Raw genomic sequence first — 56,548 nt, 5'->3', positions numbered from 1 at the left:
GCTCGCCTCCACCGAGCGGGTCTTCGAGCTCCTCGACGCCGAGGAGGAGGATCCGGACCCGGCCGATGCACAGTCCCCCCGCACCGGATCAGGGCAGAGGCCGGGGAGGGTCGAGTTCCGTGATGTCTCCTTCGGCTACGGCGGAGAGGGCTCCGACCTTCTCATCGAGCACCTGGACCTCACCGTGGAGCCTGGTCAGACCGTGGCCATCGTCGGACCGACGGGCGCCGGAAAGACCACACTGGTCAACCTCATCATGCGGTTCTACGAGGTCACCGGTGGACAGATCCTGCTCGACGGGGTGGACACCCGCCACATGACCCGGGCGGACCTGCGCTCACGCACCGGGATGGTGCTGCAGGACGCCGTGGTCTTCGAAGGCTCTGTCATGGACAACATCCGCTACGGGCGTCTTGACGCCACCGACAGTGAGGTCGTCGCCGCGGCGAAAGCGGCGTACGTCGACCGGTTCGTCCACGCCCTGCCGCAGGGCTACGACACAGAGATCTCCCAGGACGGGGGCTCAGTCTCCGCCGGTGAGCGCCAGCTCATCACCATTGCCCGCGCCTTTCTACGCAACCCGGAACTGCTGATCCTCGATGAGGCGACATCGTCGGTGGACACCCGTACCGAGGTGCTGGTGCAGAAGGCGATGAACGCGATCCGGGCGGACCGGACCTCGTTCGTCATCGCGCACCGGCTCTCCACGATCCGGGACGCCGACCGGATCCTCGTCATGGTCGACGGTTCGATCGTGGAACAGGGTTCCCACGCGGAACTGCTTGCCGCCGACGGAGCTTACGCGGACCTGTACCGCAGCCAGTTCGCCGCCGGTGGGGTGAGCGACGCGGAGTAGGGCCGCCAGGTGAGACCCGACCGGGTGGCCATGCCCCGCCAGATCACCCGTCTGCGGCCTCGGGATCATCGGCGTAACCGGTCTCCCAGTAGTGGAGCACCACCGTGTCATCAGGGAGAGCTGCAGCGACCTCTGCGTGGAGGCGTCGTCCCTCCTCCTGGTGGCCCCGGTCCATCTGTCGGGACGGCCACTGGAAGTTCCGTTCATAGTTCTCCGCGAACTGCCTGGTCCAGGCCCTGACCCGGTCCGCGAGTTCCTCGGGCAGGTGGGGGAGGGGGTTCTCCATCTCCTCAGGCAGATAGGGCAGGTCAGTATCCGGATTACTGCCCGCCGGGTTCCAGAACGGCCAGTTGACGGAGTACTCGTTCATCATCTTGACGTACATGGTGCGTCCTCCCGGTGTCTCCTCGCTCTCCTCGGACTCCTCGGACAGTTCAGATGACGCAGGTGCCGTCGCGGGTCGGGAGGATCAGACACAGGGCGAGCGCCCCGGCGGCCGCACTGCCGAAGACCGCCTGGTCGACGGGCAGCCGGAAGAACGCCTGCACACTGCCGGCGACGTAGCCGCCGTACTCGACGGAGTCCGCGACCGCCCCGCTGACCTGGGACTGCACCCCGGAACTGTACGGGAGTTCGGCGGCCACGGCGGTTCCGGCCGTGGTCAGCGCCAGCGCGCCGGCGAGACTGACAGTCAGTGCCGCCGAGGTGAGCGGTCGGCGGGTACGCGGTGAGGTGCACATGGCCCCACGGTAGCCAGCTCACCCCTCCGGTGTGTACACCCGGATCTTGTACTCGGTGGTCTCCAGCGCCAGTGTAAGTTCCCTCAGCTGCCGCCGGATCCGGTCTCGCTGCGCCACCATGATCGCGCGACGTTCCGGGAACGTGGCCTCTCCCTGCTCAACCAGGGCTACGTAGCGCTTCAGTTCCGCCATCCCCATCCCGGAGAGGCGCATCCGGGTGAGGAACACGAGTCGACGCAGGTCAGCGGGATGGTAGAGACGGTATCCGGTGGAGTCCCGCGACGGGCCGACCAGACCCTGGTCCTCGTAATAGCGCAGAGTGTGGGTGCTCAGCCCGACCAGTGCGGCGGCCTCCGAGATGCCCAGCGGCGGATCGGAAGGATCGACGGTGGCGTCATCGAGCAGGTCACGGAGGATGTCGACGGTGTCCTCCCCCGGCGCATCGGCGGTGCGGGCCAGGAGCTGTTCCACGAGGTCACGGGTGGTCATGGCGTCAGTCTACGGCTGTGGTCGCGTCGTTGACGCTGCGCTGGAAGGCACGTACCGGGGCGGTCGTCCCCGGGAAGTCGGCGGACGCCGACAGTTCTGCCAGGCGTTCCACGTCCGTGAGAGCTGTCCGGTACGCGCGGGTGAGATTGCCGACCGCCTCCGCTCCGAGGGGGAGGCGCAGAGGCGCGTCCTCCATGTCGAGGACGCGGCGGATGGCCAGCGCGGCACGGGCGGGATCACCTTCCTGGAGGCCGTCGGCGTCCGCCATGTCGGCACGGATCGCGCCTGGGACCTGCTCATAGTTCGGGTTCACGGACGCCGTCTTCAGGACGCCGGGAGCGTTGAACCCGGTACGGAACCTGCTGGGTTCCACGATGAGTACCTGGATGCCGAAAGGCCTGACCTCCCCGGCGAGAGCCTCGGACCATCCCTCGAGGGCGAACTTTCCGGCGGAGTAGCTGCCGACAGCCGGAAAGGACAGGCGTCCGCCCTGGCTGCTCATCTGCACGATGGTGCCGGAATGAGCCGCGCGCATGTGAGGCAGGACGGCGCGGACGAGGGCTGCGGGGCCGAAGAGGTGCTGGTCGAGCATGTCGCGGAGGTCCGCGTCCCCGATCTCTTCGGCGGTGCCGACCTGGCCACCGCCGGCGTTGTTGACGAGGACGTCGATGCGTCCGGTCAGGTCGAAAGCCTGTCGGATGATCTCCGGGGCGCGGTCGGTGTCCCGGACGTCGTGGGCGAGGGCGGTGAACCTGTCTCCGTACCGGTGCACCAGATCGTTGAACCGTTCGGGACGCCGGGCAGTCCCGATGACGAATTCTCCGGCGTCCAGTGCGGCGACGGTGAGGGCGCGTCCGATGCCGGAACTGGCGCCGGTGATGAGCCAGGTTCTGGGGTGATGTGCGGTGCGGGCAGTGGTGCTGTGTTCGGTCATGGAGCTGACCGTAGAGATTCGAGCGCGCTCGAAGGCAAGTACTGTGGCGTCCCGCCCGACTACCCTCGACTCCATGGCTTACGAACTCAGTGACTCCATCACTGTCGCTGCATCCCCCGCCGAGGTTTTCGCGCTGGTCAGAGACGTCACCCGCACCGGCGAGTGGAGCCCCCAGTGCTACCGGGCGGAGTGGAACGGCGCTGCGGCGACCGATCCCGCGGCTCGGACCGTCGGTGCCACGTTCACCGGCCACAACCGCACCCCGGAGCGCGAGTGGTCGACGGTGTCCGAGGTCGTGACCTGGGAACCCGGCCGTGAATTCTCCTGGAAGGTCACCTCGTCCGGCACCGTGTGGGGCTACCGGCTGGAGCCGGTGAACCGTCGGGACGACGCCACCGTCATCACCGAGTTCACCCGCTTCACCGACGAGGGTGAGGCGTTCTTCGCGCAGAAGTACGGGGAGGATGCCGCCGCCCAGGAGGCTGACCGGAAGGACGCCGCGACCTACGGCATCACCGAGACGCTCTACGCCATCCGGCGGATCATCGAAGGATGAGCGGAGTGGGCGGGGGCTGACGACCGGGGTCGAGAGATTCTTCGATCTGCGGGGAACGACGACCCTCCGCAGAGTGCTGGACATGATGCCGACCCCGCCCCTCGGCGGAGCGTGAACCGGATTCTCCTGGACGCGACCATGCTGACATTGACGGAGCCGAACTCGCCCGGGAACTCCGGGCCGGACCAGTGACGTTCGTACCCTTCAACGAAGTGATGGCGGCGGTGGACCCGGGGACGGACCCGTCGTGACCCCGCCGTTGCGTGACGCGCTCATCCGCTGCTAGCGTGGGGCGTCATGCGGAAGTAACCCCCTGAACCGTCCCGCGCCTGAGGCGCCACCGGCAGACGCACCGTCGAGCATCACGCTCCGGGCCACCGGTCGGCACAGCCCGGCGGGGCACACCTTTTCTCCGTTCAGGAAGTTCCGCCATGTTGCCCCAGTCCTCCACGCACACCTCCACCCCGGACGCTGTCCTGCGTATTGACGGCCTGTCCGTCCAGATTGCCGGCGCCCGCATCCTCACCGACATTTCCTTCACCGTCCCTGCAGGACAGCGGACCGGCCTGATCGGGGAGAACGGCTCGGGCAAGTCCACGCTGCTGCACGCCGTCCACGGTTCCCTGCCGCCGGGTGCGAACACCGCCGGGCACGTCGACACCGGCACCGGGAGTCGCCGGGCACGCGTCGGACTGCTCCACCAGCAGGCGCCCTTCGCTCCGACCGACACCATCGGGCAGGCCCTGGAGTCCGCCGTCGCCGCGGAAAGGCAGGCACTCGCTGCACTCGACAAGGCCTCCGACCCCTATGACGCGGACGCCTACGCAGCAGCCCTTGACCTGGCTGAACAGCTCGACGTGTGGGAGACGGACGCCCGGATCTCCGCCACCCTCGCCGGACTCGGCCTGGCACACGTCCCCGGCGACCGGCCGACCGGGGAGCTCTCCGGCGGCCAGCGGGCGCGACTGTCGCTGGCCTGGCTGCTGCTCAACAGGCCGGACATCCTCCTGCTCGACGAGCCGACGAACCACCTGGATGACGCCGCGACGGCCTACCTGGTCAGCGTCCTCGCCGCGTGGAAGGGGCCGGTGCTCTTCGCCAGTCACGACCGTGCCTTCCTCGACGCCACGGCGTCCTCCCTGGTCGACCTTGACCCCGCTCCGACGCAGGTCGGCGCCGAGGGGGGAGTGACCCGTTACACCGGTAACTACTCCGACTACCTCGCCGCCCGTCGGGACGTGCGGGTGCGGTGGGAGAGGCGGTACCGTGACGAGCAGGCCGAGCTGAAACGCATGCGTGCCGGGGTCCGTGACAGTCACCGGGTCGGGCATGCGGGTGCCGCACCGCGGACCGAGTCGAGGATCGCGAAGAAGTTCTACGGTGACCGCAACGCGAAGGTCGTCTCACGGCGGGTCAGTGACTCCCGCTCTCGCCTGGAGAAACTCGAGGAGGAGCAGGTTCGCAGACCGCCCGCGCCACTGACTTTCGCCGGGCTCACCGCGGCGGCGGACAGTGTCCGCGGACCGCGGAGCGCGTCCGGGGACCCGGTGGTGGTGGCGTCCGGGATCACCGTGGCAGGGCGTCTCGCCGAGACGTCCCTGACCCTCAACGGCACTGAGAAGCTGCTGGTCACAGGTCCGAACGGGTCAGGGAAGTCCACGCTGCTCTCCGTGCTCGCCGGGGTGCTGGTGCCGGACTCCGGCTCGCTCACCGTCACGGGGGTCCGCACCGGGTACCTCACCCAGGAGGTCACCCTGCCGGACCCGCACGACCGCGGGGCGGGACGCACCGTCGAACGCACCTACCGGGATCTCGTCGGCGAGGAGCTGGCGGACGCCGTACCCCTGTCGACCTTCGGTCTGGTCCGTCAGCGGGACGTCGACCGGCCCCTGGCGCAGCTGAGCACGGGCCAGCAGCGCAGGGTCGCGCTCGCAGTGCTGCTCGCCGACCCGCCCGAGGTTCTCCTCCTCGACGAGCCGGACAATCATCTTTCGCTGTCGCTGGTCACGGCACTGGAGGAGGCGATCCCGGGGTATCCGGGGGCTGTCGTCGTAGCCTCGCACGACCGGTGGCTGAGGCGACGGTGGACGGGTACGCGCCTGGAACTGTGAGACGGGGGAGGTCCTGCACTGCAGGGGTACGGCGGGATTCTGTTCAGTGTCAGGTGTTCGCTGTCCACTCTGTGGGACCGCCGGTACGCTGGGGACATGACTGACTCACCTGCCACCGGTACCGGTCCCGTTGACGTACCCAGCAACTGGTCCACCGGAGGTGCCGAGTACGCCACCTACCGTCCCAGTTACCCGAGGCAGGTGTCGTCGTTCCTGGCGGATCTCGCGCCGTCCACCGCTCTCGCCGTCGACGTCGGTTGCGGTACCGGGCAGTTGTCCACACAGCTCGCGGACTATTTCGACAGGGTGCTGGCGTTTGATCCTAGTGAGTCGCAGATCGCCGCGGCCACACCGTGCCCGAATGTCACCTACGCGGTCGCCCCGGCCGAGAGACTTCCTGTCCGGGACGCCACGGTGGACCTTGTCACCGCTGCACAGTCGGCGCACTGGTTCAATCTTCCGCAGTTCTATTCCGAGGCCCGGCGCATTGCCGCGCCGGGTGGTGTGATCGCGCTGGTCACCTACGGTGTGCTGCGGATTTCGGATGCTGACCTGCAGGAGCTCTTCGGCCGGTTCTACTACGACGGGATCGGCCGGTTCTGGGATCCGGGACGCCATTTCGTCGACGAAGGCTACCGCACCCTTGACTTCCCTTTCGAGGAACTGGAGGCCCCTGAACTGAGTATCGACCGTGACCTGGATCCTGAGGCTTTCCTCGGTTACATCGGTACGTGGTCGGCGGTCCGCCGGGCGGAGGAGGCGGGGCGGGCGGACCTGTTCCGTGACTTCTGTGCCGATGTGGTGAGGATCTGGGGGGACAACGGGCGTCCACGGCAGGTCTCCTGGCCGGTGACCGTCCGGGTCGGCCGGTTGAACTGACCCGGAGCGTCCGGTGGAACTGACCCCGCGTCCGGTGGGAGTGATCCGGCTGTGCCGGACGGGGACGCCGTGAGCCGCACCACCGCTTGTTGACATGTCAACTAGATCCGCTATGGTGGAGGTGTCCGTTACTTACTTCCAGAAAGGGCGTCATGCTCTCCACCGGAGCCTCCCGTACGACTTCAGACATTGTCATTCTCATCGCACGCGTCGCACTCGGCGTCATCCTCATCGCCCACGGCTGGCAGAAGTTCTTCACGAACACCATCGACGGCACCTCCGCCTTCTTTGAGTCGATGGGTATCCCCGCGGCCACCGCGGCGGCGATCTTCGCCGCCACCGTCGAGCTCGTCGGCGGGGCCCTTCTCATTCTCGGGCTGGCCACTCCGGTGGTCGGGGTCCTGGTTGTCCTCGACATGCTCGGCGCATGGTGGTTCGTCCATGCCGACGCGGGCACCATCTTCGTCGACGGCGGCGGCTATGAGCTGGTCCTGGCGCTGGCTGCGGGCACGGCCCTCGTCGCCGCCGTCGGTGGCGGGAGGTTCAGTCTGGACCATCTCATTCTCGCCCGCCGGCGCGCGGCCTGATTTCCGGGGGCGTCCGACTCCGGACTGTCCGGAGCTGCCACCCCTGGTAACCACCCCCGTTCTGTCGTGGACGGGGGTTGTTTCTGTTCTGTCACTTAACTGTTAAGTGCCGGGTACCTGCGCGGACACCTCGAAGAGTGTGATGCCAGTTAGATTATGAACATATAGTGGTCGCCATCACACTTTACTGCGGTTAGGTTGGTCGGCAGCAATCCGACCAGCACTCGAGGGTCCGGTCCGGACCCGAACGGAGGACCACCACCACATGACCGTCTACGCAGCCCCCGGCACAGAAGGTTCCCTCGTCTCCTACCGCGACACCTACGACAACTACATCGGAGGCCGGTGGGTGCCTCCGGTGGACGGCGAATACCTCGACAACATCAGCCCCGTCGACGGCAGGGTTTTCACCCGTGTCGCCCGCGGAAAAGCCGCGGACATCGACCTCGCCCTCGACGCCGCCCACGCCGCCGCGGACGCGTGGGGAAGGACCAGTGTCCAGGAACGCTCCAACATCCTGCTGAAGATCGCCGACCGGATCGAAGAGAACCTCGAGGCCGTCGCCGTCGCAGAGACCTGGGACAACGGCAAACCCGTCCGGGAGACCCTCGCCGCCGACATTCCCCTGGCGGTCGACCACTTCCGCTACTACGCGGGGGCCCTGCGTGCCCAGGAGGGGCACCTCTCCCAGATCGACGAGAACACCGTCGCCTACCACTTCCACGAGCCGCTCGGCGTTGTCGGCCAGATCATCCCCTGGAACTTCCCCGTCCTCATGGCCGCGTGGAAGATCTGCCCCGCCCTCGCCGCCGGGGACACCATCGTGCTGAAGCCGGCCGAACAGACACCGGCGTCCATCCTCTACGTCATCGACCTCATCGGCGACCTGCTCCCCGCCGGGGTCCTCAACATCGTCAACGGACTGGGGGAGGAGGCCGGTGTCGCACTGTCGGGTTCGGACAGGATCGCGAAGATCGCCTTCACCGGCTCCACAGAGGTCGGCAAGCTCATCAACAAGGCGGCCGCGGACAAACTCATCCCCGTCACCCTTGAACTCGGCGGCAAGTCCCCCAACGTCTTCTTCTCCGACATCATGGACGCCGACGACGACTTCCGCGACAAGGCCGTCGAAGGCTTCACCATGTTCGCCCTCAACCAGGGCGAAGTCTGCACCTGCCCGTCCCGTGCCCTGATCCAGGAGGACATCGCCGACGAGTTCCTCTCCCTTGTCGTGGAACGTGTCAAGGCCATCAGAGCGGGAAACCCCCTGGACACCGAGACAATGATCGGCGCCCAGGCGTCCCAGGAACAGATGGACAAGATCTCCGGGTACCTCACGTCCGGTCCGGCCGAAGGTGCCGAGGTGCTCGCCGGCGGCCACGTCCGCACCGTGGAGGGTCTCGAGGGCGGCTACTACATTGAACCGACCATCCTCAAGGGCGAGAACTCCATGCGGTGCTTCCGGGAGGAGATCTTCGGTCCGGTCGTGGCGGTCACCACTTTCAGGGACTTTGACGAGGCCATGACCATCGCCAACGACACCGAGTACGGTCTCGGCTCCGGAGTCTGGTCACGCAACGCCAACACCGCCTACCGTGCCGGCCGCGCCATCCAGGCCGGACGGGTGTGGGTGAACAACTACCACTCCTACCCCGCCCACGCGGCCTTCGGAGGCTACAAGAAGTCCGGTATCGGCAGGGAGACCCACCTGATGATGCTCGACCACTACCAGCAGACGAAGAACCTGCTGTGGTCGTACAAGGAGACCGCGGACGGTTTCTTCTGATGACCCGGAGTAGCCTGTGGTGGCATGAGTGATCTCAGCAGGAAGACGATCGCTGTCCTGGCCACCACCGGCTTCGAGGACGCGGAGGTCAGCCAGGTCAAGCATGCTGTCGAACAGGCCGGTGGCAGGGTCGTGTTCGTCGCTCCCCGGGACGGTCTCATCACCGGCCGGCGGGGGACGTCCTACGCCCCCGACATGGTCACCGCTGACGTGGACGCGGCGTCCTTCTCAGCGCTTGTCCTGCCCGGAGGTGTCAGCAACGCCGACCAGCTCCGTCTCGACGCGGATGCGGTGAACCTGGTCCGCGGGATGATGCGGGCAGGCAAGCCGGTCGCCGCGATCTGTCACGGTGCATGGATCCTCACCGACGCCGACGTGGTCCGTGGGCGCACCCTCACCTCCTCGCCGACGCTGCGCACCGACCTGGTGAACGCCGGCGCGACCTGGGTCGACGAGGAGGTCCACATCGACGACGGGACCGGGGTGACCGACGGCGCCACCACAGGGCCGCTGGTCACCTCACGCACCAGGACGGACGTGGACGCGTTCAACGCCGCCGTGGTGGAGGTCTTCGGACGCTGACCCCCCGGGCCGGCCTGTCAGTCAGTCGACTCCGTGGCCTTCGCCCACTGGTTGACACCCCGGTCCACCGCGTAACGGTCGATCTCCGCGAGCTCGGCGTCGGTGAAGGTGAGATTGTCCAGGGCACCGAGGGAATCGTCGAGCTGATCCACCGAGGACGCCCCGATCAGCGCACTGGTGACCTCCGGGCGCCGCAGCACCCATGCGATCGCCATCTGTGCCAGCGACTGGCCCCGTCCCGCTGCGATGTCGTTGAGCGCGCGGACGGCCAGGAGGGTGTCGTCGGTGAGGAAACCGGCGTCCATACGGTTCCTGCCCAGGCGGGAGTCCTCCGGGATCTCGTCGAGGTAGCGGTCGGTGAGCAGCCCCTGGGCCAGTGCGGAGAACGCGATGACGCCCATGCCCTCCCCGGCGCAGGTCTCCAGGAGCCCGTCCTCGACCCACCGGTTGAACATGGAGTAGCTCGGCTGGTGGATCAGCAGCGGTGTGCCCAGGTCGCGGGCCACCTCCTGGGCGCGACGTGTCAGGGTGGGGGAGTATGAACTGACACCGACATACAGTGCCCGGCCCGACCGGACGAGGTGGTCGAGGGCGGCCACGGTCTCCTCCACCGGGGTTTCAGGGTCGGGCCGGTGGTGGTAGAAGATGTCGAAGTAGTCCAGCCCGGTCCTGCGCAGTGAGGCGTCACAGCTGGCCACCAGGTACTTCCGGGAGCCGCCGAAACCGTAGGGGCCGTCCTGCATGTACCAGCCGGCCTTCGAACTGACCAGAATCTCGTCACGGTAGGGCCGGAAATCTGAGGCCATGATCCTGCCGAAGTTCTCCTCCGCCGCACCCGGGACCGGTCCGTAGTTGTTCGCCAGGTCGAAGTGCGTCACGCCACGGTCGAATGCCCGGCGCAGGATCTGCCGCTGGTTCTCCAGGGGCCGGTCGGAACCGAAGTTGTGCCACAGACCGAGGGTGATCGCGGGGAGCCTGAGCCCGGAGGTGCCGCTGCGGCGGTAGGGCATGGCGGGAGAGCTGTCGGTCCCGGTGTAACGGGTGCCGGAGGCACGGTAGACGTCAGGGTAGGTGGGGCCGGTGGGAGGTGTGGGGGAGGCGTCGTCACTCATGGTGACCGAGGCTACCTTGCACATGGTCCCGGTGATTTGTGTAAACTTCGTTCACTGCCATCTACCGAAGGAGTTGATCGTCCACCATGGACGATGGTGAACATCGATGAGCGCCACCGTTGCAGCGGCGGTGACGCTCACCGCCGGAATTACTGCTGTTCTCGTGCTCATAGCACTGAACGCCTGGTTCGTCGCCCAGGAGTTCGCGTACATGTCCGTCGACCGTGCCAGATTGGCCGCGGCAGCCGACCGGGGGGACCGGAAAGCCGCCCGCGCACTCGGCGTTACCCGTCGGACAAGCTTCATGCTCTCCGGGGCCCAGCTCGGCATCACCGTCACCGGACTTCTCGTCGGTGAACTGGCGGAACCCCTCATCGGGGACGCCGTCAGTGAACTGACGGGCAGCCCTGCCGCGACCGTCGCCGTGATCGTCCTGCTCGTGGCGACCGTCGTACAGATGGTCGGCGCCGAACTCTTCCCCAAGAACCTCGCCATCGCCTCGCCGGAACCCCTGGCAAAGGCGTTGGCGACCTCCACCTCCGTCTACATGAAGGTCTTCGGTCCGCTGATCGCCTTCTTCGACCGTTCGTCGACCGCGCTGCTGCGTGCCGTCGGCGTGACCCCGGTCGAGGACGTCGACGCGACCGCGACCCCGCGTGACCTGGAGAGAATAGTCAGCGACGCCAGGGAGTCCGGCGACCTCCCCGGGGAAGTGTCGGGACTGGTCGAGCGCATCCTCGACTTCCCGGAACGCACCGTCGGCCACGCCATGGTCCCGAGGTCACGCACCGGTGAACTCACCGCGGACACGACCGTGCGTGACGCCCGCGGACGCATGTCCGTCGAGCACACCCGCTACCCTGTGGTGTCCGGCAACGGTGAAACCGAGGTCATCCACGGCGTCCTCCACCTCGAGGACGTCCTGGACCCTGACCTGGACCCTGACACCCCGGTCCTGGGACTGGTCCGTGAGGCCGTGATCCTCCCCGAGGCGATGCGGCTGCCGGACGCACTCTCCGCCCTGACCTCGGACAGTGACCGGCTGGCCTGTGTCATCGACGAATACGGGGGCATGTCCGGTGTGCTCACGGTCGAGGACCTCGCCGAAGAAGTCGTCGGTGAGCTCACCGACGAGCACGATGTGGCGGTCCTCACCCGGGATGACCCGGATTCCGGCGCCTCGGAGACCACCGGCGAGGTCCTTCCCGGTGAGGAGCACCTTGACGAGGTGGCGCGTGGCCTGGGCGTCCTGCTGCCGGAGTCCGGTGCCGAGACTCTCGCCGGCCTGGTGATCGAGTATGCGGGAACGCTTCCCCAGGTCGGGGAGGTCGTCCGGGTGGAACTGCCGGAGGATCCCCGCGAAGTCCTGGAGGACGCCCCGACCCGGGCCCTCGTCCTCAGGGTCCTCGCCGTTGAACGGCACGTGCCCTCGCTGGTGCGGGTGACCGTCACCGTCGACGGCTCAGGTACGGCAGAAGAGACACCCCGGCCGGTGCCGGAGAAAGGAGATGACCGGTGAACACCGTGACAGTGGTTGTCGTCACCCTGGCGCTCCTGGTGGCCAGCGCCTTCTTCGTCATGATCGAGTTCGCCCTTCTGGGGGCCCGCCGACGCAGGCTCGAGGAGCAGGCGGCCACCAGTGTCACCGCACGGGCGGCACTGCGGGGCATGGACGAGCTGACCGTGATGCTCGCCGCCGCCCAGCTGGGCATCACCCTGGTCACCTTCGCTCTCGGTGCGGTGACCAAACCGGCGGTGTCCTCCTGGATCCTGCCCCTGATCGAGGCGGTGGGGCTGCCGGACTCGGCCGCCTACGTGGTCTCCTTCCTCCTCGCGCTGTTCCTGGTCACCTTTCTCCACCTGGTGGTGGGGGAGATGGCCCCGAAGTCGTGGGCGATCGCCTTCCCGGACCGGGCGGCACGTCTCGTCGCTGTTCCGGCCCGTGCCCTGGCCTGGATCCTGCGGCCCCTGCTGCTGTGGATGAACCGGCTGGCCAACAGGCTGGTCCGTTGGGCGGGTGTCGAACCGGTCGACCGGGCGGCGGCGAGCGGGCATGACGCCGAGTCCCTGCGGCAGCTGGTGGAGCATTCGGCCCGCGCCGGTTCCCTCGACTCCGGGGACCGGGACCGCGTGCTGGGCGCGCTGGACCTCACCCGACGTGCTCTCGGCGAACTCCCGGGCGACGACGTCCCTTCGCTTCCCTCCGGGGCGACCGTCGGCCAGGTTCAGGACGCCGCACGCGCCAGCGGGCAGATGCGCATCCTCGTCGGTACCTCCGGCACTGCGGCGGAAACTGACGGTGCAGGCACCGTGAACTGCCGGGGTCGTTTCGTCCATGTCCGTGACACCCTCACCCTCCCGCGTGGCACCGGTGTCGACGAGGTCGACGGTCTCGTCCGGCCTCTGCTGGTGCTCCCGGCGGACATGCCGGTGCACGAGACCCTGCGCAGGATGCGCGACGAGGGCGAGCAGATCGTGGGCGTCCCAGGGAGCGGGGACACAGGGAGCGGGGGCACCGGCATGCGGACGGTCACCCTGCCGGAGATCCTCGCCGTGGTCCTACCCGGCTCGCGCCCCTGACACCGGGGCCCGTATCCCGGTGAGGCCGGCTCAGCCCAGCAGCCGGTCAGGGATGCACAGTTCCCGCAGCTGCCCGCGGGTCAGTGCCCCGCGTGACAGGATCTCCCCGCACACGTGACGGGCCTGGTCCTCGGGGGAGGGGATCCGGCGGGCGGCGGAGAGGACCGAGGTCAGCAGGCCGTGCTCACCGGTGCCCGCCGGGCCCCAGGCACGCCATGCTGCGGCGGTGACCAGGTGTTCGAGGGTCATGCCCTCGGGTTCCCTGGCCTTCATCGTGGGGTCGACCCCACGTGGTGCCCCCGGCGTCCTCGCGGCCTCCCTGCCCTTGCGTGGACGGACGTGGAGATCCTGCTGGCCCACCCCGGCCACCGTCCCGTCCGGGTTGGTGATCACGCTGGTGAAGGCGACATTGGAGAAACCGTCGGCGGCGATGTCGTCGAGGATTCTCCGGCACAGTTCGTCGGAGACCTCGGCGGTCATCCGGGCACCGTTGCGTCCCGGGGAAAGGAACTGGAACTGTCCGGTGCGGGTCCACGCCTCGTAGTCCCTTCCCAGGCGCTTCATCACGAGGGTGCCGAACAGGAAGTCCGTCATGGAGAACAGGGTTCCCCCGAACGCCGCCCCGTGCATGTTCTGCGTCAGCGGGCTGAGATGCAGCACGACCTCGCCATAGGACCAGTCGTCTGCGATATTGCGGACCTTCACCCCGTCACCGGCCAACGGCGGCCACAGGGCCAGCCCCCGTTCGAAGGAGCGGGGAGAGGAGAAGACCCTCGTGGCGACGGTCCTCTCGAACCTCTTCAGGGGACGGCGGAGGGCACGGGGCACTGTGAACGGCGCAGATCGGGACATAGTTCTGCTCACGTTACCTTCCCGGTGCCACATCCGGGGGTGAAAAGCCGACCGTGCGGCCACGTCCCGCGATACCCTCGGAAGTGGGTCCGTCGACACAGACGGACAAGGCAGTCCACCACATGCCCGCTGAAGGAGCGATACACACCATGAGTAACTTCACCGCCCCCGGTCTTTCCGAGGGGAATGCCAAGCAGGTCATCGACATCCTGCAGGAACGTCTCACCGCGTACAACGACCTTCATCTGATCCTCAAGCACGCCCACTGGAATGTCGTGGGGCCGACCTTCATCGGTGTCCACGAGATGATCGACCCGGAGGTTGACGCTATCCGCGCGAACGCCGACGAAGTCGCCGAGCGTATCGCCGCCCTGGGAGGGGAGCCGATCGGCACCCCGGACTCCCACGCGCCGGGCAGGGAGCCCCTGCAGTACCCGGTGAACAAGGGCACGGTCACCCAGCACCTCCTGGCCCTCAACGAGGTCTACGACAAGGTCATCACCGATTCCCGTGAGGCGGATTCCGCTCTCGCCGAACTCGATCCGGTGACCGAGGACATGTTCATCGGCCAGATCCGTGCCATGGAGCAGTTCCAGTGGTTCATCCGCGCACACCTGGAGAACGGCGAGGGCAACCTTCCGGACGGAGAGTAGTCCCGGACCGGTTCCACCGCGGCTGGGGCACGGCTGGGGCACACGCGGGGCACGGCCGGGGCACGGAGCAGCGGGGGTGGCCCCTGCTCCGCGGGGTAAACTCGTCCGGCGATGAAGACCTCGACTCCCGCAACCTCCCCTGCACCGGATCCGGACAGGGGACCGAACCAGGCCCCTGACAACGCTGACAACCGTGTCAACACTGTCCCGGGGCTAACCCCCCGCAGGCGCGCCGCCGTGCAGGTCTTCGGGGCAGTGTTCATGATCCTGGGGCTGGTGTGTCTCATCTGGCAGACCAGGGGAGTGCTCGCGCACACGCGGGACGCCTACCTCCTGGACGTCGGCGTCTTCGCGGACGCCGGCCGGGCGATACTGGACCATGCTCCGCTCTACGGTGAGGGATTCCCGTCCCGGTCCGGCTTCGCCTTCATCTATCCGCCGGTGGCCGCTGTCCTGTTCGTCCCCCTGACCTGGATGGATGAACAGGTCATGGAGATGGTGTGGACCTGGGCGTCCCTCATCGCAGCCTGGCTGGTGCTCACCATGGCGGTTCACCGTCTCACCACCGTCCTGCTGCCGGGTCAGGATGTCACGGCCGTGCGCTGCCGCAGGGCCGCGCCGGTGGCGGGCCTGGCGGCACTGGGTTTCGCCCTGCTCTTCGAACCCCTGCAGGTCCATCTCATGTACGGGCAGATCAACGTCTTCCTCGTGCTGCTGGTGACCGTGGACCTGCTGGGGTACACCCCGCGACAGCTGCGGGGTGCCGGTGTCGGTGTGGCGGCGGGGATCAAGATCACGCCTGCCGCCTACGCACTGGTGTTCCTCGTGACGAAACGGTGGGGTGACCTGGCCCGTTCCTTCGCGGCCTTCCTTGTCACCGTGGTCGCCGGATGGGTTTTCCGGTCGTCGGACTCGCTGTTCTTCTGGACCGAGGAGTTCTTCAACAGTGAGCGTGGCGGCGGGCCGGGCTACCCGCCGAACCAGGCGCTCACCGGTCTGCTGACCCGTGCAGGTATGGATCCGGACACCGCGCAGACCGTCATGGTTCCCGGGCTGCTGCTCATCGCCGCGGTCGCCGGCTGGGCCGTGTACCGGTTGTCCGCGGCGGGGCGTCCGGTCAGCGTGCTGCTGGTCCTGGTCCTGGCGGTGAGCGTCTCCTCTCCCATCGCGGTGACCCATCACTGGACCGGGGTGATCGTGGCCGTGACCCTGCTCGCGTTCCAGGCGACCGTCCTGGTGGCGGGCCGCAGGGAGCTGTGGGACTGGCCCACCGCTGTCGGCACACTACTTCTCGTCGCAGCGAACCTCTCCTTCGGCAGACTCGACGACGTCGACTACCAGAGCACCCCGAACCACCACTACCAGGTCTTCTCCGAGAGTGGCCCGTGGTCGTTGTCGGACTTCGGGGTGGTGGAGTACCTCTACGGCAACATGCAGGGCCTGGCGGGCATCGTCTGCCTGGCACTGCTGTGCGTCTCGGCGTGGAGGGCCCGTCCCGTGCCCGCACGCCCGGCGACGTCGAAAGTGACCGACCGGGCGGGCGTACAGGTGGAGAGCGCAAGGTGAACAGCTCTACGACGGGAGTGACCCCGGCTGCGTCCGGCATACCCGGTGGTTCTCGGCGTCCTCTGCGGAAGGTGGCGGTGGCAGGTGCCCTTCTGGCCGCCGTTGTGACGGCGTCGGCGTGTTCGGCGGGCGGGGACGCTTCGTCGGCGTCGACCTCCGTTCCCGGGGACGTGGCGGTCTCCCCCACAGTGAGATTCCCGGCGCCGGCCCCCGCCTCCGTAACGTCCCCTGACCCGGCGACTGATCCGGCGACCGGCACGGCAGCTGACGGGGCCGCACCGCCGGCCGGTGCGGGAGATTCCGGGGATGTCGCCGCTGCGCTCGCCACCCTGGACACTCTGCCGGTCAAGGGCCGCGCGCCGAAGACCGGGTACAGCCGTGAACAGTTCGGCCAGGAGTGGGCTGATGTCGACCGCAACGGCTGCGACACCCGCAACGACATCCTCGCCCGTGACCTCACCGGTGTCACGCTCAAGGAGGGGAGCTGCCGGGTACTGTCCGGGACGTTGGATGACCCGTACACCGGCCGGGCGATCGGCTTCGTCCGTGGACAGGACACGAGCAGTGCCGTGCAGATCGACCACGTCGTCGCTCTTTCGGACGCGTGGCAGAAAGGGGCGCAGCAGCTCACCCCGGAACGCCGTGAACAGTTCGCGAATGATCCCGCGAATCTGCTTGCCGTGGACGGTCCCGCTAACCAGCAGAAGAGTGACGGGGACGCCGCGACCTGGTTACCTGCGAACAAGGCATTCCGCTGTACCTATGTGTCGAAGCAGATCGGGGTGAAGGCGACCTACGCGCTGTGGGTCACCCCGGCGGAGAAGGACGCCATGGTGCGGGTCCTCTCGGCATGCGGTGGCACCGGGACAGGCACGGTCGGCGGCACGACCACCGGCACCGGTGATGTCACGGGAACGGGTGGCGCACCGGTCGGCGACGTCGCGGAAGTTCCTCCGGCACCGGCAGCTCCTTCCCCGGAAAGTGTTCCGGTAGATCCTGCCGGGGTGTACTACGCGAACTGTGCGGCGGCCCGGGCTGCGGGAGCCGCCCCGCTGCACCGGGGTGAGCCGGGCTACCGTTCCGGCATGGACGGTGACGACGACGGTACGGCCTGCGAGTAGAAGCTCACAGGAAGTGCCAGGCAGCGGCGGCGGCCAGTGCCCCGACGGCGTTGAGTGCCCAGTGCAGTCCGATGGGGGCGAGGACGCTGCCGGTCCGGTGACGCAGCCAGGTCAGGCCGGCACCGGCCCCGGCGGTGGCTGCGACGGCGAGTCCCACACCCGCCCACTGGGCGGCGGAACCGGACCCGAGAAGCGCGGTCAGTCCGACGTTCGTCGCGGTGAGGCTCAGTGAGCTGGCGACGTGCCACAGCCCGAACAGCAGTGAACCTCCGATGAACACTGCTTTTGTCCCGCCCAGGCGGGCCAGTGTCCCGTGGAGGACACCGCGGAAGGCCAGTTCCTCCGGGAGGACGGTCTGCAGGGGGATGATCACGAGTGCCGCGATGAGGGCGGTACGCAGTGACGCATAGGACTCGTTGAAGAAGAAGCCGCGGGTCGCGGGCAGCGCGACTGCGGCGGCGACGACCACGAGGACCAGGGCGGCCGCACCGAGCCCGTAGTAGAGACCCCTGCGCCGGGTGCCCCGTCCGAGACCGAGGTCGGCGAGCGTCATACCGCGGGCTTTCGCCATGACGACGAGGCAGGCGACCCCGACGGGGACGGTGGCCATCGCCGAGCTCAGCGAGGTGAAGTGGGCGGTGAGGTTGATGGCGACGAGACCGGTGACGACGGCGGTGACGTCGACGGCGTCCCGCACCCGGATCTTCGGCAGGCCGGGGAGAGTCCGGTGTGCTGTGGCGGCGGCTGCCGGTGAAGTGGCAGGTGAGGTGCGCGGTAAGAGAGTCATTGCCTGTTCACGCTAGTGCCGTCCGCATGTCGGTGGCGAGTTGTGGGGGGTTCACCTGCGGTTCTGGCATGGAGCCGGGACGAATCTTCCAGGCAACTCACAGAAACCCGGCGGAGACGGTACCGTGCGGCGGCGGGGAGGCGTAGAGTGGCGGTCCGAAATAGACAGATCTGTTCACAACCGGAACGGGTCTGAGCCCGACTGAACGTCAGGAGAACACCTTGCCTCTCACCGAGTCATCTCTTACCGGGTCATCCCTTACCGGGTCATCCCCCGGTACTCCGAAGGAAACCCGTACATCCCCGGCAGGCCGGGACCGGAACCTGCCCTCGTGGCTCACCGGATTCGGCCCCCAGATCATCCTCGGCCTGCTCGTCGGGCTGGCGCTCGGGTTCGTCGCCCGGGCCCAGGGCGCCGGTGGTGACGGCGCCGACCCCTGGCTCGCCACCTTCCTGGACCGGACCGGGTCGATCTACGTCGACCTCCTCAAGACCATGGTCCCGCCCCTGATCATCACCGCGGTGATCACCTCCGTGGCCAACCTGCGCAAGGTCGCCAACGCGGCCCGGCTGGCGGCGAGCACCCTCGCATGGTTCGTCATCACGGCTTTCTTCTCCGTCCTGGCCGGGATCCTGGTCGGACTCGTCATGAAGCCGGGCTCGGGCACCTCCGTTGACGCCGCCACCGCAGCAGAGCCCTCCCACACCGGATCCTGGATGGGCTTCATCGACTCGGTGGTACCCGGGAACTTCCTGGGTCTCGGGGCCTCGGCGTCCTCCGACGGGGAGATTTCGGTGAGCTTCAACGTGCTCCAGCTGCTCATCATCTCCCTGGCCCTCGGCGTCGCCGCGGTGAAGGCGGGGAAGTCCGCCGAACCGTTCCTGCATGTCACCGAGTCACTGCTCACCGTGGTGCAGAAGGTGCTGTGGTGGATCATCCGTCTCGCCCCGGTCGGAACCGGTGCCCTGATCGGCCACGCGGTCGCTGACTACGGCTGGGACGCCCTGGGTTCCCTCGGCAGGTTCGTGCTGGCGATCTATGTCGGACTGGCGATCGTCCTGCTGGTCATCTACCCGGCGGTGCTGAAGTTCAACGGTCTGCCTGTGGTCGGCTTCTATCGTCGGGTCTGGCCGGTGACCTCCCTGGGGTTCGTCACCAGGTCGTCGATGGGTGTCATGCCGGTGACCCAGCGCGTGGCAGAGGAGGCGATGGGCGTGCCGCGGGCCTACGCGTCCTTCGCTGTCCCGCTGGGCGCGACGACGAAGATGGACGGCTGCGCCTCGGTCTACCCGGCGGTCGCGGCCCTGTTCGTCGCCCAGTTCTACGGACTCGACCTCAGTTTCACCGACTACCTTCTTATCATCTTCGTCTCGGTGATCGGCTCGGCGGCCACCGCCGGAACGACGGGCGCGACGGTCATGCTCACCCTGACCCTGTCGACCCTGGGCCTGCCGCTGGCGGGTGTGGGGCTGCTCCTGGCGATCGAACCGATCATCGACATGGGGCGCACCGCCGTGAACGTGACCGGCCAGGCACTGGTCGCCACGGTGGTGGCCAGGCGCGCGGGTATCTGGGACAGGGATGTGTGGGACGCCGCGGGCGACCACGGTCTCGACCTTGACGCCGACGCCGACACCGACGCTGACGCCGACGCCGACACCGACAGGGCTTCAGAGGTGGGGGACGCCGGGCGTGCCACCACCCCGGACCGCGGAACCGGTGACGGTGTGTCTGCTACCGCGGGAACCCGGTGAGGTTCACCGGGGCCCAGGCCTCTCTCAGCTGAGGGTCCGGGTCGGTGACCGTGCGCTCGCCGGCGTCGAAGAGCTGCGTGGCGAGACCGACGGGGTAGCGCTCCCACCCGGGGTCGGCGTCGTGGATGAACCTCTTCCACCGGTCCTGCATCACCGCGGTCGTGGCGGCCATGCGCTGCCTGCCGCCGAGCGCCAGCGCGCCGGGTCCCCGGCCTGAGTCGTAGCGGCCGAACAGTACCGGCAGGTCCAGAGCGTGTGTCGCCCCGATTCCGGCGAGATCGTAGGCGGGGGTGGACAGGTCCAGCCGGTACATCCACGTCCTCCCGGTGGGGTGCTGGGAGGCCATTCTGACGGCCGGTGCGGTGAACAGGGCGTCGCCGAGGAAACGTCCGGCGTCGGCGCGCCGACGTCCGTCACCGTAGAGTTCCGCGAGCACACGGGGGGCCCGGTCGGGGTCGATGCTCTCGGCGAAGTCCCGGGCCTCCGTGGCGAACGCCCGGGCTGACGGGTAGGCCCAGCGCATCAGAACGTACTCGTCGAGATTCGTGCCGATGAGCAGGGGAATGTCGAGCTGGGCGCCCGGAGTCAGCGGGTGGGCGGGGAGAAGGTCGTCGATGACGGGGGCGAATCCCCCGGCGATGCCGCACCGGCCCCAGGCCGCGTCATTGGTGCGTTCCGTCAGCCAGGCCAGACCCTCGGGGGAGGCTGTGAGCAGGTCTTTCCCGGTTCCTTCGGGGCGGGGCTTCTTTCCGTCGTCGTCGGAGCGCAGGATCTCCAGTGCCATGTCCGCGGCACGCCGGGCACCGTCGGGGGTGTGCACCATCGCAGCGGCGGGTGACTGGGCGATGAACCCGTGCACGAGGTTCTTCATCCGCGGTACCGCCGACAGGGCGGTGACCATCGCTCCGCCGCTGGATTCACCCATGACGGTGATGCGGTGCGGGTCGCCGCCGAACGCCTCCGCGTTGTCGTGGACCCACTCCACCGCGGTGATGATGTCGGACAGTCCGGTGTTCGAGTCGAAGCGGCCGGGGTCGAGGTCGTCGGCGAAACCGAGGGCAAGTTGTCCGAAGATCCCGACCCGGTAGTTCACTGCCACGTACACGGCGTCGGTGGCGGCGGCGAAGTGCTCCCCGGACAGCAGAGGTTCGGCGGCGGAACCGTGGATGTTCGATCCTCCGTGGAGATAGACCACGACCGGTCTGTTCGCGCCGGTGTCGATCACCGGCGACCTGCCGTCGGGTCGGGGGACCACCACATTGAGCCACAGGCAGTTCTCCGAACCTGTCCATCCGACGGTGCGGTTGCGCCACTGGGCGCAGTAGTCGCCGGGACGGTCGGCGAGGAGGACACCTCGCCACGGGTCCCGGGGCCGGGCCCGCCGGAAGCGGAGTTCACCCACGGGAGGCCGGGCATAGGGGACACCACGGAAGGCGACGGCGCCGGTGATCTGGTGGCCTCTGACGGCCCCCGTGGTCGTTTCGACTGTCCAGGGGTCGTGGGCGGAGACACCGGTGGAGATGCGGTTGGGTAGCTCGTCACACATCAGCTCAGCATATCGCTCGTGGTCCTGCGGTTCCCACGGATCAAAGATGACCTGAACCTGTATGACATTTGGACAGCCTATACTACTATGTGCATCGACAAGCTTGTTCCCCGGTCTCACCTGGAATTATCCGTCTGTCCGGAGGCATGCGAACCGATAACCAGGACCATACGGCGACAGCGGCCGTACAACAGGGAGAGTCACATGGCCGACTACACGGACCCCGGCACGTCACAGAAGGAAGACCCGCAGGAGGACAGGACCGGACGCAGCGAGAAATCCACCCGGTGGGCGACCGTCGCACTGTCCGTGGGACTGTCGTCACTGGCGTCCGCGGTGGTCATCGGGGTCGGCGCTGCCGTCATGTTCGCCAACGCGGACAACGGTCAGGTGACCGTGATCTCCGGGGACGCGGCGAATGCCGCGGGAGTCACCTCGAAGAAGGGCGCGAACTCCACCACCGCGAAGCGGACCACTTCGGCAGCGGCTACCACGAGCCGCGCAGCGGGTGCGGCGGGCTCCGCCGGTGGAACTGGAGCGTCCTCCGGTTCCACCGGTGGTGAACCGGCCCGGATCAACGGTGGAGGGGTGCCTGCACCTGTCGACGACACCGGTTCCGGTGACGGAAGTGCGGACACCGCAGATGCCGCCGGTGCCGAGGCCGGGGTCTTCGATGACGGGGCGTCGGACATCCCGCCCCAGCCGTCCAACGCGGAGCTGAAGAGCCAGCTTGACTCGATCCTCGCCGCGGACGCCTCGGACGACTACATCGCGTCCAACCTGGAGGATCCGGCCGGTGTCCAGACCATCAGGGACGCCGGAACCCAGATGCGCAACTACCCGATCTTCCGATACGAGATGGTCGACCCGGTCGTCGTGAACGGGGACCAGATGACGGCCACGATCCAGATGAGCATGATCGGGCTGGGATCCAAGCCGCCGGCCGATCTCTACTACGTGGCCCGTGACGGGCGGTGGGTGCTCACCAACGAGTCCGTCTGCCTCATCGCGCAGCAGGCCCGGGTCAGCTGCTCAGTGGGCTGACGGTCCCCAGCGACGCTTTCGCTGCCCGGACCTCCGCACTGCGCCCCACCGTGGTCACCCCGACGACGGTGTCACCGTCGCGGGTGAGCACGATGAGTTCCTCCGGCGTGTCGAGGACGACCTCTTCGGTGAGCTCTCCGGATGCTCGTCCCGTGGCCCCTCCCGCTGGTGCGGCGGTGAGTCCGGTCGTTCCCACGGTGTTGAGCATGTGGCCGAACTGCCTCGTCCAGCCTTTCCTGGGGGAGTCGGTGAAGGCGGTACCCGCACGGCCGCCGTTGAGTTGTGCGGCGACGATCCCGGCGAGAAGCCGCGCGGACCCGTCGTCCTCCGGGCGGATGACTCTCCCGTCCGCGGTGTGGATCTCCGCGCAGTCGCCCGCGGCATAGATCCCGGGTACGGCGGTCCGCCCGAACTCGTCGACGCAGATGCCGCCGCCGAGGCCTTCCCCCACGGCGATCCCGGCGTCCTCGGCGAGCATGGTGTCCCGCACGGCGCCGACGGAGACGATGACGAGGGCGGGGTCGAGGCGGGTCACTTCCCCGGCAAGCTCATCCGGGGGGAGGCCGCAGGTCACGGTGACGCCGTGGTCGCGGTGCCTGTCACGCAGCCACCGCGCGGCGGTGGGAGGCAGAATCCTGGTGCACACTTCGTCGGCGATCTCGAGGACATGCACCTGAGCTGCGCTGAGGGAGGACGCCGCGGCCGCTGCCTCGAGTCCGAGGACCCCACCACCGATGACGACCACGGTGTCTCCGTCTCCCAGTCCGGTGAGCCTGTCGCGCAGCGCGCGGGAGTGCTCCGGGGTCCGGATGTGGTGGATGTCGCGCCCGTGCAGGTGGGCGTTGGAGGGGTCACCGGGGTCGAGGAGCCGCGGGCCGGCGCCGGTGGCGAAGACCAGCTCATCGAAGTGGTGGGTGGTGTTTCCCGCGGTGAGGGTCCCGGTGGCGGGGTCGACCGAGGTGACTGTGGTGGAGGGGTGGAACGTGATGCCGGGGGTGTCGAAGATCCCGCCGGCCAGGGCGATGTCCGCGGGAGTTTTCCCGGACAGCAGTATCCCCTTGTTGACCTCGGGCCGTCGGTACGGCAGGTGGGGTTCGGAGCTGAAGACGTCCACGGTCAGGGCGTCCTCCCCGGAAGGCCGGTTGCTGTGCGCGGTGACCAGCGCGGAGACGAGGGTGTGGGCGGCGACGCCGCCTCCGACGATCGCGACGCGTGTCATGCGGTACCCCGTTCAGCCGATCTGGACCATGTCGAAGTCGGCTTTCGCGGCCCCGCAGTCCGGGCACTCCCAGTCGTCGGGGATGTCCTCCCAGCGGGTGCCGGGCGGGAAGCCCTCTTCAGGGTCTCCCTTGGATTCGTCGTAGATGTAGCCGCACTGGGCGCATTCCCAGATCTTGTAGTCGGTCATGGTGGAGGTGCTCACGGCAGTTGTCCCTTTCTCGGCGGTGTGGGTGGTGTGATCGGGCGAGTGGTGTGGTGGCGGGTGGTGTGGCGGGCGGTGTGTCGGTGTCAGGACTCGCGGTCGAAGTCGACCTTGTCGCGGACGCCGCAGTCCGGGCAGAACCAGTCGTCGGGGACATCTCTGTCCCAGTCGAATCCGGGGCTGAAGCCCTCTGAGGCGTCCCCTGTCGCTGTGTCGATCCGGTAGTCACATCCGGGACATACGTACACGGCCATGGTCTCTTCTCCTCGTGTCGTCGGCAGGATGGTCGGGGTGGAAGTGGTGGTCGGGGTCAGGCGGTGGGGGCCGGTCCGGCCGCGCCGCCGGCACCGGCGGTCGGATCCACAGGTCTGCGGTTCTTCGGCCGTGGAATGACATGGGTCGAAGTTTCACCTGGGCCGCGGTAGAGACCCACGACCCCGGGGAGGAGGAAGAACAGGGAGATCAGCAGGAACCAGGGGTGGATCTCCGCGAGCAGGGCAGAACCGGGGAACCCGGAGTGTCCGGTGACCCCGGTGGCCCCGAGGACACCGAGGACGCCGAGGACGATGACTGCCGCCCCGGCGACCGTCAGTGCCGCGCACAGTGTGTAGTGCAGGGTGGGGTCGGTCTTCTTCTGCGGGGGTGCTGCGGTGACCGGGATGTCGCCGCCTCCCCGGGCACGCAGGGCATCCAGGTCGGTTTCCTGTGCCGCCGGGCGGGTGGTGGACGGGGTACGGGGAGACATGTCACACCGCCTCTGCGCTGTGGCGTGTGTCGGCGATGCGGTTCCACTTCCTGCGGAGTCTGGCGGCTTTCGCCGGGTGCAGGTTGGCCCGTTCGATGTCGTAGTTGTAGTACTGCATCAGTCGTCTGTCCATGACCCGGGTCCACAGCGGCGGGATGGCCGCGGTGGCGATCATGGTGGCGTAGCCGGCGGGGAGTTCCGGGGCGAAGACATCCGATCTCAGCGACTGGTAGCGGCGGGTGGGGTTGGCGTGGTGGTCGGAGTGCCTCTGCAGCTGGTAGAGGAAGATGTTGGTGGTGAGGTTGTCGGAGTTCCAGGAGTGCTCGGGGGAGCACCGCTCGTAGCGGCCGTCCTCGAGCTTGCGGCGGAGCAGACCGTAGTGCTCCAGGTAGTTGACGAACTCCAGCAGTGCGATGCCGATGACCGCCTGGATGATCATGTAGGGGAGGACGCCGACACCGAAGGTGACGAGGAGGACGCCCCAGATCAGGACGGTGATCAGCCAGGCGTTGAGGACGTCGTTGTCGAGGTTGAACTGGCTCTTACCGGCTCTGGCGAGTCTCTTCTTCTCCACGTTCCAGGCCCGCGGTATCTGACGGGGGATCGAGCGCACCAGGTAGGAGTAGACGTTCTCGCCCATCCTGGAGCTCACCGGGTCCTCAGGGGTCGCGACTTTCACGTGGTGGCCCTTGTTGTGTTCGACGTAGAAGTGGCCGTAGGCGGGGATCGCCAGGACGATCTTGCCGAGCCAGCGTTCGAAGCTGCCTTTCTTGTGGCCGAGCTCGTGGGCGGCGACGATGCCGATGCCTGAGGTCATGCCCATGGACCAGGCGAGTCCGAGCTTGTCGTACCAGGTCAGTCCACCGTAGGTCCACTGCCAGCAGCACAGGACGATGCTGGCGAGCATGATCGGGAAGTAGAGGTAGGAGATGATGCGGTAGTACTTCGTCTCCTCCAGCTGGGGGACGAACTCCTCGGGGGCGTTCTCGCCGTCCCTGCCGAGGACGAAGTCGCCGATCGGGATGAGGATGAAGACGGCGACGGGGCCGAGGAACCAGGTGGCGTGGACGAAGAATTCCGGGGCGTCCACTGCTTTCATCCATTCGACGCCACCCAAGAGGATCAGGGGGATGGCGGCGGGGAAGAGGCTGAAGACCCAGGCGTACTTCTTCTTGTCGATCCACTTCTGTTCTTCGGCGGTGAGCTGGTGTCCGTTGGTTCCGGCGGGGTCGCCGGCGGCGTCTCCGCCGTCGGCGGTCCGCCGGGATTCTGTCGTGGTCATGGTTCTCCTCCGGGGGGGGTGGTGTCGATCGGAAGGTGGTGTGCGCCCTCCGGGGCTACAGATGTGATCTGTAGCACACGTTCCAGATTGTGTTGTTCACGATACGATACTCATTCGCCGTCAACAACCACTTTCGGGAAACTCGCGGAAGAAAGATCACCGTGCCCCTCTGAACTGGCGGAATCACGGACCGGAGCCTCCGTCCCGTGCTGCCGGTTTCTGCGTAGTACCCTGCCCCGCATGACCGAGAACACCGTCTCCACGGCAGTCGACATTGACGATGTCACGGTCCGCCGGGGACCCCACACCCTTGTCGGACACTTCAGCGTCACCATCCCCACCGGGACCCACTGGGCGGTTCTGGGGCCCAACGGTGCAGGGAAGTCCACGATGCTGAAGCTGGCGGGAGGACGCCTCTACCCGACCACAGGTTCAGTCCGTATCCTCGGCCGCACCGTGGGACGCACCGATGTCCGTGAACTGCACAGGATCATCGGGTACGTCGATCCCCGCCAGAGGTTCGATGATCTCGAGGCCCGGGAACTGGTGCTGTCCGGGGTCTCGGCGTCCAACGGCCTTCTCCGACGCTTCGGCTACACCGCCGGTGACCGTGCACGAACCGAGGAACTGCTCGACCTGGTGGGCATGGGTGACAGGGCCGACCGTCGGTGGCACGAGATGAGTCAGGGGGAGAAGGCCCGCACGTTGACCGCCCGCGCCCTGGTCACAGAACCGCAGATGCTGCTGCTCGACGAACCGTCCACGGGGCTTGATCTTCCCGGACGGGAGATCCTGCTGCGGGTCATCGATGACCTGCGGGCAGCCCTGCCTGACCTGACCACTGTCCTGATCACGCACCATGTGGAGGAGATCGCGGCGTCCACCACGGACGTCCTCATGGTCAGGGACGGTGGAGTGCTCGCCAGCGGACCGGTCGATGAGGTGCTCACCGCAGGAAATCTCGGCAGACTCTACGGTATCGAGGTGTCTCTGCAACGGGTCCGGGGCCGCTGGTTCGCCTTCAGTGAAGGCCCGGGGCCGGGCGGCGACTAGGCTCGCACAGGTGAGTGAAGACAGTGGACGCAGCGGTGCTCAGGCCGGCGGAACCCCGGACGCACAGGCGGACGGCACACAGGCAGAGGCGGCACAGTCAGACCCCGGTAAACCACAGCGCCCCGCGTGGCTCGAGTACCTCGTCACCGTGGTGGTGGCGCTGCTGGTCCTCGGCCTGGTCAACACCTTCGTCGGACGGTTGTACCAGATTCCCTCGGAGTCCATGGAGCCCACTCTGGTCGGTTGTGACGGCTGTACCGGGGACCGGATCGTCGTCGACAAGCTGACCTACCGTTTCAGTGAACCTGCCGCCGGTGACGTGGTGGTCTTCTCCGCCCCTGCCGGCTGGGAGGACGGCTGGACGTCCGGACGTTCCGGCAACCCGGTGATCCGTTTCGGACAGGAGGTCCTCTCCACCGTCGGGATACTCCCTCCTGACGAGTACACACTGGTCAAGAGGGTCGTGGCTACCGGTGGACAGACTGTGCAGTGCAGGCAGGGGGACCCGGGGATCATGGTCGACGGGAAGAAGGTCGACGATTCCTACACTCTGTCTCCGAGGGCGTACCCGGTGGATCCGATGACCGGTTCCGACGCCTGCCAGGGGGAGTACTTCGGGCCGGTGACCGTCCCCGACAACGCGCTGTGGGTGATGGGGGACAACCGGACCAATTCCAGGGACTCGCGCTACCACCTGAATGACCCGGACAAAGGTTCCGTACCCGTCGACAATGTCATCGGCAAGGCCCGGTTCAAGGTGTGGCCGGTCAGCAGGATCGGAACAGTGGACTGACGGCCGCTTCTTCCCGGCCGGGACACTCGTGCCCCTGCCGTTTCCCCGCCTAGTTTCTTGCCCTGGTGATCTCCCCGGCGACTGTCTCGTTGATCTCCGCCTCGCGGGAGTCGACGCCGGAACCGGACCCGAGGCTTCCCCCCGAGAGCTTGTTGACGATCAGGACAATGGCGCCGTCACCGGTGACGTTCGCCGCGGTGCCGAAGGAGTCGATGGCGATGTAAGCGGCGATCATGACGGCGATCTGGTCCTGCGTGAATCCGAGCTGGTCGGACAGGACGCCGACAGCCGCCATGATCGCGCCTCCGGGAACACCGGGTGCGGCGATCATCATGATGCCGAGCAGGAACAGGAAACCGATGATCTTCCCGGTGCTGATGTCCATGTCGAACATGTGGATCAACGCCAGAGCGAACAGGGTGATCTTCATCATCGAACCGGCGAGGTGGATCGTCGCGCACAGGGGGACGGCAAAACCGGCGACGTTCTCGGTCACCCCGTTCTTCTTCGTGCATTCGAGAGTCACGGGAATGGTCGCCGCAGACGAGGAAGTCCCCAGCGCGGTCGCGTAGGCGGGCATCATGTTCCACAACGCCCGGAACGGGTTGGTCTTCGTGACTGCACCGGCGACAAGGTACTGGCCGATGACCAGCAGGACCGTCATCACCACGGCAAGCAGCAGGACCTTGACCAGTGAGCCGATGACGTCCAGAAGAGTTCCGTTCATGCCCATTCCGAGGAAGGTGCCGAAGACGAAGACCGGGAGCAGCGGAATCACGAAGACCTTGATGACCTTCATGACGACGCCCTCGAGTTCCCGGACCCCGGCGTAGATGACCTCGGACTTCACGCCGGTCATCGCCAGACCGATGCAGAAAGCGAGGATCAGGGCGGTCATGATGTCGAACGGGGCCGGCATCTCGATGTCGAAGTACGCGGTCAGGGCACCTTCGTCGATGTCTCCGAGAGTGTCGGGCCTGCTGTCGCCGAGAAGCCTGTCATAGGTGACGGTGGCGACGCCGAAGGCGATGAGCCCGGAGATGATCGTTGAAGCGTAGGCGATGCCGGTGGTGATGCCGAGCCATTTTCCGGCACCCTGGCCGATACCGGCGATGGACGGGGTGATCAGGGCGAAGATCAGGACCGGGATGAACAGTCCCAGGAAATTGCTGAACAGTCCGTTGAACGTCACGAACCCCCGCCCCAGCCAGTCCGGAAAGAAAAGACTGCACAGGATACCGAGAATGATGGCGATGATGATCCTGAACAGCAGGTTGCCGCGGAGTTTCCTTGACGTCATGGTGGAGACCTTAGGACGCCGAAACTCCGTGAATCAATCTGCCGGCAGGGCTGCCGGTGAGCGCTCCCCCCGGGGTCGGGGAGTAGTGGGAGAGCTGCGCGGCGGGTTCCCGGCTACTTCAGTCCCAGCGCGTCAGCGACGGTGAAGTGCAGGTCGGTCTGGTCGGTCAGGCCGGTGACGTTGGCGGCACCCGGACCGTAGGCGGCGATGCGCAGCTGGGTGCCGGTGTGACCCTGGTCGGTGACATCCTGGTTGTCCGAGGTGGCGTAGGCGACGGTCATCTCCGAACCGTCCTTCGTCGTCAGGTTCCGGGACAGGCCGGGGTAGACGGTGGCGCGGGCCTCGTCCACGCTGACACCGGCTTCCTTCGCCATGTCGGCGACATCCTCTTCCGTGACCGGGGCGACGATCTGGCTGGTGTGCGCGTGGTCGGCGGTGACGATGACGAGGGTGTCCCCGTCCTTCTGCGCGAACTCCAGAGCCTTCTGCACAGCCTCATCGAGGTCGACGGTCTCACCGATCTGGCCGCAGGGGTTGGCGGCGTGGTCCTGCTTGTCGATGGACGCGCCCTCGACCTGGAGGAAGAAGCCCTTGTCCTTGCCCGCGGGATTGGCGCTGAGCAGGTCAATGGCCTTGGAGGTCATGTCCGCCAGCTTCGGGATCTCGGCGGTGCGCTCGGGATTGTCCGTGCACTTCTCGGCAGGCTGCAGGTAGCCCTCCTTCTCCGCTTTCTTGCCCTCCCAGCGGACCGGCATGTTGCCCTCGCTGAAGAGGCCGAGAACCGGGGCGTCCTGGTCGGCGGAGGTGATGCCGGCGAGCTCGTCGGCGTTCTTCGGGAGCTGGTAGCCGCGCTCCTTGGCCTGGTCGATGAGGGTCTTTCCCTTGTACTCGCCGGCGACGGCGGTCTGGTCGAAGCTCTCCGAACCACCGCCGAGGGTGACATCCGCCCGGGTTTCGAGGAGCTGCTCGGAGATGGAACCCTTGCCGCCCTTGTCGAGCAGGTCGTCACCGCAGGCCTCGGCGTCCTCCGGGCCGTAGCACTTGCGCTGCGCGACGTGCGCGGCCTGGACAGCGGGGGTGGCGTCCTGGATCTCCGACGTGGTCACGTTACCGGTGGCCAGGCCGGCGGCCTTGGCCTTCTCGATGAGGTTCTCGTGGGGTGCGCCGTGGATGTCCACGCCGATCGCACCGTTGTAGGTCTTCGTTCCGGTGGCCCAGGCGGTACCTGATGCCGCAGAATCGGTGACGTAGTCCGGTGAGCCGTCCTTGTTCAGCGAGTAGTGGGTGTACTGGCCGGACACCGGGAGTGCGTCTAGGCCCTTGAACTGGCCGGCCGCGCCTTCGGCGTAGTTGCGGGCGGCGGTGATCTCGGAGTCACCCATGCCGTCACCGATGAGCAGGATGACATTCTTGGCGCCGGCGTCCTTCATGGCTCCCCGGATGAAATCGGTCTGGTCACCGTCGAGACGGCGGGCACCACCTGGTGTGGTGATGTCGCCTTCGGCGGCACGGTCGGCAAGTTCGCCCGAGGACGCCGCGGGGGTTGCCTCGGCGTGGGTGGCTTCTGCACTGCTGGCGCTGCTGTCCTCGTCACCGCTGCTGCAGGCGGTGGTGAGGAGGAGGGTGGCGGCGCTGACTGTGGCGACAGAGGCGAGGGCTCTTCTTCTTCTTGAGTTGGTCACGGGGGCGGACCTTACGATCCCCTGGTGAACCGTGGGTACGCCACGAGAGGCGGAGAAGTGAACCTGCCGTGAACAGTAGGGGCAGGGGCGACCACGGTAACCGGGTTCGGGAATCTTTCAGATAACCGGATGCGCGCGCCGGCCCGCCCCGACCAGCTGACCGATCCTCGCCTCCTGGTCACGGTCGAGATGCTGCTGCATCAACGCGCGTGCGGAGCTCGCGTCACGGTCCATGATGGCTCGCGTGATGTCCATGTGCTCATTCACCCGGGAGGCCAACGGCCGGGCATCGCCGGTGCCGGACAGCAGGGTCCAGGGAGCTGAGACCCTTATCTGTGCGTCGAGCCGGGCGAGAACGTCCACCAGGGTCCGGTTGTGTGCGGCATTCCTCACAACCTCGTGCCAGCTGTTCAGGTCGGCGCGGGTCAGCTCCTCTGATCTCTCTTCGCCCACGGGCTCGCCGGGTACGGGCGAGGGGTCACCGGCCGGTCCCGCGCCCCTGAGATATCTTTCGAAGTGCGCAAGGTCAACGTCGCCGTACTTCCTGGCAGCAGCGGCTGCCGCCGAGGACTCCACGACAGCCCGCACCTCGAAAACCTCCAGCAGCTCTTCAACCGTCAGGATACGGGGGCGGTACCCCCGGGTCTCCCTGGTCAGGAGCCCGTCGTGTTCCAGTAGCGCCAGAGCTTCCCTGACCGGGGTCCGGGACGCATTGAACTGCTCTCCGAGTGCAGAAGGTATCAGGAGGTCATTCTGACTGAACTCTCCACTGACGAGCGAACTCCGAATCTGCCGATATATTGAATCCCTGGTGTTCAGAATACGCTCCTTATTATGCGTGACCGTTAATACGCACCCGGTGAAAGGGGAGCACCGGTATACCTTCAGGCTACCGGGCGGCCCGGGTCGGCGCGCCACTCAGTCATGGACCCGTCGAAAACACTCAAGTTGGTGAATCCGTTGGCCGTCAATGCCAGAGCAAGTCCCGCAGCATTTATCCCGCCTCCGCAGTACAGTATCAGGTTCTCAGACGGTGAATTCTCCGGTCGAAGTCCGAGAGAGCGGGCGACAGCGAGTGTCCTCTCGTCGGAGACGGTACCGTCAGGATTCAATGTGTCGGCATAGGGGAAGTTGACAGATCCTGGTATATGACCGGTGGAAGGATCTCCGTCGCGCTTCACGAACTGTTCGTGACGTAGGGCGCACACCAGCTCCGTGCGTGTCGTGCCGGCCCGGTGTGGCGTGGCGTCACCGGAGCTCAGGCCGTCACTCAGGTGCCCGACCTGTTCCAGTTCAGTGAACATGTGGGCGGGTTCCTCCTCCCGTAGTCTGATGGTCGGAAGGTACCGCCGCTGACTGGGCTCCTCTCCTGAGCGCACCCGGTAGCCGGAGCTCTTCCACCTGGCCAGGCCTCCGTCCAGGACTTTCACCCCGGACACTCCGAAGGAGCGGAAGAGCCACCACAGCCGGGCCGCCCATGCTCCGTTCAGCTGATCGTAGATGACCAGGGTGACGTCCCCGGGTGACGCGCTCCCCTTGTCAGATTCCGGGTCAGATTCCGGTTCAGATTCCGGGGGAAGTGCCGCCGGATGCACTGCCTGGCCGTCGTTCCGGACGGTATTCGTGTCGGAGACAGGGAACCCGGATCTCTTCAGGGCGCTGATGAACTGTCGTTCTGTCGGGCGGGTGAAGAGGAAACCGGAACCTGAATCGGAGAAATCCAGGAGCAGGTCGGCGAAGAGTGCCCCCGGGATGTGCTCCGAGAGGTAGTCGCTCCACCCGCTGGAGTAGTGCCGGTCCGTGCCCTTGAGGGAGTGGTCGCGGTGAACGGAAGCGTCAATGATGACCGGGACATCAGGTCGGTCGGGTGCGCGATCTACGGATCCCGGAAGGTCTCCTGTCTGCCGGGCCAGCCATTCCACGGAAACCAGGGGAGACTGCGGTGCAGCTCCAATGGTGCCCTGAACAGAACTCTGCATCGTGCTCACTGTCCCTCAGTTTTCACGGCCGCCCGGTGGATCCATTCGTTCCTTGCAGGCCGTGGCAGTCCCAGGTTGTCGCGCAGAGTTGTTCCCGAATACTCTGTACGGACCAGACCCCGCTTCCTGAGCTCGGGTATGACCTTGTCGGAGAATTCTCGGAACGAACCGGGGACATGGGTCGGCTGTATCATGAATCCGTCCGCGGCCTTGTTGTCCAGCCATTTCTGCATGGTATCCGCGATATGGACCGGAGAACCCACCATTCCGCCTTCAGTGCGTGCCCCGTACCACGCTCCGATCTGTCGGATGGTGAGATTCTCCCGACGCGAGAACTCCATGATCTCCTTGTAGTGGCCCTCGACACCCACCTCTTCGAGTGAGGGGAGTGGCCCGTCGAGATCGTACCGGGTGAGGTCGACGTTGACGTGGTAGGCCATCCGTGAAAGACCTGCCTCCGGTGTCACCAGACGGGCGAAAGCCTCATGCTTCGCCCGGGCGTCGCTGTCGTCCTCGCCGACCACCACGGTCGCGGCCGGGAGAATTTTCACCTGTTCGGGGTCTCTGCCCCATTTCCTGGCGCGTTCCTTGATGTCCCGGTAGTAGTCCTGTGCGGATTCCATTGATTCATGACTGCAGAAGACGACGTCGGCCCACCTCGACGCCAGGTCTCTGCCGGCGTCGGACGCTCCTGCCTGGAACAGGACGGGATAACCCTGTGGTGGCCGGGGAACGCCCAACGGACCCCTCACCGAGTAGTACCTCCCCTGGTGGGATACCTCATCGACCAGATCGGGGCGGGCGAAAACTCCGTTGTCCTTGTCGAGCAGTACGGCGTCATCGTCCCAGCTGTCCCAGAGCCGGGTGACCACCCGGAGAAACTCCTCGGCTCGTCCGTACCTGTCCTTCTTGGCGTCAAGGCTCCGTGAGCCGAAGTTCTGGGCCTCGGCGTCCTGGAAACTCGTCACCACGTTCCACCCTGCCCTGCCCCCACTGAGGTGGTCGAGTGTGGCGAAAGTCCGGGCGATCGAGTACGGCTGGTTGTAGCTGGTGGAAGCTGTCGCGGCGATGCCGAGGTGGGTGGTGACTGCCGCCATGACACTGACAACGGGGACCGGGTCCATACGGGGGGTCCCCGTCCCCCACTTCACGGCAGGCTCGAACGAGTCGCCGAGACTGCGTGGCACTGTCAGTGAATCGGGTACAAAAGCTACGTCGAAGCCGGCATCTTCGAGGATTCTGGCCATGGTGGCGTAGTGGGAGGCAGAGAGGAAACTGGTGGGTGCATTCGGATGCCGCCACCCGACAGTTCCCTGTGCTCCTGCATTGAGAAAGGCTGCCAACTGCATTTCGGTTACTCCTCAGCTTCAGTTGTCTGCGTTCGCGAGTGTGTGGAGGCCGTCCACCAGGGCGACGGCGAATGATCCGGTCCCTCCGTGCGGTCCCACTGTCTGCGCCGCGATCTCCGCAGCGCGGGCAAAGGCGGCGTGTGAGGCGACCGTTGCGCGCAGGGGATCCTCCACCGCTGCCACGGCTGCGGCCGTCAGGGCGCCGAGACTGCACCCGGCCCCGGTGACCTGGGTGAGGCGTCTGTCTCCACCGGTGACCGCCACCGTGGCGGTGCCGTCCGTGATGTAGTCGGTGGGCCCGCTGACAGCCACGACGGCGCCGGTATCGCGGGCCAGCTGTTCGATATGCCCCACTGCCTGGTCAGAGTTCAGAGTCGTCTCGACTCCTCTGCCCTGTCCCTCCCCTCCTGCCAGGGCAACGAGCTCACTGGCGTTTCCCCGGATGACGGTCGGACGGTAGGCCAGCAGTGACTTCACCAGGGAGTCGTACTCCGGGGCGGACCCGGCGGCGACAGGATCGAGAACCCACGGCGTCCCCGCTCGGTGTGCCGTCTGCGCGGCGGTCCTTATCTCGGATTCACTGTTGCTGATGACCGTCGCAGTGTTGATCCACACCCCCTGGGCGGTGGCGGGAAAAGTACTGGTCCAGTCGGCGCCTGCTCCGATGGCGGGTCCTGCGCCTGCAGCCAGGACGACGTTGGCGCTGAGGTTGGCGGCGATGTAGTTGGTGAGTCCGTACACGAAAGGGGATTTCTCGGCGATCGTGGTGTAGTCGGCGGCCACTTGTGGGGCGTCATATGTGGTGAAGTGCATCTTCCGTGCCTCCTGCGGGCGAGTTGGTAAGTGTATACACATGGATACACTTGAGTTTTCGGGTGGTGCAGGGATCCGTGCACTGTGATCCGAATACCCGCCGTGGGGCCCGACCGCACCCCGTGCGGTCGGGGCTGCGACGCCTGTGGCCGGGACTGACTATCCTCGCGGACACGACCATCCGTCACCGTCACCACCAGGAGAACACCATGTCTGAGACCTCCACCACCTCTGCTGCCTCTGCGTCGTCTGGGCCGGTGTACCGGTCCGTCAACCCCGCCACCGGCACCACCACCGCCACCTACCCCCACCTCACCGACACCGAACTGGCCGGCATCCTCGACACCGCCGCGGCAGCCGCAGCAACCTGGCGGGCCACCCCCGTCACCCACCGCGCCGCCGTGGCCGCCCGCATCGCCGACCTGGCTCGACCAGCTTGACCGGGCCGTCGCCGCCGGGGCGACGGTGCATGTCGGCGGCACCCGGGTCGGCGGCGCGTTCGCCGACGGGTTCTACGTCTCCCCGGCGGTGGTCACCGGGATTCCGGTGGGTTCGCAGATCTACTACGAGGAGTTCTTCGGCCCGGTGGTCACCGTGTACCGGGCAGGTTCGGACGCCGAGGCCCTGGCCCTGGCCAACAACACCCAGTACGGGCTGGGGTCGACGGTGTTCGCGGTGGAACCGGGCCGGGCCGAGGCGTTCGCCGAGGGACTCGACGCCGGGATGACCGGGGTCAACCAGTCCGCCCCGGAGACTGAGGGGATGCCGTTCGGCGGGGTGAAACGCTCCGGGTACGGTCGTGAACTCGGCCCGTTGGGTATCGACGAGTTCGTCAACAAACGCCTCTACTCCGTAAAAAAATAACCCACAGGGGCACGGGGAGCGGGGTCAGGAAACCAGGTCAGAAGATGCCGTGGTCGTGCAGGGCCTCAGCATCGGCGGGTACCTCGGTGACGGCGTCCCACATCTCGGTGAGCACACCGTCACTGAGATGCCAGAGCTCCGCATAGGAATGACGCACCCCGGCCACTGACCCTTCCGAGTGCGTGAGGACGAACTGCCCGTCCGCGACAGTGCGGTGGATCCTGTCGTAGACCAGACCCTGCCCCTTCGCCTTCAGGTCCTCGAGGTAGCCGATCACGGCGTCCACCCCGTCGGCGATGTCCGGACTGTGCTGCAGGAACACCCCGTCGCGGGTGTACCGGCGGAAACCGTCGTAGTCCCGGCCTATGAGTGTGCGGGTGAAGAACTCCGTCACCGTGGCACGGCTGGCCTCCGAATCGACGGAGCTGTCGACCTTGACCGGTCCGTCAAGCTGCGTACGCCCGCTGGGGTTCGGCGCGGCGACAGGGACCAGTGAATCCCAGTGTTCGACCAGTTTTCCGTCGGCGACCCGGTAGATGTCGAAACCGACCAGGTCAGTCTCGTCGAGGCCGGTGAAGCGGCCGTGGAGGGCGACGAGGTCACCGTCGGCGAGAACTCTCGCGTTGGTGTACCCGACAGCGTCCCCGGCTCCCTCGACCATGGTCCGGAGCCCGTCACGGTCGCCGGCGACAAGTGGTGAATGCTCGATGAAGTTCTCGGAGAAGGCGGTGTCCAGGACGCCGGTGTCACCGCGGTCGAACAGCGCGGTGTGGGCGTCGAGGACGAGTTGTCCGTAAGTTCCTGACATGGTGGTCTCCCTGGGAGGTGGTGGTGGTCAGAATGCCCGGCACGGCGTGCGTGCCGATTCCCCACCGTGTCTACCCTTTCCCGGAGATGACCGCAGGAAGCCTATTCGTCGGTGGCGGTGGCCGCTGCGGCCGTGGTGGACGACGGGGCCGTCACGTCAGAGGCCGTGGACTGTGCAGATTCCGCCGGGACAGGCGAGGAGGTTTCCCCGGCTGTCTCCTCCGGGTCGGACGCCCCGGTGCTCGAAGGAGCTGCCGACGGTGCCGCTGACGGTGCCTCCGACGGTGCTGCGGAACGGGTTGCCCCGGACTCCTCGACCGGTTCGGAGCTGACGGATCCGGCCGTCCCGGACTGGACTGCCTCGGCCGGGGTGGCGGAGGTGGAGGACGCCGGGGTGGGGGATTCGGTACCCGTCGTGGTGGTTTCAGTGGTCTCAGCGGCCTCAGAAGGTTCAGTGGTTCCGGTGGTCTCGTCCTCGGCGTTGTCGTCGCCGGCGGCCAGTTCCGCGATCCACTTCAGATCGTCCGGAAGTGTGACGCTTTCCGCCCAGTTCGTGAAGATCCGGTCGGGCCGGGAGAGGTCATCGAGGGTCACCGTGCCGAGACCGAAAGCATTGTCCCAGGTCACAAGGCTGATCTTCGGGAGCAGACCCGCATCGGCGTCCTCGGTGATCTTCTCGATCTCCGGGGTGCCGAGGATGTTCGGACGCTCGGTGCCGTTGACCTCCACCGCGGGGAAGAAGACGACCCGGTGGCCGAGCCACTCCACGGTCACGGGCTCACGCAGTCCGTAGTCGGAGGTCAGCCATGCCGCGGTGGTTTCGCGGGTGGACTTCTCCGTCTTCGGATTCCCCTCCTCGTCGAGGACAGGCTGCCCGTCCTCGTCGAGCACAGGCACGTCAACTTCTTCGGTGCGGACGTCGCGGGTGAACCGGACGAAGTCCTTGGCGAACTTCAGCCGGCCTTCCTCACTGGTGAGGTTCTCCGCCAGGTCGTCGAGGAACGGGGTGGTCTCCGACTTGCCGGTGAGCTGCTTGACCAGGGCGTCATTGCCCAGGACGAGTGACGAAAGGTCGGTGATCCCGACCTGGGACTGCCGCGACTCCCCGACAACCGGGTCCCGGAGATCCTCGTAGGTGTCGAAGGTTCCGAGGATGTTGGTGCACGAGCCGAGTCCCTCCGCCGTGGCGGTGGCGGACAGTCCGAAGCAGGAGACTTCCTTGAGTGCGGGAAGGCTGAGGTTCTCCGCCGTGTCCAGCAGGCCGGAGGCCTCGTCGCCGGCGAGGTCGGTGATGCCGGACTCCTTCAGCCGGTCGAAGTTGATCGGCTGGCCGAACCAGGTCAGTCCGATTTCGTCGGTGTCCATGTTCAGGGCGGTGCTGATGCCCAGGTCGGAATGGGCGATGGAGCTGCGCCCCTTGTCTGCGCCGGCCAGTGCGACGGCGGGGAGTCCGAAGAACTTCCTCGCCTCCGCCACTGCCGAACCGTTCCGCATCGCAGCGGCGACCTGGACGCCGTCGCCGGAGACGGTCGCCGAGCCCTGGGGGGAGGTCGCCCCGAGTTCCGGCAGCATGACCGGGGCGGAGGCGTCATAGGTGTGTCCGGTGAGGTATTCGGCGATCTTCAGGGCCTCCTGCCGCTTTTTGAGGTTGGCGTCATAGGTCCTCTCCTTCCAGCTTCCGATGCACCTCCCGAAGAGCTCGAAGCCGTCGCAGTACCGTTCGGTCTTCTCGTCCACCGGGAGTGCCGCATCGGACCTGACCTGTTCATACGAGCTGTACTCCCCGAGTTTCGACGGGTCGATCCGGGGCAGGTGCTGTCCGTTGCCGATAGGTATGGCGTTGATGATGTCCTTGACCGTGTCACTGCCGAGAGCAGCCGCGCTGAGAATCTCGAAGAGATTGCGCTCACCGAGCTCGTACTTCTTACCGAGAATGTTGATGTCGTCGCCGAGGTCCACGGTGAGTTTCTCCGCGGCACTGCCGAGTTCGATGTTGTCCGGCAGGACCACGGCGGTTCCGTTGCCGTCGGAGCCGCTGCAGTCTGCGACGGCCACCGGACCGGGGTCCGTGGTGGTGCCGGCGGCTGTGTCTGGGGCTGTGTCTGGGGCTGTGTCGGCGGGCGTGGCTGCAGGGTCGGCGGCATCGCCGGCGGGGTCCTCGGTGGCCGGGGTGGAGCGGCACACCTCGAGGTAGTCGAGGATGAGGTCGTTGGTCAGCAGTTCATCGAGCTGGGCGGGGTTGAAGCTGTCGGCGAGGGAGCGTTGGGCGGCGGCGGTCGGGATCGCCAGCGTCCCGGCGCCGAGTGTGAGAGCGGTACCGAGGCCGAGAGCGCCGGCGAGCCACGCCTTCCGGCGTGGGGTNGGCGGCATCGCCGGCGGGGTCCTCGGTGGCCGGGGTGGAGCGGCACACCTCGAGGTAGTCGAGGATGAGGTCGTTGGTCAGCAGTTCATCGAGCTGGGCGGGGTTGAAGCTGTCGGCGAGGGAGCGTTGGGCGGCGGCGGTCGGGATCGCCAGCGTCCCGGCGCCGAGTGTGAGAGCGGTACCGAGGCCGAGAGCGCCGGCGAGCCACGCCTTCCGGCGTGGGGTCCGGGGTGCCTGTGCCCGGCGGTGGCGACCGGCGGATTCGCGGCCGGTGGGGGTGCTGTCGGAGCGGGGGGATCCGGGTGAGGTGGTGGAGCCGGTGGAACCGGAGACAGGGGCCATGGGAAGAACCTTTCGTCAGTACCGTCACGGTGATGGCACGGGTACTAACCCTCTTCCCAGGGAAGTGTTACCTTAACCCCCGCGGAACACCCCCGTACTTTTTCTCAGCATCCGGTACGGCGGGGACGGTCCGCGGCAGGGGCGGTCCGGGCGGTCCGGACGGTTCGATAGGATTGCCGGACTAGGATGGCCGGACGTGGAACCGCAGTCCGCCGCCCCCGACACCGTCCCCAGGAGAACCCTGCATGAACAGCGCTGACCCCTCCCTGCACACCGAGCACGACAACCGGGCGGACGCAGGTACCGCCGCCCGTCGCGAGGCATCCCACGCCACCGCGTCCCGGCTCGCCGATGCGTCGGGGCGTCCCTTCGGCTTCAACACGAACGCGATCCACGCCGGCTATGCCCCGGACAGTCAGACCGGTGCGGTCAACGTCCCCGTGTACGCGTCCACGACGTACGCCCAGGACGGGGTGGCGCGGCTGCGTGGCGGTTTCGAGTATTCGCGGTGCGGCAATCCGACGGTCACCGCGGTCGAGCAGGCCGTCGCCGCCCTGGAGGGCGGCCGTTTCGGGCGGGCCTTCGGCTCCGGTATGGCGGCGACCGACACTCTGCTGCGCGCACTGCTGCGCCCCGGGGACCATCTCATTCTCGGCAGTGACGCCTACGGGGGAACTTTCCGGCTCATCGACACCACCTACCGGGAATGGGGGGTGACCTGCTCGATCGTTGACACCGCCGACACTGCAGAGGTGACCGCGGCGCTGCAGGACAACACCCGGCTGGTCTGGCTGGAGACCCCGACCAACCCCATGCTGGGCATCACCGACATTGCGGCGACCGCCGCAGCGCTGAAGGACGCCGGGCACGGGGCGAAGCTGGTGGTGGACAACACCTTCGCCAGCCCCTATCTGCAGAAGCCCCTCGGCCTCGGTGCCGACGTGGTGATGCACTCGACCACGAAGTATCTCGGAGGCCATTCCGACGTCGTCGGCGGCGTCATCGTCACCGACGACGAGGATCTCGACAGTGAACTGCTCTTCCTGCAGGGAGGGGTGGGTGCGGTGCCCGGTCCTTTCGACGCCTACCTGACCTACCGGGGCATCAAGACCCTGGGTGTGCGTATGGACCGGCACTGTTCCAACGCTGCCGCTGTCGCCGGTTTCCTGCAGTCCCGTCCGGAGATCTCGACCGTGCTGTACCCGGGACTGCCCTCGCATCCGGGGCACGAGGTCGCGGCACGTCAGATGACCGGATTCGGGGCGATGGTCTCGGTCCGCTTCGCCGGAGGAGAGGACGCCGCGCTCCGGTTCTGCGAGTCGACCAGGCTCATCTGCCTGGCAGAGTCCCTCGGAGGTGTGGAGTCACTCCTGGAACATCCGGCGAAGATGACCCACCAGTCCGCGGCCGGTTCCGCCCTCGAGGTGCCGAATGATCTGGTGCGGATCTCCGTGGGCATCGAGGACATCGACGATCTTCTGGCTGACCTGGCACAGGCGCTGGATTCACTGTGACGGGGACCGGCCCTGTGACCGGCCCTTTGACCGGCCCTGACGGTCTGGTCTACGACCCGGCGGACTGCCGCATCGGTGTCCGCTCGGGGCACACCCTCCTCCACGTCACCCTGTGGCACCCCAACTGGGGCTCGGCGAAGACCGCGGCACTGCGGTCCGGCCTTTTCGGGAGCGCCGGGACGACCGTGGCCCCGGATGTCTCTGTGGCGCGGGAGCTGCTGGACGCCGCCCTCGGCAGTGTCGTCGCCGAAACCTGGATCGGCACGGTCGAGGTCACCGACCACAGTCCCGCGCACGCGGTCACGATGGGCGGGTTACATGCCATGGTCGAGCGCATGGCGTCGGACGCCGTCGACCCGGACGGGGATCCGGAGTGGACTGAACTCCGTATGCATCTCGACGGGGCGCCGGCCGTGGTCCGTACCCTGGTGCCCCTCGCCCCGTCGGTCGCGCCCGGTCACGACAGGCATGTCGTGGTGTCCCTGCATGTCGACCCGGTCTCGGCGTCCGACCTCACCGGGGCGCAGGTGCGGTCCACGGTTCTCGCTCTGGAGGACGCCCTGACCGCGACGGTGCGGGAGAACAGGGCGGGGCTGCCGGTCGCGGTGGTGCACCGGTCGGGTGAGGGGCGGTCGGGGGACGGGAGCATCACTGCGGCAGCAGGTGAGGGCACGGATGACGTCGTGGTCCTGCACTACTATCTCGGGTCCCCGGGCGCGGACCCGGACCATGTCCTCAACACCCTGCGGGCGACAGTCTCGACGTGGGAGCTCGGGGAAGCCTCTCTGGTCGACGACGTTGATCCGGCCTGGGCCGCGGTGCAGCACTTCCGGGTGTGACCGGCGGCCCGGTTCCCGGGTGGCGCAGTGTGCGGATGATCGCACGCCGGGCCTTCGCGTGCAGTGATGTGTGAATGTGTGTGAATACGTGCGGGCCGATCCTGCGCGTTCCGTGTCCTTTTCCGTGTCCCTTTCCATGTCCCTTTCCGCCGTTCCAGGTAGCGTCGTGCCCATGAATGAAGTGAACGTCTCCGGTGGCGTCGTCCACGAACTGCCCGATGACCTGCGGGACGCGATCCTCGGCGGTGACCGTGGACCCGGCGACGACGGCGCGTCGGCGGTGGCCCGGCCTGTCATTGAACTGTGGGAGGACATCACGCCGCTGGCACGCAACGAATTCATCTGCTGGGTCGAGGATGCGAAGCAGGCGAAGACACGGGCCCGACGTATCCGCCGGACCTGCGAGGAGCTGGAGGAGGGGAAGCGGCGTCCGTGCTGCTGGCCGGGGTGCCGGCACCGTGAGCGTACCGGCGCCTGATCCACAGCTCAGTGCGCCGCCTGTGTTCCCTTCGGGGTGATGAAGAAGACGGCCACACCCACGGCGAGCATCAGCAGGCCGCCGGCGATTCCGGCGGTCTGGAGCGAGTCCGTGAACGCTTCCGCGGCCGATGACGCCAGATCGGGAAGTCCGGCCTCCCCGGCGATGTGCATCGCCGCGCCGAGGGATTCACCGGCCGGGTCTGTGAGCTCCTCCGGCAGTCCCAGTCCCCCGGCGAGAGAAGTGAGGTGGTCACGGAACACCAGCGCGGAGATGCTGCCGAGTACGGCGACGCCGAGGACGCCCCCGATCTCGTAGGACGCCTCCTCGAGGGCTCCGGCGTTGCCCGCCTTGTCCTCGGGTGAACCGCCCATGATCATGGCGGAGGCGACGGCCAGTGACCCCACTCCCGCGCCGACGAGGAGCATGGCGACGAGGATCACGGGGTAACTCACTCCGGACGGGGAGAGACCCATGTACAGCATTCCGGCACCGGCGAGGATGATCCCGCCCGCGACAACTCCGCGCGATCCGATTCTGCGGCTGAGCACCGGTGCCGCCACCGAGGCGAGAGCAGCGGCGACCGCCACCGGGATGAGTTTCACGCCGGTCTCGACCGGGCCCGCTCCGTCGACGAGCTGCAGCCACTGTGCGAGGAGAAGCAGTGCTGCGATCATGGCGAACGTCGACCCCAGTGCGGCGATGATCCCTGCGGTGAACGGGCGGCTGCGGAACAGGCGCAGTTCCAGCAGGGGGGAGTCGCTCCGCAGGCACCGCAGGGTGAACCAGGCGAGTACCGCGACGGCGGCCGCGAAGGCGGCCAGTGCCTCCGGCACGGCGAGGGACGCCTCCTTGCCGAACTCTTTGACGGACCAGACCAGGAGGACCATGCCGACCATCGACTGGACTGCGGCCACCCAGTCCCATCGGCCGGGGGAACCGACCGTGGATTCGGGCAGGAGGAAGTACCCGGCGATGATCGCCGCCCCCATCAGCGGAACGTTGATGAGGAACGCCGCATGCCAGCTGAAGTGTTCCAGGAGGATGCCTCCGACCAGGGGGCCGAGGGCCGATCCCAGGCCGGAGATGGCCGCCCAGATGCTCAGGGCTGTGGCGCGTTCTCTGAGGTCGGTGAACAGAACCCGGATCATCGACAGGGTCTGGGGCATGATCATCGCCCCTCCGACGCCGAGGAAGGCCCTGATGGCGATGACCTCTGCGGCACTGTCTGCGACGACGACGAGCAGGGAGGCGAGGATGAAGAAGCTGTAGCCCAGCATGAGCATCTTCTTGCGGCCCCACCGGTCTGCCACCGCTGACCAGGGGACGAGCAGTCCGGCGAGGACGAGGGAGTAGACGTCCATGATCCACAGCTGCTGTGTGGAGGTCGGCTGTATCTCGGCGGCCATCGAAGGAAGCGCGATCGTGAGGATCGTCATGTCCATCGTGATGACGAGCAGGCTGGCGGTGAGGACGCCGGTGGCGGCCCACCTGGCGGTGCGAGAGAGGTGTGCTGACGGGTGTGGCCGGGAGTCGGTCCGGGGCGTGGTCACTGGTCCTCCTGTGTGGGGGGCATTCCGATGATGGCGGTGAGGGCGGCGGCGAGGGCGGGTCGGCTGACCGGGGTGTCGTGGAGGGCGGCATGGACCGTCACTCCGTCGATGTAGGCGACGGCCGCGGTGGCGCGTACCGTGCCCACCTGTGCGGCGAGCAGGTCACTGAGCTGGTCAGACCACTGCAGTGCGATTGTCCGGAGAGGGGCGTCGGTGGTCGCTGTGCCCAGCATCACCAGGGTCGCGTGCACCTGTCTGGTGTTGGACAGGAAGCCGTGCAGCACGTCGGCGCAGTCGGCGATGGCCTGCCGGGTGGCGGGGGAGGAGATGTCGGTGAGGTCGGCGTCCCGGATGAGGTCGGCGATGCCTGCGAGATCCCGCTCGTTGTCGTCGGCGAGGGTGCGGAGGGCTTCGGCACGCAGGTCGTTGATCGTGGTGAAGTACCTGGTGGTGGACCCTACCGCGACGCCTGCCCGTGCTGCGACCGCGCGGTGGGTCAGTCCGTGGACGCCGGATTCGCAGATCAGTTCCGCGGCGGCGCGGAGAATGGCGGCGCGTCGTCCTTCCGGGTCCCGGCGTCCGGGTGTGGGGGACGGGGTCTGTTCAGGATGTGTCATGGTCTCCCTCTGCTGATGTACAGACGTACACGTACATATGTACATGGACATTTGTACATCAGTCCTGGGAGGGGGACAACACTGCCTGCGTGGACGCAGAAAAAGGCCGCCCCGCACAACGGGACGGCCTCTGGTCCGGTCGGGGGACCGGCCGGTGACGGATCTCAGTAACGGATCGCCATGCGTCCGTCGATCTGTCCCTTCACCATCTTCTCGAAGACCTCGTTGACGTCCTCGAGACGGCACTCGTGCACTGTGGGGTGGATGAGCCCGCGTGCGTAGAAGTCCAGGGCTTCCTCGAGGTCCTGGCGGGTACCCACCAGTGAGCCCCGGACGGTGAGTCCGTTGAAGACGATGTCGAAGATGGGGGCGGGGAAGTCTCCCGGGGGCAGTCCGTTGAAGACGATGGTGCCGCCCTTGCGGGCCATGCCGATGGCCTGGCCGAACGCGGCAGGGTGGACCGCTGTGACGAGGATGCCGTGCGCGCCACCGTTCGTGTACTCCTGGACCGCGGCGGCAGGGTCGACCTCGCCGGCGTTGACGGTGAACTCTGCCCCGTGCTTCTTCGCCAGCTCCAGCTTGTCGTCGGCGATGTCCACCGCGATGACACGCATGCCCATCGCCTTGGCGTACTGCACGGCGATGTGGCCGAGACCGCCGACCCCGGAGATGACCACGAACTGTCCGGGCTTCGTCTCCGAGACCTTCAGTCCCTTGTAGACGGTGACGCCGGCGCAGAGGATCGGTGCGACCTCCAGCGGATCCGAACCGGCGGGGATGCGGGCACAGTAGCGGGTGTCGACCAGCATGTATGTCCCGAAGGAACCGTCGACGGTGTATCCGCCGTACTCGGCGTCGGGGCAGAGGGTCTCCCAGCCGGTGCGGCACTGCTCGCATTCACCGCAGGCCGACCAGAGCCAGACGTTGCCGACAAGGTCACCGACGGCGACGGAATGCGACCCCGGCCCCAGGGCGACGACTTCCCCGACACCTTCGTGACCGGGCACGAAGGGCGGTTCAGGCTTGACCGGCCAGTCGCCGTGGGCGGCGTGGAGATCGGTGTGGCAGACGCCTGAGGCGATGAGTTTCACGAGTGCCTGGTGGCGGTCAGGGGTGGGCAGTGCGACATCTTCGATGACGAGAGGGGCGCCGAACTCTTCGACGACGGCTCCGGTGAAAGTCTCGGTCACGGGGTTGTCCTTCCGGTCGGGGTGGGTGGTGTGTCCTGCACGCTAACAGCAGCCCCGGTGTGACAGCCATGACTTTCCGGAGACTCCCCGGAATGCGTGTCCGTCTCCGGCCCGTGGGGACTGTCCGTCGACCGGGTGTCCGCTCCGGCGCGACAGGAAAGACACTGGTGGCGGGGGTGCTCCGGGGAGGCGGCCACCGGAGGGTGATGCGGAGGCGCGTCGTTGGACCGTGGGGGTGAACAGGGGTGGTTTTGAAGATGAATCAACCGGGGTATTGCTGGAATCGGTCAGTGGATATATCCACACAGTTGTATCTACAGTTCAATCTTCTGCCCCGCCCTCAGTCGCACCGCACCCAGTCCCACCAGGACCGTTGCCACGACAAACACATAGAGCAGGGCACCGTCCGGCCCCCACGCGGGGGCCAGTGCTATCTCCTGCCCGGTCGCGTACTGGCCGTTGAGGAAGGGCATCCAGCCCAGTGCCTCCGCCCCACCGGGGATGTAGGTCACCGCACTCTCGACCAGCAGCGACCACAGGGTCAGCACCGCCACCGACGCCGCAGGCACCCGCACCAGGGCGCCGACCCCTACCCCGATCCCTGACGCCGCCACCGCGTAGGCCGGCACCGCCCACAGGAATCTGAGCCCCTCGGCCGAGGCCACGTCCACGGTCCCGTAGACCCCCGGGAAGACCCGCGGCAGGACCAGCAGCAGAATCACGGTCGCCGCCAGGGAACAGCATCCGGCGACGATCCCGGTGACCAGCCACCGTCCGCACAGGTCCGCACCTGTCCGCGGCAGTACGTGCCGGCGCAGTTCCCCGGCCGCGCCCCGGGTCGAGGTGGACTGGGCGTACGCAGCCACCACCGCATGGACGGTGACGCCCAGCGAGATGACCCAGAACAGGGAGTTGGTCGTACCGACCTCACGCACCCGGATCAACGCCTCGCCGATGCCCGCCGACCCGTCACCGGAATCACCGTGCAGGGTCTCCGCGACCGCCGCCACGGCGAGGCTGACCAGCAACGGCAGGAGCAGGCCCAGGGGGAGGGACGCCAGGAGAAGGGGACCGCGGCGTCCTCCCAGACGAACCAGTTCGGCCGCGGCACTGCGTCCTAAGGCAGTCATCTACGCACCTCCGCTGATCCGGCGGAACGGGGAACCAGGGTGACCACGGCGTCCTCCAGTGAGGCATGTTCCCCGCGGACCTCGGCGACTGTCCCGGACGCCGCAACCCTGCCCGCCTCCAGCAGCAGCACCGAATCTGCGGTCTTCTCCACCTCGGCGAGGTGGTGGCTGGCCACGATGACGCACCGCCCGCTGTCGGCCAGGTCGCGGAGCAGCCGGCGGAGCCACAGCACACCGGCGATGTCGAGGCCGTTGAGGGGTTCGTCGAGGACCACGTTGCGTGGGCCACCCAGCAGGGCGCCGGCGATGCCCAGACGCTGGAGCATGCCCAGGGAGTAGCCGGACACTGTGTCCGTGGCGACCGCGTCGAGGCCGACCTGGGTGAGACGTCGGTCAGCCTCCGCGGCGTCCAGACCCGAGGCGGCGGCGAGCCACCTGAGATGTCGCCGGCCCGTGTGCCCGGGGTGTACGGCGGTGGTGTCGAGGAACATGCCGGTCACCCGTCCCGGCGCATCCGGGGAGTCCGGTGCGCCCGGTGCAGGACCGTCGACGAGGACGCGCCCGGAGGTCGGACGCCGTACCCCGCACAGCAGCCGGAGCAGGGTGGACTTCCCCGTGCCGTTGAGCCCCAGGACGTAGGTCACGTGCGAGTCGGGGAAGGTGTGGCTGACACCCCGCAGCGGCGTGACCGGATGTCTGCCGGACAGGTTCCGGAAAGTACAGGTCAGATCGGTGGCGGTGATCACGGCGACCTTTCAGGCGTTGCAGTAGACGGGAAGTCCGACAGTCCGGACCCCGGTGCAGACCGAGGCACTGGACAGCCGCCACGTCCCGTCGCGGTAGACGAAGGTGACCGGGAGGGTCACGCCAGGGATGCCCTGGGACCATGCGTGGAGTTCGGCGGTGGCGGTGTCTCCGTCGCGCTCCACCGGTCCGGTGACCTCCGAACCGCCGCGGGGCGCGCGGAACAGTCCCGCCCGGTAGACGGTCTGCGGGACGATGACGGCGTCCGGGCTTTCCAGGTGACGCTGCTTCTCTTCGTCAGGTGCGTCGGTGGCGGTGAGCAGGTGCACGATGTCGGTGAGCTCGGCGGCTGTCGGGGTCGGGACACCGTCTGTGGCGCCGTCTGTGTCTGCTCCGCCTTCGGTGCCGGAGGGTCCGTTGTCTCCCGCCGCCGACGCCCCGTCAGCTGAGCCGGGTCCCGGGGCTGACGCCGGGCCGGCTGAAACGCCGGCTGCCGGGACGCCGGCTGCCGGGACGCCGGAGGAGGTCGTCGGGGAGGTCGGCGACGTCGACGAGGTCGGGGAGGCGGAGGTGCGTGCGGTGGAGGAGGTTCCCCGGGACGCCGACGGCGACTCTGTGACCCGGCCGTCCGCGCCGAGGACGACGGTCTGTCCGCCTCCGCCGGCGTGCCGCAGGGCGAGGACGCCGCAGGTGATGATGAGGACACTGGCGAGCACCGCCCCGACGACGGAGAGCAGGACTGTCGTCCGGTCGAAGGAACGGCGGGAGGGGTCTGGTCCGGGCATGGTGTCTGTTTCCGTTCTCCCGGACCGGGGCCCGGGGTGTCAGGGTGTGGCGGGTGGAGAGGATCCGGCGGGTGTGGCGGGGTTGAACCGCAGGGCCACTTCGCAGTCGCCGTAGCGGGGGTCGGGTCGGGAGGTCACCTTCCAGTCGGTGGGCCGTCCGGAGTACGCGGCGAGCGCCTGTTCCACGATTCCGCGTTGGATACCCCGCGCGACCTCGGGACGGTGCTGGCCGAGGATCCGCAGCGGACAGGAGCACACCCGGATCTCACGGGTGCCGAGCATGCTGCCCGTCTCGCGGACCTCGAAACCCAGGGCGGTGAGGACCCGGGTCGCGGCGTCCAGAGGGTCGTCCGGCTCGTCGCTGTCCCGTGGGGCGGTGGGCTGGCCGGTGACGGTGGACGCCCAGATCCGGCCGGCCTGCGCGGCACGATCCTCGCGTTCGGAATCCGAGTCGGCCAGTGCTTCGACCAGGGCCGCCAGCAGGGAATCCTTCGGGGTGCAGGGGGCGGGGAGGTACTGCTTGCGGGGACGCCCCCGGCCGTCGCCGGAGTCGGCACCTGTACCGGCCGATGACGTGGGTGAGGTTCCGGACTCTTCGACGATCTGTCCGGATTCGACCAGTTTTCTCAGATGGAACCGGACGGTCGAGGGGTGCAGTCCCAGCCGGCCGGCCAGTTCTGCGGCGGTGACGGACCCTCCGGTCCGGGTGTTGTGCTCCTCGACGGCGGTGAGGACCCTGCCCCGGGGTGACGGTTCAGTGGCGGAACTCATGTCATGATAGTGCCCCCTGTCCGGCCGTCGTCGGAAACCGGCCCGCCCGGTATGAGCAGTGTGACCGTGGCCGGGCCGGTGGCCCGGAGGCTGTGCACCCGCCCCGCGCTGATGCCCAGGGCCTGACCGGGACCCAGGGTGACGGTGGCGTCGCAGCCCCGGCCTCCTCCTCCGTCTCCTCCGCCTTCTCTGCCGCCGGCCGGTCCTCCGGCCACCGTGACCTCGACCTGCCCGGTCTGCCCCATGACGAGCACCGGTCGTGCCGTCTGGTGGTCGGCCATGACGTCACCGTCCCGGAAGGCGATGCGGACCACTGAGAAGCCGTCGGGCTGTCCGACCTTCTTCACTGACGGCGTCGCCCGGTCACTGCGGTGGTGGGGCAGGTCGCCGGCCAGTGGGACGGTGCCGGGATGGGCGTCCTGCAGACCGTCGAGGAGGGTCCACCCGCTGCCGGTCTCACCCCCGGGAATCACCGGCGGGAACTTTCGTGGCGACGACGGCGACGGCTGCCAGACTGTCGCTGTAGGTGTTGAAGACCTTCCGCATGGCGAGGACACGCCTGCGGGCGCCCGGGTGACGCAGCAGGTTGAACAGTATGGTGGCCACCCCCTTCACTCCCTCGTCGGCGAGGTTGCGGCGCGGTTTCAGCAGTTCCATGCCGTTGTGGTCGACGGAGGTGACCTCGAAACCGTGGGAGGTGAGCAGACCGGTCCACTCCTGCGTGGTCAGAGGGCGGGCGTTGACCTTGATGGACCGGGCGAGGGCTCTGCGGATCTCGGTCTTGGCGTCGTCGTCGAGAGTGTCGGGTTCCAGACAGAGTTCGTGGATGGCGTACCGGCCGCCGTCGCGGAGCACCCGGTGGGCCTCGGCGACGATGGCGTCCTTGCCTCTGGCCCCCTGCATGGTGAGCATGGCTTCGCCGATGACGAGGTCGGCGGAACTGTCGGGGAGGCCGGTGCAGGAGGCCTCGCCCTCGGAGACTTCTCCGGCGGAGCCGACGACCTGCCGGGTCAGCACGACCGCCTCGGGGTCTTCGTCGACGCCACGGTAGGACGCCGGGTGTGCGTCAAGCAGCAGGCGGGCGGTCTTCCCCAGGCCGGGGGCAAGTTCGACGACGTCTGCCCCGGCGGGCTGTGCCGCGTGGATGAGCCGTTCGGTGAGTTCACGGCCGCCGGGGCGTAGAACGCGCTTGCCGAGGCGGGCGAGCAGCCAGTGGCCGGGCAGGTCTTCGACGGGGCGTTCCGGCATGGGCAGGGTGTCTGGCACAGGGGACCTCCGTGGGGGACGCCGACCGCACCGGCCGGCTATTTATGAGGATGATTATGCTCATAATAACTGATATGAAGGCAGGCGAGCCTAAGTGTGGGATACCTCACCTGATGCGGTGATGCGGTGGTGCAGTGACCTCGATCCTGTCGATCTACTTGATAGATCTATCAAGTAACCCTTCAAGTAGGCCTTCATCTGGCGACGCGTAGCCTCGTATCCCCAGGTCAGAGCTTGTGTTCACTTGTCATCCGGGCCTTCAAGTAACCCTTCAAGTAGGCCTTTACACGCTGGTAAGGAGTCGATTCCGGGGTACTGGAGGGGCTCAGTGCAACGGGTCAGGGGTAGACCAGGTGGCCCGCGGGTCCCGGGGCGACCGGCCGTCCCAGGTCACCAGTCCCTCGTCCCGTAGTGCTTTCAGTGCCTGTTGAACTGCAGGGCGATTGATGGACAGACTGTTGACGATGTCTCCTGTGCCCATCGGTGCCCGGGTTTCGCGGAGTACGCCGAGAACCTCGTCGGCATGCTTGGGGAGGCGGTCCATGACCGCAGGGTCTACGGCTTGTTCGACGCGGAGAATCAGTGTGACGGTACCGCTGGTCTGTCGGTACTCCGGCTCGGTGAAGCCGCCGGCCTGCATTTCCTCGTAGATGCGTCGGATTCCCTCGCCAAGTTCCTGTCCGATCCCGAGGTCGATGGCGACCCGGGCGATGAGAGGGTTACGGGCGAATCTCGCGATACTCAGCGGATGCCGTGGGTCGGCGAGCCCGGGGAACCTTCCCGGGCTGGTGATCTCGATGCGGTCCGGAAACAACTCGACGCGGATATGGTCCCCGGCCAGGCTGTAGGAACGGTGCAGCACGGCATTGACTATCCCCTCCAACCAGGCATCTTCGGGGAGAACCGGTTCCCAGGTGAACGCGCCTCCGGTATCGAGGTGTCGTCGACGCGGTAGAAGTCGCCGGATAGCGGTGACGGCATCGCGGATCATCGTGGGAAGATTCCCCTCGATCCGAACGTCTTCGACGAGGTTCTGTCGTTGACCGGTTTCGCGCCGGGGGCTGTCGAACTTCAGGACGCGGATAGCGGCGTTCGGAAAGAACTCCTGTGGGTCTGTTCCGAAAAGAAGCTCGGCGGCGACTGTGACGTCGCCGCTCCTCGTGAGAAGGTGGCGTCCGGAAAGGGCAGTTTCGGCGCTGCTGGCGCCGATGCTGGACGCATAGGTAGCGAGGGCCTGGTCGGAGAGATCAGACACTTCGGCGCCACGCACCGGCTGGGAGTCGAACTGACGCTCTCCCTTGCTGTACTGGAGCTCCAGCCTGTCGTCGAAAGAGAGCTTCATGGACTGATCGCCTACCCGCAGGTAGCAGTTGCCGTCAGTACTTTCGTGGACCCGTTCGCTGGCGGGGACGTCGATCAGGCACACCTGTGCCGGAGCGCCTGATGAGTCGGTGCAGTCGAGTACGAAGAATCCGTAGCGGACCGTCGGGCTGACGTGCTCAATTCCCACCTGTCTGAGCCTGCTCATCTGATCTGCGGTCGGGGCTCCCTCTAACTGGCCGCCGTGGACACCGACGGCGATCGTTCCTCCGTCCGAGTTGGCGAAGGCGATGATGGTTTTCGCCAGATCCTTGGCGCTGATCCGGTAGCTTTTCCGGTCGAACCACTGGTCTTCGGGTGCGCTGATCACGGTGGTGCAGTTCCACACTGGCGTGTCCATGGAACGGAACTCTACCGACTTCTACTTGATAGATCTATCAAGTAACCCTTCAAGTAGGCCTTCATCTGGCGACGCGTAGCCTCGTATCCCCAGGTCAGAGCTTGTGTTCACTTGTCATCCGGGCCTTCAAGTAACCCTTCAAGTAGGCCTTCAAGTAGAGACAGGCAGGGGCTCACACACCTTTCGGACGCCCCCGCGGTGAGGTCACCGAGCGGTCGCCGGGGATCCAGAAGCGCAACGGAGCATCGACGTTTTTCGAGATGCCGATCCGTGGACCGCTGACATACTCCACCGGGGACGCCGGGGGAGTGAGGGTGAATTCCGCGGCATGATCGCCGACCCCACCGGCGCCGACCTCACCGGCGACCACCGCCAGCGTCGCTCCGTCGAGGTCCAGGTCCAGCCCGAGCACCGCGCCGAGGTTCCCCGGCCCCCGGGCCAGGGCGTCATCGTCAGGGACCACGGGAACACCGTCCTTCATTCTGGTCCTCCGTGCCCGGGCGACCTCCGGCCCCTCGACCACACGCCCCGCCCGCATCAGCACCCCTGCGCCCGTTCCGGCCTCGCGGCACACGATGTTCCCCGCCCGGTGGATGCCGTAGCTCGCGTAGACGTAGAGGTGTCCGGGCGGGCCGAACATTGTCGCACACCGCGGCGTCCACCCGTTGGCCGTGTGGGACGCCGCGTCCCCGGCCCCCGGATACGCCTCCACCTCCGTGAGCTGCACGGCCACGGCACGTCCGTCGGGGGACACCCGGCGCAGCACCGCACCGAGCAGCAGGGGTGCGACGACCTCGGGGGACGCCGTGAGATCCGGGTACGTCGCCACCGTGACTACCCCAGGGCGATCCGCAGCGCCGACACCGCCGCGGCATCCGTCTCCTGCAGCATCAGCGGATCAGTGTGCGGCATCGGTGAGATGGTCATGTCCGCCCGGAAGTCCAGCAGCGGGATGCCCAGCAGGTGAACCCTGGCGTCGAGGGAACCGTCCGGATGAACCAGCCTGCCGGAGGCGAGGTCGACCTCGGGTGAGGAGGTCACCGGACCACCGGCGGCGTCCGTCAGTGCGAAGGGACGCAGACGACCCTCCAGGCGCAGCTGACGGGTCAGTGGATCTGCCGAGGTCCGGACATCGGGCTTGTGCAGCCAGGCGTCCACCAGCGTCCGTGCGTGGACGACCTCGTCCCCGGTCGTGGGGGAACTCATCGCGAAAGCGGGCTTCTCCGGGTCGACGACCACCGTCGGGTGGGCGCCGAGGAACCTCACGTGACCGGAATCCACCAGGCAGAGCAGTTCTGCGGTGCGGAACGCCGGCGGGCCCGACCCGACCATCTGGCCCACCCTGCGCAGCTCGGCGTACTCCGCGCGGCGGGACCGCAGGGTGAACCGACCGGGTTCGTCGGCGACCGCGGCGGCCTTGCGGACCGCGCCGATGACCTTCAGTCCCGCCTTCACCGCCGACCTCGTACCCAGCCGGGCCTCGTGGAGGTCCTCGCTGAGCCGGTCGGCGATCCACGCGGTGAAGTCACCGGCGTCCCTGTCGTAGGCGGCCACCGGATCCGCGTAGAACACCAGGTTGAACCGGTCCGCCGGGTCAGGGACGAGAGCTGCCAGCTCGGGTAGCTCATGGAGACGCCACGGGTCCACGGCAGGATCGTCGATGAGAGAGGTGACCGCCGCCAGTCTCTCCGGGTCGGCGTCGTGTCCGGGGCAGGTGCCGCCGAAGAGGGTGGAGTAGTAGGCCGCCTGCGCGTCCCGGAGTATCGACGGCCACAGCTCCGCGCCGAAATCGACGGAGTCGGCCGGGGCGTCCTCGGGGAGCCGGGCCAGCGCGGCCCGGAAACGGGGCACCGGAGCCGGGGAGGGAAGAGCGTGGAGAACAGGTTTCGGCTGGTAGGGGTATCCGTGGTGGGACGCCACGACGAGGCGCGGCTCCCGTCCGGAAGGATGGTAGGTCAGTCCGGACCGGGTCGAGGGGTCGGGGATGAACCTGCCGCCCCGGTCGACGGTGGCCATCGCCATGAGGTCGAAGAACCCCATCCCGAGGCCGCGGACCAGGACATCCTCCCCGGCAGGCAGGTCGGCGACCTCCTGGTCAGCGGGATTGGCGGGGCGCACCCAGGTGAGCTCCGGGTGCATCTGCACCGATGTCGCCGTGAACCCCTCCAGGGCATCAGGTTCATTGGCTGTCCAGCCCGGGGCCAGGACCGTCGCGTCGGCGAGGACTGTCGTCCCTCCGGGGCCGGTGGCGTCCCCGCTGGTCTGTCCTGTCAGGGTGATCTCGTCGCGGACCACACCGTCGGGGCAGGTCACAGGAGTGATTGCGGTGGCGCGGGCCTGGTGGACCTTCACCTCGAGCTGCCGGGGGAGGCGGCTGAGCACCACGGAGAACACCCACCGCAGGTACTCGCCGTACAGGGCGCGCGACGGGTGGGACTCCGGCTTCATCCCGGCGATCTCACTGTGGAACTCTCCGCGCACCATTGCCGGGTGGGAACGGTAGAGGGCGGTCTTGGCGCCGTCGGGGTCGGCGTCGGTCGGGAGGGTGTCGCCCCGGAGCAGCTCCGCCCATTCGTACATCGTCGGACCTTCGAGCACCGGGGCGGTGACACTGGACCCGGGTTCGGTGAACAGGGTCACGGCGTCCGCCAGGGTGTTCATGCACAGGGTGCGTGTCTGGTCGGTGCGCCACACCCTCCCGGCCCCGGGTTCGGTGTCGTCCACGACATGGACGGTGACCTGTCCCTCCGGTCGCGTCCCGGACCGGGCTTCCAGCTGGGCCGCGATGCGTTCGAGAACGGAGATGCCGCGGGGTCCTCCCCCGATTACCGCAATGGTGCTCATGAAGGTCCATGCTAGTTGCCCCCGCCCGTGAGACCTGTGACAGGCTTCACGGGCGGCTCGGGGCGCGCGGGGACGCCGCACGGTGATACGATGACAGGCTGAATCGAAACAGACAGGTCTGTCCGTCCTGTTCGCCCGGAATTCTCCGGGACACCCCGGAGCACCGGACCGACTCCACCGGCCTGAACGGCCGGGACAGAATGACCATCTTGGGAAGACCATTGACACACACCCCGGGCCACAGAAGGTTCCCCGCGAAGATCCTCGCGGTCATCACCGCCCTCGCCACCACCGTCGGCCTCACCGCCTGCGGTACCGACGAAGGCCCCACCCCCCACGAACTCACCTACCTCGAGTCGCTGCCGTTCCAGACCCTGTACCCGCCGACAGCGGGCTACTACCCGAACGGCGGCGTGGTCAACAACATCACCGACCGTCTCCTCTGGCAGGATCCCGACACCCGCGAGCTCTACCCGTGGATCGCCACCGATCTCCCGGAGGTCAACGGAGACGCCACCGAGTTCACCTTCCACCTGCGGGACGACGTCACCTACTCCGACGGCACCCCCCTCACCGCGGAGAATGTCGTGGCGAACTTCGACCTCTTCGGCAAGGGCGACAAGAGCCGCAAACTGACCTCCTCCGAACAGATCAGCACCTACGACCACGGTGAGGTCCTCGACGATCACACCGTCCGCTTCCACTTCACCGACCCCGAACCGGGCTTCCCCCAGGCGACCAGCTCCTTCAACGCCGGACTGCTGGCGGACGCCACCCTGAAGCTCACCGACGAGGGCTTCGCCCCGGGCAACGCCCGCAACGTCATCGGCTCCGGTCCCTTCGTCATCACCGGGGAGGAACGGGACACCGAACTCACCCTCTCCGCCCGGGAGGACTACAACTGGGCACCCCCGGAGCTGGGACGCCGCGGCCTGAACACGGGGCGTCCCGACCTTGACACGGTCCACATCGTCGTCGCCAAGGAGGACAGTGTCCGCGTCGGCGGGATCCGCTCCGGGCAGGGCGACGTCGCCCGGCAGATCGAGGCCCCCGAGGAGAAGCACCTGGAAGAGGCCGGGATCGGCATCCTCTCCGCACCGACCGCCGGGGTGAACAACCAGATCGACTTCCGTTTCCGTCACCCGCTGCTGTCCGACATCCGGGTCCGGCAGGCAATCATCGCCGGAGTCGACAGGAAACGCATCCTGTCCTCCCTGTTCTCGGCGTCCTACCCGTTGGCCACCTCAGCCCTCGCGGCGACCGCCAAGGGCTACCGGGAACAGAAGGACGCCTACATCTACGACCCCGCACGGGCGGAACAACTGCTCGACGCCGCGGGGTGGGTCCCCGGTGCCGACGGCATCCGGGTCAGGGACGGCCGACGGCTCACCCTCACCGCCAATGACGCCGCCGCCCAGCCGCGCACCAGGGAAGTGGTGACCATGGTGCAGGAACAGCTCAGGAAGATCGGCATCGACGTCCAGCTCTACCCGGGCGACGTCGCCGCACAGAAGGCCGCCCAGACCGACGAATCGACGATCCAGCTCAACGTGACGATGGTCGGGCGGGCGGACTACGACGTCATCAAGTCGCAGTACTACTCCGACGACCGGAACCAGCTGCTCAACATGCACCCGGACGGATCGATCGGGGACGAGCATCTCGAGGAACTGCTGCGCAGGGTCTCGTCCTCGCCGACGGAGCAGGCCCGTGCCGACGCCTCCGGTGATGTCCAGGACTACCTCACCGAGCAGGCGTACATCCTCCC

Annotated in this window: 54 protein-coding genes and 1 pseudogene (2 of these 55 only partly in view); 22 read left to right on the top strand and 33 right to left on the bottom strand. The window is 67.3% G+C overall.

The window, feature by feature from the left end:
• Positions 1-856: the final stretch of an ABC transporter ATP-binding protein gene (locus BN3906_RS06300; RefSeq protein WP_066585504.1), read on the top strand. 980 nt of this gene lie to the left of the window's left edge; 856 of the gene's 1,836 nt are visible here — the last part of the coding sequence; its start codon lies beyond the left edge, outside the window; it ends in the stop codon at positions 854-856.
• Between the two features lie 43 nt (positions 857-899).
• Here BN3906_RS06300 and BN3906_RS06295 read toward each other — a convergent pair whose 3' ends face one another.
• The 4 genes from BN3906_RS06295 to BN3906_RS06280 are packed head-to-tail and all read right to left on the bottom strand — an operon-like array spanning position 900 to position 3,019.
• On the bottom strand, positions 900-1,241 hold the full coding sequence (locus tag BN3906_RS06295) for an immunity protein CdiI family protein (protein WP_066585501.1): 342 nt from the start codon (positions 1,239-1,241) through the stop codon (positions 900-902).
• Between the two features lie 49 nt (positions 1,242-1,290).
• On the bottom strand, positions 1,291-1,596 hold the full coding sequence (locus BN3906_RS06290; RefSeq protein ID WP_066585498.1) for a hypothetical protein: 306 nt from the start codon (positions 1,594-1,596) through the stop codon (positions 1,291-1,293).
• Positions 1,597-1,614: 18 nt separating this feature from the next.
• Entirely contained in the window at positions 1,615-2,085 is a 471-nt protein-coding gene (locus BN3906_RS06285) for a MerR family transcriptional regulator (RefSeq protein ID WP_066585495.1), read from the bottom strand.
• Between the two features lie 4 nt (positions 2,086-2,089).
• Complete coding sequence (locus tag BN3906_RS06280) at positions 2,090-3,019, bottom strand: SDR family NAD(P)-dependent oxidoreductase (RefSeq protein WP_066585492.1); 930 nt, start codon at positions 3,017-3,019, stop codon at positions 2,090-2,092.
• A 73-nt stretch (positions 3,020-3,092) separates the two neighbouring features.
• Between BN3906_RS06280 and BN3906_RS06275 the strand changes: the two genes are divergently transcribed.
• The 6 genes from BN3906_RS06275 to BN3906_RS06250 all read left to right on the top strand — a co-directional run bounded on the left by BN3906_RS06275 (position 3,093) and on the right by BN3906_RS06250 (position 9,520).
• Complete coding sequence (locus tag BN3906_RS06275) at positions 3,093-3,575, top strand: SRPBCC family protein (protein WP_066585486.1); 483 nt, start codon at positions 3,093-3,095, stop codon at positions 3,573-3,575.
• A 431-nt stretch (positions 3,576-4,006) separates the two neighbouring features.
• Entirely contained in the window at positions 4,007-5,686 is a 1,680-nt protein-coding gene (locus BN3906_RS06270; protein WP_066585484.1) for an ABC-F family ATP-binding cassette domain-containing protein, read from the top strand.
• Positions 5,687-5,782: 96 nt separating this feature from the next.
• Entirely contained in the window at positions 5,783-6,565 is a 783-nt protein-coding gene (locus tag BN3906_RS06265) for a class I SAM-dependent methyltransferase (protein ID WP_066585482.1), read from the top strand.
• 152 nt (positions 6,566-6,717) lie between these two features.
• Positions 6,718-7,152 carry a DoxX family protein gene (locus BN3906_RS06260; protein ID WP_066585480.1) on the top strand — a complete coding sequence of 145 codons (435 nt, stop codon included), beginning with the start codon at positions 6,718-6,720 and terminating at the stop codon, positions 7,150-7,152.
• 265 nt (positions 7,153-7,417) lie between these two features.
• Positions 7,418-8,938, top strand: a complete 1,521-nt coding sequence (exaC, locus tag BN3906_RS06255; protein ID WP_066585479.1) for an acetaldehyde dehydrogenase ExaC — start codon at positions 7,418-7,420, stop codon at positions 8,936-8,938.
• Between the two features lie 24 nt (positions 8,939-8,962).
• Entirely contained in the window at positions 8,963-9,520 is a 558-nt protein-coding gene (locus BN3906_RS06250) for a type 1 glutamine amidotransferase domain-containing protein (RefSeq protein WP_066585474.1), read from the top strand.
• 17 nt (positions 9,521-9,537) lie between these two features.
• Here the strand turns inward: BN3906_RS06250 and BN3906_RS06245 are convergent, their stop codons facing one another.
• On the bottom strand, positions 9,538-10,632 hold the full coding sequence (locus tag BN3906_RS06245; RefSeq protein WP_066585471.1) for an aldo/keto reductase: 1,095 nt from the start codon (positions 10,630-10,632) through the stop codon (positions 9,538-9,540).
• A gap of 106 nt (positions 10,633-10,738) precedes the next feature.
• Between BN3906_RS06245 and BN3906_RS06240 the strand changes: the two genes are divergently transcribed.
• Together BN3906_RS06240 and BN3906_RS06235 are read left to right on the top strand one after the other, a co-directional pair.
• Positions 10,739-12,151 (top strand): hemolysin family protein, encoded by a 1,413-nt coding sequence (locus tag BN3906_RS06240; protein WP_066585464.1) that lies wholly within the window; start codon positions 10,739-10,741, stop codon positions 12,149-12,151.
• Complete coding sequence (locus BN3906_RS06235; protein WP_066585461.1) at positions 12,148-13,212, top strand: CNNM domain-containing protein; 1,065 nt, start codon at positions 12,148-12,150, stop codon at positions 13,210-13,212. Before BN3906_RS06240 ends, BN3906_RS06235 begins: the two co-directional genes overlap by 4 nt.
• A gap of 30 nt (positions 13,213-13,242) precedes the next feature.
• On the opposite strand, the gene BN3906_RS06230 is transcribed toward BN3906_RS06235, so the two are convergent.
• Positions 13,243-14,064: a PaaI family thioesterase gene (locus BN3906_RS06230; protein ID WP_066585458.1), complete on the bottom strand. Its 822-nt coding sequence runs from the start codon at positions 14,062-14,064 to the stop codon at positions 13,243-13,245.
• 149 nt (positions 14,065-14,213) lie between these two features.
• Here BN3906_RS06230 and BN3906_RS06225 point away from each other — a divergent pair, with 149 nt between their 5' ends.
• From BN3906_RS06225 to BN3906_RS06215, 3 genes are all read left to right on the top strand, one after another.
• Entirely contained in the window at positions 14,214-14,717 is a 504-nt protein-coding gene (locus BN3906_RS06225; protein ID WP_066585455.1) for a Dps family protein, read from the top strand.
• 111 nt (positions 14,718-14,828) lie between these two features.
• Positions 14,829-16,283, top strand: a complete 1,455-nt coding sequence (locus BN3906_RS06220) for a glycosyltransferase 87 family protein (RefSeq protein ID WP_078057174.1) — start codon at positions 14,829-14,831, stop codon at positions 16,281-16,283.
• Positions 16,280-17,404, top strand: coding sequence for a GmrSD restriction endonuclease domain-containing protein (locus tag BN3906_RS06215; protein ID WP_261796866.1), 1,125 nt, complete (start codon positions 16,280-16,282; stop codon positions 17,402-17,404). The genes BN3906_RS06220 and BN3906_RS06215 overlap by 4 nt, the downstream gene beginning before the upstream one ends.
• A 4-nt stretch (positions 17,405-17,408) precedes the next feature.
• Here the strand turns inward: BN3906_RS06215 and BN3906_RS06210 are convergent, their stop codons facing one another.
• Complete coding sequence (locus BN3906_RS06210) at positions 17,409-18,191, bottom strand: CPBP family intramembrane glutamic endopeptidase (RefSeq protein WP_078057173.1); 783 nt, start codon at positions 18,189-18,191, stop codon at positions 17,409-17,411.
• Positions 18,192-18,514: 323 nt separating this feature from the next.
• On the opposite strand from BN3906_RS06210, the gene BN3906_RS06205 reads away from it, so the two are divergent.
• Positions 18,515-19,945, top strand: a complete 1,431-nt coding sequence (locus BN3906_RS06205) for a dicarboxylate/amino acid:cation symporter (RefSeq protein WP_066586244.1) — start codon at positions 18,515-18,517, stop codon at positions 19,943-19,945.
• Here BN3906_RS06205 and BN3906_RS06200 read toward each other — a convergent pair.
• The gene (locus tag BN3906_RS06200; protein WP_066585449.1) at positions 19,926-21,491 is read right to left on the bottom strand and encodes a carboxylesterase/lipase family protein; all 1,566 of its coding nucleotides are present in this window, start codon (positions 21,489-21,491) and stop codon (positions 19,926-19,928) included. The two genes, BN3906_RS06205 and BN3906_RS06200, sit on opposite strands and share 20 nt — an antisense overlap.
• Positions 21,492-21,695: 204 nt before the next feature.
• Between BN3906_RS06200 and BN3906_RS06195 the strand changes: the two genes are divergently transcribed.
• Entirely contained in the window at positions 21,696-22,535 is an 840-nt protein-coding gene (locus BN3906_RS06195) for an MTB12 C-terminal domain-containing protein (protein ID WP_066585446.1), read from the top strand.
• Here the strand turns inward: BN3906_RS06195 and BN3906_RS06190 are convergent.
• The 5 genes from BN3906_RS06190 to BN3906_RS06170 all read right to left on the bottom strand — a co-directional run bounded on the left by BN3906_RS06190 (position 22,516) and on the right by BN3906_RS06170 (position 25,985).
• The gene (locus tag BN3906_RS06190; protein WP_066585443.1) at positions 22,516-23,754 is read right to left on the bottom strand and encodes an FAD-dependent oxidoreductase; all 1,239 of its coding nucleotides are present in this window, start codon (positions 23,752-23,754) and stop codon (positions 22,516-22,518) included. The two genes, BN3906_RS06195 and BN3906_RS06190, sit on opposite strands and share 20 nt — an antisense overlap.
• Positions 23,755-23,766: 12 nt before the next feature.
• Positions 23,767-23,943: a rubredoxin gene (locus BN3906_RS06185; RefSeq protein ID WP_066586241.1), complete on the bottom strand. Its 177-nt coding sequence runs from the start codon at positions 23,941-23,943 to the stop codon at positions 23,767-23,769.
• 101 nt (positions 23,944-24,044) lie between these two features.
• Positions 24,045-24,212, bottom strand: coding sequence for a rubredoxin (locus tag BN3906_RS06180; protein ID WP_066585434.1), 168 nt, complete (start codon positions 24,210-24,212; stop codon positions 24,045-24,047).
• A gap of 56 nt (positions 24,213-24,268) precedes the next feature.
• Entirely contained in the window at positions 24,269-24,703 is a 435-nt protein-coding gene (locus BN3906_RS06175; protein WP_187119896.1) for a hypothetical protein, read from the bottom strand.
• Position 24,704: 1 nt separating this feature from the next.
• Positions 24,705-25,985 (bottom strand): alkane 1-monooxygenase, encoded by a 1,281-nt coding sequence (locus tag BN3906_RS06170; RefSeq protein ID WP_066585432.1) that lies wholly within the window; start codon positions 25,983-25,985, stop codon positions 24,705-24,707.
• A gap of 240 nt (positions 25,986-26,225) precedes the next feature.
• Between BN3906_RS06170 and BN3906_RS06165 the strand changes: the two genes are divergently transcribed.
• Both BN3906_RS06165 and lepB read left to right on the top strand, forming a co-directional pair.
• Positions 26,226-27,038: an ABC transporter ATP-binding protein gene (locus tag BN3906_RS06165; protein WP_130840175.1), complete on the top strand. Its 813-nt coding sequence runs from the start codon at positions 26,226-26,228 to the stop codon at positions 27,036-27,038.
• A 10-nt stretch (positions 27,039-27,048) separates the two neighbouring features.
• Positions 27,049-27,831, top strand: a complete 783-nt coding sequence (gene lepB, locus BN3906_RS06160; RefSeq protein ID WP_066586234.1) for a signal peptidase I — start codon at positions 27,049-27,051, stop codon at positions 27,829-27,831.
• 49 nt (positions 27,832-27,880) lie between these two features.
• On the opposite strand, the gene BN3906_RS06155 is transcribed toward lepB, so the two are convergent.
• The 7 genes and pseudogenes from BN3906_RS06155 to thiM all read right to left on the bottom strand — a co-directional run bounded on the left by BN3906_RS06155 (position 27,881) and on the right by thiM (position 34,954).
• Positions 27,881-29,131 (bottom strand): dicarboxylate/amino acid:cation symporter, encoded by a 1,251-nt coding sequence (locus BN3906_RS06155; RefSeq protein WP_066585430.1) that lies wholly within the window; start codon positions 29,129-29,131, stop codon positions 27,881-27,883.
• Positions 29,132-29,244: 113 nt separating this feature from the next.
• Positions 29,245-30,813 carry an alkaline phosphatase gene (phoA, locus tag BN3906_RS06150; RefSeq protein ID WP_066585428.1) on the bottom strand — a complete coding sequence of 523 codons (1,569 nt, stop codon included), beginning with the start codon at positions 30,811-30,813 and terminating at the stop codon, positions 29,245-29,247.
• 117 nt (positions 30,814-30,930) lie between these two features.
• Entirely contained in the window at positions 30,931-31,401 is a 471-nt protein-coding gene (locus BN3906_RS15050) for an FCD domain-containing protein (RefSeq protein ID WP_261796865.1), read from the bottom strand.
• Between the two features lie 63 nt (positions 31,402-31,464).
• Positions 31,465-31,731 (bottom strand): annotated as a pseudogene (locus tag BN3906_RS15345) (GntR family transcriptional regulator); the annotation flags it as partial.
• The gene (locus tag BN3906_RS06140; RefSeq protein ID WP_147592820.1) at positions 31,698-32,792 is read right to left on the bottom strand and encodes a sulfurtransferase; all 1,095 of its coding nucleotides are present in this window, start codon (positions 32,790-32,792) and stop codon (positions 31,698-31,700) included. The pseudogene BN3906_RS15345 and the gene BN3906_RS06140, both read right to left, overlap by 34 nt.
• A gap of 5 nt (positions 32,793-32,797) precedes the next feature.
• Positions 32,798-34,141, bottom strand: coding sequence for an LLM class flavin-dependent oxidoreductase (locus BN3906_RS06135; protein ID WP_066585423.1), 1,344 nt, complete (start codon positions 34,139-34,141; stop codon positions 32,798-32,800).
• Positions 34,142-34,159: 18 nt separating this feature from the next.
• Positions 34,160-34,954 (bottom strand): hydroxyethylthiazole kinase, encoded by a 795-nt coding sequence (thiM, locus tag BN3906_RS06130; protein ID WP_066585421.1) that lies wholly within the window; start codon positions 34,952-34,954, stop codon positions 34,160-34,162.
• Between the two features lie 209 nt (positions 34,955-35,163).
• Between thiM and BN3906_RS06125 the strand changes: the two genes are divergently transcribed.
• Both BN3906_RS06125 and BN3906_RS06120 read left to right on the top strand, forming a co-directional pair.
• Positions 35,164-35,394, top strand: a complete 231-nt coding sequence (locus tag BN3906_RS06125; RefSeq protein WP_147592818.1) for an aldehyde dehydrogenase family protein — start codon at positions 35,164-35,166, stop codon at positions 35,392-35,394.
• Between the two features lie 25 nt (positions 35,395-35,419).
• Positions 35,420-35,818 (top strand): aldehyde dehydrogenase family protein, encoded by a 399-nt coding sequence (locus BN3906_RS06120; RefSeq protein WP_390620321.1) that lies wholly within the window; start codon positions 35,420-35,422, stop codon positions 35,816-35,818.
• Positions 35,819-35,855: 37 nt separating this feature from the next.
• Here BN3906_RS06120 and BN3906_RS06115 read toward each other — a convergent pair whose 3' ends face one another.
• Complete coding sequence (locus tag BN3906_RS06115; protein WP_066585409.1) at positions 35,856-36,626, bottom strand: nuclear transport factor 2 family protein; 771 nt, start codon at positions 36,624-36,626, stop codon at positions 35,856-35,858.
• Positions 36,627-39,574: 2,948 nt separating this feature from the next.
• On the opposite strand from BN3906_RS06115, the gene BN3906_RS06105 reads away from it, so the two are divergent.
• The 3 genes from BN3906_RS06105 (at position 39,575) to BN3906_RS06095 (ending at position 42,160) form a co-directional block, all read left to right on the top strand.
• Entirely contained in the window at positions 39,575-40,843 is a 1,269-nt protein-coding gene (locus BN3906_RS06105; RefSeq protein ID WP_066585404.1) for a cystathionine gamma-synthase, read from the top strand.
• Positions 40,844-40,857: 14 nt separating this feature from the next.
• Entirely contained in the window at positions 40,858-41,682 is an 825-nt protein-coding gene (locus BN3906_RS06100; protein WP_261796864.1) for a hypothetical protein, read from the top strand.
• 172 nt (positions 41,683-41,854) lie between these two features.
• Positions 41,855-42,160 carry a YdeI/OmpD-associated family protein gene (locus BN3906_RS06095; protein WP_066585401.1) on the top strand — a complete coding sequence of 102 codons (306 nt, stop codon included), beginning with the start codon at positions 41,855-41,857 and terminating at the stop codon, positions 42,158-42,160.
• An 8-nt stretch (positions 42,161-42,168) separates the two neighbouring features.
• Here BN3906_RS06095 and BN3906_RS06090 read toward each other — a convergent pair whose 3' ends face one another.
• The 12 genes from BN3906_RS06090 to BN3906_RS06035 all read right to left on the bottom strand — a co-directional run bounded on the left by BN3906_RS06090 (position 42,169) and on the right by BN3906_RS06035 (position 54,780).
• Positions 42,169-43,713, bottom strand: coding sequence for an MFS transporter (locus tag BN3906_RS06090; protein ID WP_066585399.1), 1,545 nt, complete (start codon positions 43,711-43,713; stop codon positions 42,169-42,171).
• Entirely contained in the window at positions 43,710-44,330 is a 621-nt protein-coding gene (locus tag BN3906_RS06085; protein ID WP_066585396.1) for a TetR/AcrR family transcriptional regulator, read from the bottom strand. Before BN3906_RS06085 ends, BN3906_RS06090 begins: the two co-directional genes overlap by 4 nt.
• Before the next feature lie 164 nt (positions 44,331-44,494).
• Complete coding sequence (gene adhP, locus BN3906_RS06080) at positions 44,495-45,520, bottom strand: alcohol dehydrogenase AdhP (RefSeq protein ID WP_066585394.1); 1,026 nt, start codon at positions 45,518-45,520, stop codon at positions 44,495-44,497.
• A gap of 314 nt (positions 45,521-45,834) precedes the next feature.
• Positions 45,835-46,650, bottom strand: coding sequence for a hypothetical protein (locus BN3906_RS06075; RefSeq protein ID WP_066585392.1), 816 nt, complete (start codon positions 46,648-46,650; stop codon positions 45,835-45,837).
• On the bottom strand, positions 46,647-47,396 hold the full coding sequence (locus BN3906_RS06070; protein WP_066585389.1) for an ABC transporter ATP-binding protein: 750 nt from the start codon (positions 47,394-47,396) through the stop codon (positions 46,647-46,649). The genes BN3906_RS06075 and BN3906_RS06070 overlap by 4 nt, the downstream gene beginning before the upstream one ends.
• A gap of 9 nt (positions 47,397-47,405) precedes the next feature.
• On the bottom strand, positions 47,406-48,179 hold the full coding sequence (locus BN3906_RS06065) for an MTB12 C-terminal domain-containing protein (RefSeq protein WP_066585387.1): 774 nt from the start codon (positions 48,177-48,179) through the stop codon (positions 47,406-47,408).
• 39 nt (positions 48,180-48,218) lie between these two features.
• On the bottom strand, positions 48,219-48,950 hold the full coding sequence (locus BN3906_RS06060; RefSeq protein WP_066585384.1) for a helix-turn-helix domain-containing protein: 732 nt from the start codon (positions 48,948-48,950) through the stop codon (positions 48,219-48,221).
• Positions 48,947-49,423 carry a cupin domain-containing protein gene (locus BN3906_RS06055; protein ID WP_066585381.1) on the bottom strand — a complete coding sequence of 159 codons (477 nt, stop codon included), beginning with the start codon at positions 49,421-49,423 and terminating at the stop codon, positions 48,947-48,949. Before BN3906_RS06055 ends, BN3906_RS06060 begins: the two co-directional genes overlap by 4 nt.
• On the bottom strand, positions 49,407-50,216 hold the full coding sequence (locus tag BN3906_RS06050) for a class I SAM-dependent methyltransferase (RefSeq protein WP_261796863.1): 810 nt from the start codon (positions 50,214-50,216) through the stop codon (positions 49,407-49,409). The genes BN3906_RS06055 and BN3906_RS06050 overlap by 17 nt, the downstream gene beginning before the upstream one ends.
• A gap of 325 nt (positions 50,217-50,541) precedes the next feature.
• Positions 50,542-51,936 carry an ATP-binding protein gene (locus BN3906_RS06045; protein ID WP_066585374.1) on the bottom strand — a complete coding sequence of 465 codons (1,395 nt, stop codon included), beginning with the start codon at positions 51,934-51,936 and terminating at the stop codon, positions 50,542-50,544.
• Between the two features lie 172 nt (positions 51,937-52,108).
• On the bottom strand, positions 52,109-52,765 hold the full coding sequence (locus tag BN3906_RS06040) for a DNA-3-methyladenine glycosylase (protein ID WP_066585371.1): 657 nt from the start codon (positions 52,763-52,765) through the stop codon (positions 52,109-52,111).
• Between the two features lie 5 nt (positions 52,766-52,770).
• Entirely contained in the window at positions 52,771-54,780 is a 2,010-nt protein-coding gene (locus BN3906_RS06035) for an FAD/NAD(P)-binding protein (RefSeq protein WP_066585369.1), read from the bottom strand.
• Positions 54,781-54,980: 200 nt separating this feature from the next.
• Here BN3906_RS06035 and BN3906_RS06030 point away from each other — a divergent pair, with 200 nt between their 5' ends.
• A protein-coding gene (locus tag BN3906_RS06030; protein ID WP_066585368.1) for a TIGR04028 family ABC transporter substrate-binding protein crosses the window boundary here: on the top strand, positions 54,981-56,548 show its 5' portion. It continues 151 nt past the right edge of the window; the window shows 1,568 of its 1,719 coding nt (coding positions 1-1,568); its start codon is at positions 54,981-54,983; the stop codon falls past the right edge of the window.

This window comes from Corynebacterium provencense, from assembly GCA_900049755.1.
GTDB lineage: Bacteria > Actinomycetota > Actinomycetes > Mycobacteriales > Mycobacteriaceae > Corynebacterium > Corynebacterium neomassiliense.
Note: the sequence above shows the minus strand (reverse complement) of the source record. Positions and strands in the feature narration are given on the sequence as shown.

Excerpts from the sequence above, each read along its gene's own strand:
- BN3906_RS06295 (WP_066585501.1), bottom strand. The coding sequence starts at position 1,241 with ATGTACGTCAAGATGATGAACGAGTACTCCGTCAACTGGCCGTTCTGG.
- BN3906_RS06290 (WP_066585498.1), bottom strand. The coding sequence starts at position 1,596 with ATGTGCACCTCACCGCGTACCCGCCGACCGCTCACCTCGGCGGCACTG.
- BN3906_RS06285 (WP_066585495.1), bottom strand. The coding sequence starts at position 2,085 with ATGACCACCCGTGACCTCGTGGAACAGCTCCTGGCCCGCACCGCCGAT.
- BN3906_RS06280 (WP_066585492.1), bottom strand. The coding sequence starts at position 3,019 with ATGACCGAACACAGCACCACTGCCCGCACCGCACATCACCCCAGAACC.
- BN3906_RS06275 (WP_066585486.1), top strand. The coding sequence starts at position 3,093 with ATGGCTTACGAACTCAGTGACTCCATCACTGTCGCTGCATCCCCCGCC.
- BN3906_RS06270 (WP_066585484.1), top strand. The coding sequence starts at position 4,007 with ATGTTGCCCCAGTCCTCCACGCACACCTCCACCCCGGACGCTGTCCTG.
- BN3906_RS06265 (WP_066585482.1), top strand. The coding sequence starts at position 5,783 with ATGACTGACTCACCTGCCACCGGTACCGGTCCCGTTGACGTACCCAGC.
- BN3906_RS06260 (WP_066585480.1), top strand. The coding sequence starts at position 6,718 with ATGCTCTCCACCGGAGCCTCCCGTACGACTTCAGACATTGTCATTCTC.
- exaC (WP_066585479.1), top strand. The coding sequence starts at position 7,418 with ATGACCGTCTACGCAGCCCCCGGCACAGAAGGTTCCCTCGTCTCCTAC.
- BN3906_RS06250 (WP_066585474.1), top strand. The coding sequence starts at position 8,963 with ATGAGTGATCTCAGCAGGAAGACGATCGCTGTCCTGGCCACCACCGGC.
- BN3906_RS06245 (WP_066585471.1), bottom strand. The coding sequence starts at position 10,632 with ATGAGTGACGACGCCTCCCCCACACCTCCCACCGGCCCCACCTACCCT.
- BN3906_RS06240 (WP_066585464.1), top strand. The coding sequence starts at position 10,739 with ATGAGCGCCACCGTTGCAGCGGCGGTGACGCTCACCGCCGGAATTACT.
- BN3906_RS06230 (WP_066585458.1), bottom strand. The coding sequence starts at position 14,064 with ATGTCCCGATCTGCGCCGTTCACAGTGCCCCGTGCCCTCCGCCGTCCC.
- BN3906_RS06225 (WP_066585455.1), top strand. The coding sequence starts at position 14,214 with ATGAGTAACTTCACCGCCCCCGGTCTTTCCGAGGGGAATGCCAAGCAG.
- BN3906_RS06220 (WP_078057174.1), top strand. The coding sequence starts at position 14,829 with ATGAAGACCTCGACTCCCGCAACCTCCCCTGCACCGGATCCGGACAGG.
- BN3906_RS06210 (WP_078057173.1), bottom strand. The coding sequence starts at position 18,191 with ATGACTCTCTTACCGCGCACCTCACCTGCCACTTCACCGGCAGCCGCC.
- BN3906_RS06200 (WP_066585449.1), bottom strand. The coding sequence starts at position 21,491 with ATGTGTGACGAGCTACCCAACCGCATCTCCACCGGTGTCTCCGCCCAC.
- BN3906_RS06195 (WP_066585446.1), top strand. The coding sequence starts at position 21,696 with ATGGCCGACTACACGGACCCCGGCACGTCACAGAAGGAAGACCCGCAG.
- BN3906_RS06190 (WP_066585443.1), bottom strand. The coding sequence starts at position 23,754 with ATGACACGCGTCGCGATCGTCGGAGGCGGCGTCGCCGCCCACACCCTC.
- BN3906_RS06185 (WP_066586241.1), bottom strand. The coding sequence starts at position 23,943 with ATGACCGACTACAAGATCTGGGAATGCGCCCAGTGCGGCTACATCTAC.
- BN3906_RS06180 (WP_066585434.1), bottom strand. The coding sequence starts at position 24,212 with ATGGCCGTGTACGTATGTCCCGGATGTGACTACCGGATCGACACAGCG.
- BN3906_RS06175 (WP_187119896.1), bottom strand. The coding sequence starts at position 24,703 with ATGTCTCCCCGTACCCCGTCCACCACCCGCCCGGCGGCACAGGAAACC.
- BN3906_RS06170 (WP_066585432.1), bottom strand. The coding sequence starts at position 25,985 with ATGACCACGACAGAATCCCGGCGGACCGCCGACGGCGGAGACGCCGCC.
- BN3906_RS06165 (WP_130840175.1), top strand. The coding sequence starts at position 26,226 with ATGACCGAGAACACCGTCTCCACGGCAGTCGACATTGACGATGTCACG.
- BN3906_RS06155 (WP_066585430.1), bottom strand. The coding sequence starts at position 29,131 with ATGACGTCAAGGAAACTCCGCGGCAACCTGCTGTTCAGGATCATCATC.
- BN3906_RS06140 (WP_147592820.1), bottom strand. The coding sequence starts at position 32,792 with ATGCAGAGTTCTGTTCAGGGCACCATTGGAGCTGCACCGCAGTCTCCC.
- BN3906_RS06135 (WP_066585423.1), bottom strand. The coding sequence starts at position 34,141 with ATGCAGTTGGCAGCCTTTCTCAATGCAGGAGCACAGGGAACTGTCGGG.
- thiM (WP_066585421.1), bottom strand. The coding sequence starts at position 34,954 with ATGCACTTCACCACATATGACGCCCCACAAGTGGCCGCCGACTACACC.
- BN3906_RS06125 (WP_147592818.1), top strand. The coding sequence starts at position 35,164 with ATGTCTGAGACCTCCACCACCTCTGCTGCCTCTGCGTCGTCTGGGCCG.
- BN3906_RS06115 (WP_066585409.1), bottom strand. The coding sequence starts at position 36,626 with ATGTCAGGAACTTACGGACAACTCGTCCTCGACGCCCACACCGCGCTG.
- BN3906_RS06105 (WP_066585404.1), top strand. The coding sequence starts at position 39,575 with ATGAACAGCGCTGACCCCTCCCTGCACACCGAGCACGACAACCGGGCG.
- BN3906_RS06095 (WP_066585401.1), top strand. The coding sequence starts at position 41,855 with ATGAATGAAGTGAACGTCTCCGGTGGCGTCGTCCACGAACTGCCCGAT.
- BN3906_RS06085 (WP_066585396.1), bottom strand. The coding sequence starts at position 44,330 with ATGACACATCCTGAACAGACCCCGTCCCCCACACCCGGACGCCGGGAC.
- BN3906_RS06075 (WP_066585392.1), bottom strand. The coding sequence starts at position 46,650 with ATGACTGCCTTAGGACGCAGTGCCGCGGCCGAACTGGTTCGTCTGGGA.
- BN3906_RS06065 (WP_066585387.1), bottom strand. The coding sequence starts at position 48,179 with ATGCCCGGACCAGACCCCTCCCGCCGTTCCTTCGACCGGACGACAGTC.
- BN3906_RS06060 (WP_066585384.1), bottom strand. The coding sequence starts at position 48,950 with ATGAGTTCCGCCACTGAACCGTCACCCCGGGGCAGGGTCCTCACCGCC.
- BN3906_RS06045 (WP_066585374.1), bottom strand. The coding sequence starts at position 51,936 with ATGGACACGCCAGTGTGGAACTGCACCACCGTGATCAGCGCACCCGAA.
- BN3906_RS06035 (WP_066585369.1), bottom strand. The coding sequence starts at position 54,780 with ATGAGCACCATTGCGGTAATCGGGGGAGGACCCCGCGGCATCTCCGTT.